We start from the raw sequence: 43,348 nt of genomic DNA, 5'->3' as shown, positions 1-43,348 counted from the left end.
TCCCTTGGCCTGAGCCGGAGCTGGGCCAGATGCGACCGTCTTCAGGGTCCTCGGATAGGATGAAGCGGCCCCTCTGCAGGGGGCGAGGGGAGTTAGCTCAGCTGGTTAGAGCAGAGGACTCATAATCCTTGGGTCGCGGGTTCAAGTCCCGCACTCCCTACGAGGCTGAATGGCTGTGCTGGCAGGCGCCGGGCCTGTCTGCTCCTTCTTTTGGGCGCGGATGCTCAGCTAGCTCTGCGCTTCCGCAGCTGTGCTCTGCGTGTCCACGTGCCGTTCAAGTGCTGTGCCTTCAACGTCTGCATCCGGCAGAATCCGGTCCAGCCATGTGGGCAGCCACCATGCCGCCGGCCCTGCAAGGTGCAGCAGCGCGGGAACCAGCAGAAGGCGAACGACGAACGCGTCGAGCAGAACGCCCACCGCGAGGGCCAGGCCGATCGAGGCGGTGATCGGATCGGGTGTGAATACGAAGCCGCCGAAGACAGATCCCATGATGAGCGCCGCCGCTGTGACGACGGATCGTCCGGCATGGAGGCCCTGGCGGACAGCCAGGCGTGGGGGCGCGCCGTGAGCATACGCTTCGCGCATGCCTGAAGCGGTGAACAGCTGGTAGTCCATAGCCAGGCCGAAGAGGATGCCTATCGTGATGACTGGCAGGAAAGTGACAATCGGACCAGGTTCTGTGATCCCAAAGATGTCGCCGAACCACCCCCACTGGAACACTGCGACCACGACGCCCATGGCGGAGGCGATAGAGCCGACAAAGCCGAGTGTCGCAATCACCGGCAGCAGAATCGATCGGAAGACGATGATCATGAGGACCAGAGAGAGACCGATGACCAAAGCCAGATAAAGCGGCATCACATCAGATATGACATCCGAAATGTCAATATTTGTGGCAGGAAGCCCTGCCACAGAAATATCCACCCCTTCGAGGCCCGCGCCGGTCAGGGCATCATCCCCACGCAGGTCATACACCAGCTCTTCGACGGATTCTGCGGCGGGCCCCTCTTCAGGAATGACTTGGAAGACAGCGAGCGAATAGTCATCGTTCAGTGCTGCAGGAATGGTCGCTGAGATCTCGGAGTGGTCCTCCAAGGACCTAGCAATGTCTATCTGATGATCGGTCGCTTCCTCCTCGCCCAGCCCGCCGGGGAGGTCAGCCGTCACCAGAAGCGGTCCATTGAACCCTTCGCCGAAGGCCTCTTCGGTCGCCACATACGCTTGATACGCGTCGGAATCCTCTGCATTGGAGCTGGCGTCCGGCAGCCCCAGGCGCAGTGACAGGGTGGGGACCGCCAGAATAGCCAGGGCTGCGAGCGCCGATGCGGCTATGCCCAGCGCCTTGGGGGTGCTCAGCGGCTGAGTGATCTCCTGGGCCCGGGGCGCTTCGCCCCGGCGGCGCTCCTTGCGGGTGAGCAGGCGGGGGCCCGCCAGCGACATCATGGCCGGAGTCATGGTCACTGCCAGCAGGACAGCCACGGCAACACATGCTGCCGCCACCGAGCCCATCAGTGCGAGGAAGGGCAGACCTGTGACATTGAGCGCGAGCAGCGCGATGATCACAGTGGCCCCGGCGAAGACCACAGCGTTGCCCGCAGTGCCGTTGGCCAAACCTATGGACGTTCTGAGGCCCATGCCGTCTTTCAGCTGACGGCGGTGCCGGTGCAGGATGAAGAGTGAATAGTCGATTCCTACGGCCAGTCCGAGCATCAGTCCGAGGACCGGGGTCATGGACATCATGTCGAAGATGCCGGAGAAGGCCATCGCTCCAGCCACGCCGATGCCCACGCCGACCAAAGCGTTCAGCAGCGGCAGGCCGGCGCCGATGAGCGTTCCCAGCATAATCAGCAGCACTGCGGCGGCGATCATGAGTCCGATGGCCTCGGCTACGGAGAACAGGTGCGGCATTTCGGTGTCCAGATCGCCGGAGGGCAGCACTTCTACGCCGCTGATCTCGCTGCCGGTCAGAGTCTCAGAGACATCTCCGAGCTCTTCGACGCCGACGCTCTCCATCGGTTCATGGAAATTGATCATCATGATGGCGACATTGTCCTCGTCGGCCACCATCTGGGCGCCTGAGGCAAGCTCGAGAAACTCCTCGCCCCGTTCGAGCTCAGCCTGTCCGCTGGCGAGCTCATCCTCGGATGCGCTCAACTCCTCGGCACCGGCGTCCAACTCTGCGGCCGATTCGTCCAAGGCGTCCACCCCAGCGTCAATCTCTGCCTGCTGCTGCTCGAACTGCGCCGCCGCCGCGTCGTACCAGCCTTCGGTCCGCGCTTCCTCGATTGCGGCATCAAGCTCGGCCTGCGCCGAGGAAAGCTCCTCATAGCCGGCTTCTATCTCGTCTGTCCCGCCTTCAATCTCTTCGCGTGCACGGTCGAGCTCCTCCTGGCCCTCCTCCAGCTCGGCACGTCCGTCCTCCAGCTCGTCCTGGGCCTCAGCCATCTCCTCTTCGGAGACGAAGGGGTCGGTGACAGAGTCAACGGCAGATTCGCGCTCCAGCTGAGCAGCCAGATCAGCGATGTCCGAAATCTGCCCCTGATCAAAGGGTTCGCCATCAGTGGTCTGCAGGACAGCACTTCCGCTGCCCCCGCTGGCTTCGGGAATCTCTTCCGCGAGCCGGTTCGTGACGTCGGTGCTCTCAAGGTCCGGCATCGTGATCTGGTCCGTGAGCTCACCTCCGAATGAGAGGAATGAGGTCACTGCGATGGCCAGAAGAGCGAACCAGGCGGCAATGACAGTCTTGGCGCGGCGAGCGGCGAAAAGCCCTAGCCGTTGCAATAGGGATGCCATGAAGATCCGTTTCCGATGGTGAAGGGGTGAGGGTCTCACCCAATGACCCCACCATAGTAAGACGAACCGTCTCGTCTCGCGCAAATCGCGGACAGATCCGCGGAGCTGCTCACCGTCGTTCTGCAGGTCATGCGGCGCTGCTCCGCAGCTGGGGGCTCCTGCGCGGATCACGCCCTGGCATGAAGCAAGGCGAGTCGCCTCTTCTCACCGGGGCGGACGTCAGCGCCCGGTTCGCACGCCTTCGAGGACAGCTTTGACCAGCGAGCGCGCCCACTCCGAGTCAACATGACCGATCGTGAGCATCTGTATGCGTACTGGATCAACAAGAGCTGCTGCCACGGCTCGTGGATCAATATCTTCTCTGAGGCGCCCAGACTCGACCTCGGCGTGCAGACGGCGCATCAGTGGGGGGTGCTGGAGAATGCCGGAGTCGCTGAGTGCTTTCTTGGTGGAATGGTCACTGGCCATCAGTGCCGAAATCATATGCTCGGCCATCGACGTGTTCGGCTCTGCTGACGCTTCTCTGCTCATGGAATCCATCCAGGTGCAGAGATCGGCGTCGATATCTCCGGTCTCCGGGATGGAGGTGTATTCCATCTCCAGATGGCCGGTGGCAATGGCTTCAAGGACCACTGCCGCTTTGTTGGACCACCACCGGTAGATCGTCTGTTTGCCCACGCCCGCTTCTGCGGCGATGCTCTCGATGGTCAGGGTCTCGAAGGATCGGCCGCCAGTTTCCAGCAGCCTCGCCGTCGCTTGCAGGATCGCGTGCCGCGCGGCTTCACTGCGACGACTCACCTTGGGTTCTATCACCTCACCCGATCGGGTGTTCCGTCGAGACATCGATGTTTTGCCCTCATTCAGCTTCCTCGGCAGTTGCTTCCGCCAGTGTATATCGCGACAGGTGCGTCCCCTCGTGACGCGGACGGGACGCATCAGCTCCTCCGTCCTGCCCCCGCACGCAGGTCACCGCTGGAGGCAGGCCTCGAGCCATGCGAGTGCATCGTCGATGTAGTTTCTCACCACGGTGGATTGCGGGGACATCTCTTCGAACCCATGAGGGGCACCCGGGACGGTGCTGAGCCTGACGCGGACTCCGGCGTCAGCCAGTGCTGTCGCGTAGCGCCGGTTCTCGTCATGGAACAGATCGATCGTGCCCACGCCCATCCATGTCGGTGGCAGAGAGCTCAGCGAGGCCGCTCGGGCGGGGACAGCTTCAGCCGGTACGCCGTCTGACCCAGGTTCGGCTGCCAGGAACGATGTCCAGCCGAAGCGGTTGCTGTCGTTTCCCCATGTGAAGTGTCCGATGCCGTCCAGTTCGCGGGCTGCTGCGGTGCGGTCATCCAGCATCGGAGAGAACAGCCACTGGGCGATGGGCTGGTTCCCACTGGCCTCAGCGAGTCGAAGGGCCAGCATGGCAGCGAGTCCGCCGCCCGCGCTCTGGCCTCCAACCGCGACCTTGTCGGAGGCGATGCCGTAGGCGCGGGCGTGATCCTGCATATAGGTCCATGCCTGCATGCAATCATCGAGAGGTGTCGGGTAGGGATGTTTGGGGGAGAGCCGGTACTCCGGGCTGAAGACCACGACGCCGAGCCGCCGAGCGACCTCTAGGCACAATCGATCGTTCATTGAGGGGGTGCCCATGACAAAACCTCCTCCGTGAATCCAGAGGAGTGCGCCGCTTTGCTGCCGGGAGCTCAGGGGCTCATAAACCCGGAGGGTCAATTCGCCTGATAGAACGTTATGAATTTCGACATCGGGGTCGTTCCCTTGAGTATCTTTCCCGATATGCGTGAGTAAGTATTCCTGATGAAATTATACTTCAGAGTCCAAACGGGGATCTTGGGCAGCCTTTTTGCTGCATGTCTCAGTTCTGGGTGTACGTCCTCCAGGTGCAGCTTATTCGTCATGCTTCCTCTCCGTTCGGCTGCCTGGTCCAATCTCGTGCGTCCTAAAAAATACAATACGTTTCGTCTCGCTTGAGGTCCAGCATGTAGACTCAGGGGACCGACCAGCACGGGCGGCTAGGGTTCCGCCGGCATATCTGCCGGGCCTGGTTCGAGCGCCGCAGTATGCCGCTTCAAGCGGCATTGATCTCAAGGGATAGAAGCCTCCAGGAGCGGAGTCGGCATGTTGCCATGCCGTCGCCTGCCTGGAAGAGCCTTCATGCGTTTCTCCTTCGGATCTTCTGCCGCTCCGCATTTTCGCCGTCTGGTCTGCGCCTTGGCCGTCAGTGTGGGCGTGAGCTTCGGCGCGATTCTCTACGGCACCTCGGTGCTCATCACCTCAAGCGCCGCGGGCGCGGAGTTTTCCGTCTCGCTGCTCTCGGCTGCCTTCTCCGGATCTGTTCTGACCGGTGCCTGCGTCGCGGTGTCTGTGGGCCGCTATGCAGATCGGCACGGCATCCGCAGGATCGTGGCATTCGGCGGGCTGCTTGTCTTTCTCGGTTTCCTAGGATTCGCGGCCGGCACCTCGGAGTGGCAGGTGCTGGCGGCGTGGTGGCTGCTGATCGGCCCCGGCAGTGCCATGGTGCTCTTCGAGCCGCCTTTCGTGGCCCTGCAGCAGTGGTTCGGCCGAGAGCAGCGCAATCGTGCGGCGGGAACGTTGACTCTGATCACCGGTCTCGCCGGGCCGATCTTCATCCCCTCCACCACTTTTATGGTGGAGCGTCTTGGCTGGCGCCCGACAGCGGCGCTGCTCGGAGCTGCTGTGCTGCTGGTCTCCGGGCTGGCGGCCGGATGGGCGCTGCGGGTGGCGCCTGAGCGGGGGGAGACGACTGCACCTCGTCCCCCTGACGATGGTTCTGCGATGCTCTCCGCGCGAAGACTGCCTGCGGGATTCGTCCCACTGACTCTGGCCATTGCTCTGACGATGGCCGTGCTGGAGGCTTTCAACGTGCATCGCATTGCACGGTTCGAGGACTCCGGGTTCGAACCGTCGTCGGTGGCGTGGTGGGCTGCGGCGGTGGGGCTGCTGAGCCTGCCGGCACGTTTTCTGCTGCCGGTGCTGGCTAACCGCTTCAACTCCGCCAAGCTCTACATGACGCTGACCGTACTCATCATGCCTGCTGTCTGGTTAGCGATCCGCAGTGCCGAGGCCTGGCAGATGTACGGGCATTTCATCATTTTCGGGCTGGTTTTCGGGGCATTCATACCGCTGCGCGCGGTCATCATGAGCGACTGGTACTCCGGTGCTCAGTTCGGCGCGCTGATGGGACTTCAGTCAGTCGCCATTGCGCTGGGTCGGGCCGGTGGGCCGGCTGCGGTCGGCTGGCTGGCGGACACCCCCGTGGGTTATCCCGGGGGCATGGCGTTGTTGGCGATGCTGCTGATTCTGAGTCTGGCGATGCTCCTTGCCGCACTTCGCCGTGTGCAGACCTAGGCTGCCGTCTCCGACGGGGTCGGCTGGTCATAGCGTCTCAGAGACGGCAGGCGACCAGGACGGCAGGCTTCTTTCACTGCATCAGCCGCCGGAACGTCCGATGGGCCTTCCTGGCTATCACCTGTGCCGGAGGATGGTCTTTGCGCACTTGCTGCAAAGCTTCGCGCAAACCGCGTGGGGGAGACTTTCGATCTGCTTTTACCCACCGGGCTGCCGACCTGTGCGCCTCGGACACGTACTGGTTGACTGCGGCGTCAGCTCCGTGGTCCGCAAGCGCCTCCTGCGCCTCCGCCAGCCTGAATCCTCCCAGTTCGCCTTGGTTATACAGGTAATGGGCCAGGCGCTCATACTCAGTCACACTGAGCAGGGGCTGGGAAGCCAGAGCTTCGGAGTCGGTCGATTGCAGCAGGGTGCTCCAACTCTCAGGAAGATCCACGGCATCACTGTTGAGCATCTTTTCCGCGTTGACAAACATGTGATCAAACGTGTTGAGCATCTTCCTGCTGAACTTTATTGTTCGTCTGTGCTCCGCTCCCGAGGAGAACGTAAACTCACCGAAATAGGGGCCATTTTCGGTGTCGTAGAGGTCGACTCTCACGAAAGGCGCATCAGTCATCTGTGAGAGCTCGACGGCCCACCGTGAGAGCATGACGGCTGAGCGCGGCACCAACGGGGCTGCGGGCTGTATTTTCGAGGAGAGCCTGAAGTCCTGCTCTTCGACCAAGGGATTCAGGTTTCCGTCGAAGAATGCGTTGCGCAGAGGAGACGAGTTCCTGTCGATCTGCGACACGAGGCCGATCTGACCCTGGAACATGTAGAACTTGTAGTCGAAGGGTATGGTCCCGGGCTGAGGGCCATGAAGCATCTCTTCAATAATCCATGCGGGCTTCTTTTTCGGGAAGCTGGCGGTCGTCTCCTGCTGCTTTTCACGGATTTCTTGGAGCGACCATTCACGCAGAGAAAAGTGATCAAAATATCGCTCTGCGCCGGTGCGCTCGAGCAGCATGACTCCTCTTGCTGACCAGCCGTGCGCAAACTTCAGGGCGGCTCTCTCCCCGAGTGACTCAGAGGTTATTTGGTTCGGCGACGTGAGCACATTGTACTGCTGGGGTAATCCGATATGGGTTCCGCCCACGGTGATTTCCCTGAGCATCCGATGCACTTTGGTCTTATTCGACAACGTCCTGCGAAGCTTTGTGCCCCGCTTCTGAAACTCTGCCGCTAGGAATGAGAGGTAGGGTGACTCATGGTCGGCCTTATCAAAATCCATCTGATTTCCAGCTCTTTTCACCTCGCAAGTATATTAACTATATCCTCTCCGGGCGGCGTAAGGGCGCCACGCCCTGATGTTCGGCCGGGCTGTCGAAGTGATCGGTGCGACGTTGAGGCGTCGGGAGCTGTTCGTCCTTTCCCTTCCCTGTACTGCCGAAATGGCTGGTCTGTCACTGTTCGTTCAGCGGCAGCAGCACTGAGGGTTCGAGGTCCCCGAGCAAAAGCCGGGGGTTGATGTATTCGCTGTGGCGGCGCACGCCCCAGTGAAGGCAGGGTCGGTCTGTGCAGTGGGTGCTGCCGTGCTCATAGGTCCCTAGGGATGCGACGGCTTGGCCTGCACTGACGGGATCGCCGACCTCCAGCTCCGACTCCACGGGTTCGAAGGAGCTCACATAGCCGCTGCCGTGGTTGATCGAGAGCACCTGCCGGTCCACGACGGCGCCGGAGAAGCTGACCACACCGTCGGCGGGAGAGCGGATCTCCCCTTCCGAGGGCGCAGTCAGATCGACTCCCTGGTGCCCGCTTGCCCACGGAACTGGTACCTAGGGGCAGAAAACATTGGGCTCTCCAAGCGAACCTTCGAGCACCCGAGTTTGAACTGGGCTCGACCACTCAAACGATCAATGTTGAGTGTGACGCCATAAGCGCGGCGTTCGTCTCCGGTGAGGAAGCCGCAATCTTCGTCTGGCGCTTGCCGGAGCGACTTCGTTGGCACCCTCACGGATGTCTCACATACCCTTCTTGCCTCCCAAAATGGTCCGTCCTTCTTCTCAGCGAAATGCGATGCGAGGCGCTCAGTCCAACAGCTCAGGATGGGCAGAGTAGGCGTCCAAATGCTTGAAGACGTTGAGCGTGCGGTCTTCCAGGTCGAGAGAGTCCACCGTCTCGGGTTGGAAAGTGGCGTTGGAGGCTGACCCCCGTTGATCCACCCGTAGTACCTGTCCGGGCACTCCGCGCGGGCATCTTGTAGCTCCTCAGCAGCGGTGCGCTGAGCCGAACGGCGGTGAAGTAGTCGGGGAGGTCGAACTCGACCCGCACCCCACCATTGTCCCCGAATCCCGCTTCAAGAGTCGGTGTACTCAGCCGTCCCGGCTCTTCCTCAATCCCTTCTTCGTCCTCGTCTTGAGCCTCCTCCTTGCCACTATCGCTTTGGTACCGAACGCCGAGGTTCACCACCGACTCAGCGTCAACGTCAGCATCGGCGATGGGGTCCTGCTCGACAACTTCCCCGTTGCTCGCCCGGAAGATAGTCTGGTTTTCTTCCGTCTCGTGTTCCTCGGCCTCTAGGTCAAGGTCGCTGAGTGCGTCGCGTGCACAACCGGCATCGCGTGTTCGCCCCGCCCCTCTATGCGTCGCGTTGAACATCCCCACGCTGTAGGGAAGCGGGCACGGCGTTCACCCCCCCCGCAAGGTTAGTGAGGTTGGGGAACCCCATCTTGCGCAGCGCATGCATCGGCGGCCAAAGCTCCTCGATTGCGCCCTTTGCAGTAGCAGACGAGTGGGGCGTTCCTATCGGACAGATCGGACTCCGCCCTCTCCGACAAATGATCCAATGGAAGGTGGACCGCTCCGGCCAGATGCCCTTGGGCGTATTCCCCTTCTCCGCGAACATCGACCAGGGTCTGATTCCGCTGATCGGGACGAAGCACGACCTCTGCTAGACCTAGTCTCGGTCATTTTGTGCCGGGCGCTGGCTCAGGCGTGGAAGCGCTGCTGCCTGGTTGCATGAGCGGTGATGACGTCGTTGCGCACGCGGTGGCCCAGCCCGGGTGCCGTTGGGACCTGCACCACGCCCTGCTCGGCGGTGACCGGAGGATCGATGATGTCCTGCGCGTAGTACTTGCCGGAGGCGGATACGTCTGAGGGCAGCGTGAACCCTGACAGCGAGGAGAGGGCAACGTTGGCCAGCCTGCCGACACCGAATTCGTGCATCCCACCGCACCAGACCGGCCATCCAGCAGCGGAACTTACGGCGTGCGCGTCGCGAGCCGCGCTCAGTCCACCCATGCGTGAGACCTTGATGTTGAGGACATTGCCGGCGTTTAGGGCCAGCGCGGTGCGCAGGTCATCTAGGGTCTCCACCGACTCGTCGAGGCACACCGGTGTGTCCATCGCCGCGGTCAGACGAGCGTGGTCGGAGAAGTTCTTTGGAGCGAAGGGCTGCTCGACCATGGTCAGTCGAAACGGATCTAGCGCGCGTAGCACCTCGAAGGCCTCTTCCCCGCCTGATTCGGAAGAACCCGGGTAGGCGCCGTTGGCGTCGACGTGGACATCGAGGTTCGGGAAGGTCTCGCGGACCGCACGCACCGGCTCGACGTCCCATCCTGGCGCGATCTTCAGCTTCACCCGAGGATAGCCGGATTCCACATGGCGGCCTACCTGGGTGAGTAGGACATCGATATCGGGTTCGATGCCCAAGGAGACCCCGGCAATGACCGAGTCGCGTTCACCGCCGAGAGCATGCGCCAACGGCACGGAATGGGTGGTGGTCCACAATGTCCATGCGGCCATCTCAACCCCGGCCTTGGCGAAGTAGTTTCCGCGCACCCTCGCGTAGAGTCCGGCGATCTCGTCGGGGTGCTCCCACTCTGCGCCAAGTACGGTCGGGATCAGATGCTGGACGGCGGTCTGCCAGGCTGTCGTCGTCGTCTCTGGAGCGTAGAAGGGGTCGACCGGGGATGCGATCTCGCCCCAGCCCACCCAGCCGTCCTCGGAGGTCATCTCCACCAGCAGATGGCGCAGTGAGGATTTCCTGTGCGAGCTGGTCTCGAAGGCGTGGCGCAGGGGCAGTTCGACGTCGTGAAGTGCTATCTCCGTGGCGCGCATCAGATATACGGTCCCATCTCTTGGATCAGTGATTCTCTCTCGGTCAGCCGCCGACGGCTTCCCTTGGCACTTGCCGTGGTGAGCGCGGTGAGCAGATGGATCACCGCGGCGATGCCGGTGGCGGAGTCCGTGACCGAAGCAGAGTCGGTCGGAACGATCACCACCTCGCTCGCAGGCCGTACCAGCGGGGAGTCAACCGAGTCCGTAACTGCCACTACCGTCCCGCCGCGCCGGGCAAAGGCCTGCACCAGGGGGGCGGTCTCTCGACGGTAGCGGCGCAGTGAGAACGCAACCAGGACGTCGGTGCTGCGCACATCGGTGAGCACATCGATGCTGCGGGTGCTCTGACCATCGATGAGCGAGACCTGTGAGACCCCATGGGAGAGGTCCAGATCCAACAGGTGAGCGAAGGCGGCAGACCTGCCATGGCCCACGATGAATCGACGGCGGGCGCCGGCGATCAGTGCCGCAGCCCGGGCTACCGAGTCCTCGTTCTCGAAGCTGTCGAAGACGCGCTCCAGGTTCTCGCGCTCCTTGCGGACCAGTCGCGCCTGCAGGGTTTTGGACGAGGTCCGCGGGGACATGCTAGCTCCGAAACGAGCGGCCGGGCTGTCCAGGCCGCGCCGATTCTCGGGCTCTGCACCGTAGGGCTCGTGGCCGGCGGTCGAAGACTCTTCGCTGTCCGTGCTTTTCATGCACGCCTCGCGAAGCTGTAGACGGCCAGATCCTCGGCTACGCGGCGGCAAGAGATCGCCACGAATCCTTGGTCGAAGATCTCGCTGAAGCGCGAGCGCAACACTTCGATGACTCCTGGATCAGTGGGCTGGTGGGCGGGGACGGCGAGAGCCGTCGAGTCGCCGCTCGCTCGGATCTGGCCAGGTTCCGTCAGCCGGTGCGCCGAGAGCTCCGCTTCCAGTTCGCTGAGAGTAGTTGCTTGCTGAGTCGGCGACGGCTTCTCGCCGAGTCGCCATTCTACGGTGATGCGATCGGTGCCCGGCCCGGCGAGGGCGTCGCGGGTGAACCAACGGCCCCGTGCGCCGAGCACATCAAGGTTGAAGTAAGCGTTGCGGCTGCTCATCGGATCGTAGGTCCACCGCATCCGGCTTGACCCCTGCCGATGGGCGACGGCGGCCTGGACGTTCTTCAATGCGCGACCGACGCCCTTGCCCTGTAGATCCTGCGAGACTACTGCAGCCTGGGAGAAATGGTAGATGTGTGGGTCCCCCTGATCGGTTTCCAACGCCGTCCATCCGAATGCGATGCCGCGGACGGTGCCCGCGGCATCGACGGCGCCGATGACAGTTCCGCCGTAGGTGAGCAGATTCTTCAGCAGTCGGGCGTTGATTCCTTGGTCCTCCCCGCTGTAGGAGAAGACGTCACGGTAGAGCCGGCATGCTGCTTCTAGCTCGGCGACCTCAGTGAGACCCCGGACCACGATTCCACCGGCCAGGCTGATTGATTTCGGCATGGCGTGCGAAAGGGGCGCGGCTGCATCCTGATGTCTCATGCGGTCCTCTCGAAGCCGGGCTCATGTTTATACGTTGCGTATCATAGCCCCATGGACAACTCTTCTCCCACTGCCCTGCTTGACCTGGCGAGGAACCGTTATGACAGCACCCTTGAACTTCTGGAACGAATGGTCATGACGGAGTCGCCCACCGGGGACGCCCCTGGGGTCACCTCCGTCGCCGAGCAGGTGAGGGGGCTCTTCGCTGAGCACGATCCCGAGGTCGTGGCGCATGAGGGGGAGTGGGGGACACACCTCGTAATGGACATCCCCGGCGCGGGCGTGCAACGTGATGCCGCTCCGGTGCTCTTCATCGGACATTCCGACACGGTATGGCCCACCGGAACACTGGAGAAGATGCCGTTCCGGATCGAGGGAGACCTCGCCTATGGGCCCGGCCTTTTTGACATGAAGTCCGGGCTGTTAATCATGCACCAGGGATTGAGCGTCAGCACAGAGTTAGGACTCTCACGGCCGCCGGTGCGCGTGGTTGTGGTCGGTGACGAGGAGGTCGGCTCCCCCAGCTCGGGAGAGCTGCTGCGGGATAGTGCCGAGGGAGTCAGCGCCGTGCTGGGCTTCGAATCTCCTCACCCGGGCGGAGGGCTGAAGGTAGGCCGACTCGGCAGCACGCGACTCCGGCTTCAGATCACCGGGCGCGCGTCCCATGCCGCCCTTGACCCAGAGGGGGGAGTCAACGCCATTGAAGAGCTGGTGGATCAGATCCTCGCCCTGCGCGAGATTATCGGCTCGGCCGAAGACACCGCGCCGGGTGGCGTGTTGTGCAATGTCGGAACCATCAGCGGTGGTGGCAAGACTAACGTGGTGCCTGCTGTGGCAACGGTGGAGGTGGGGCTGCGGTTCCGCACCCCTGAGGTGGAGGAGAAGGTGCTGGCCTCCATCCGAGAGCTCAGCCCCGTGCGTCCCGATGCCCAGTTGGAGGTCGAAACCTTGTCCCAGCGCCACGCCTGGCAGGCGGACGTCGCCGATGAAAAGCTACTCGCCGTGGTGGAGCAGGCTGCCTCGGACGCGGGTCTCGCCGCCGTCGGCGGGCGTCCTGCGGCAGGTGCCGGAGACACGAACTTCTTTGGCTCCCTTGGCCTGCCGACCTTAGACGGTTTTGGTCCCGACGGCGCAGGAGCCCACGCAGCTCATGAGCAGGTCCGGCTAGAATCAATCCCGGAGCGGATCGCCCTGCTGGCGGCGCTCCTCGCGCGGCTCTGAGTCAAACAAGTCGACCAGAGGTGCGTAGCCTTGGGTAGACCGTGGCCGGGGCAGACCCCCTCCTACTCCGTGTGCTTTGTCTTAGCCCCCCATGGCCGCAACTCCCTAAGATCACCGCCGGGAGTGCCTTCGCGGGATCCTTCGTCGACCTCAGCCTGCCGTATCCATTTCAGTAAAGCCCGTCGTTAGGCCGGAGGTCCCTTGCGACCCCTGCCAGGGTGGCACGTTCTGCACATCCCCGTGCGATGAGCATCGCATGATTATGGAAACCCTCCGGGGCGTGTCCTCCGTCACGCCTTCCGGCGCTACGAGCAAGCGACGTACCCCTGCATGGGCTACCTGGAGATCGAGGGCCATCGGCTATCGATCGGCATCTCCTGTGACGCATACGACAACAGCCCCATGGAGTTAACCGTCGGGGAACGCATCCGCGCTGAGACCTTCACGCAGGATATTAGCGACAGTTGCCCGCCTAGAGCTCGCTGCTGCGATGCTGGGGCGATTCGATTAGCGGAAAATTTCTCGCCGTCACGGAATGTCGAGGAATCTCACCTTAGTAAGGTGCCGAGGCACTTACTAGGCCCCGATGCTAGCGAGCCACAGCCCGCAGGGCAGTGGGGGAGAAGCTGGGGCGCTCCACCCCTATGCAGGCGGGCTACAAGCCCCCCCTGAGCATGAAGATTATCTGGGAGAGGTGGGCACCATGCTGCGTTTATCGGTTCGCAAAGCCACCGAAATGTTCATGCTGGTGATGTGCTCCACCCACGGTTCGTCTGGAAGCACCTCGTCAGTAGCGGTCCTATCCCGTACGTGATTCTTCAGGATGAAGTCCCACGGGCCAGCAATGCGTGAGGCGTACTTTATGTGCTCCGAACGCCTAATCCCCTCGGCCACGGTCTCCAGATGCCTCGGCGGCACATCGAGCCAGGTCAGCGTCTCGGTTCCCAGCCCTAAGGCCTCAGGGTCGATGACCGCTCGGATGGCAATCACGCCTTCCCGGCGCAGCGCGTCGAGGCGCCGTTTGGCGGTGACATCAGAGGTTCCCGTGCGGCGACCCAGTTCTTCATAAGACATGCGTCCATCCAGCTCCAAGGCCTGCAACAGAGCCTGGTCCCGGTCCGTAAGGTTCTCCGTGGTGCCGATGTGCTGGTTGGAACTCAGCCCGGCTGAGGTTCTGATGGCGGCCCGTTCATGGGCCGAAAGGATGCCTAGGTTCCACCACCGAGCCAGGCGCAAGTACTCGATAACCGGATAAGTGCGTATATCCCGAATACCTGCCACGGCAGGCAGTTCTTCGAGAAGAAAACTGGTCTCCTCCTGAGACTCTGCGGTGATTTCAGCAACCACGTCAAAATCGCCGGTAGTTACATGCGCCCAGTGACTGGCTGCGTGCTGGCTCAGCGCACGCGAGGTCATCCGGGCCTGTCCGTGGCCGCAACGAAGCGCCACCACATGTCCCAAGGCCGGCAGGCCAATAGCAACCACTTGCACCGTGGCAGATTCCAGCAGGGCGTTACCGCGGCGCGCCACTGTGCGCTCATTAACGCCAAGAGCGTGGGCAATACGTTGCCAAGAGGCGCGGCCATCCACATGCAGGGCCTCCATCATCTTCATGTCGAGCTCTGCGGAAGATCGCGACATTAGGGCCTCAGTTCTTAAGGAGTGTCGTCATAAAAATGTCTGATTTCGACATTAGCACGTAGCGAGTTGACGTCGTTTTTCTTGGCGATCAGACTCATGGCACCTAATCGAACATGTGATGCAACACACAGGAAATGCACAATTAACGTGGAGGATACATGGTTGGCTATGTGGTCCGGCGGGCTCTGGCACTGGTGCCCGTATTGAGCGTCGTCGCCGTGGTGACGTTCGGGCTGATGCACCTGATGCCCGGTGACGCTGCGGCGGTGATGCTGGGGCCGGATGCCTCCCCGGAACAGGTCGACGCGCTGCGCGAGTCCCTGGGTCTCAATGACCCGCTGCTGGTGCAGTTCTTTTCCTGGGTTGGGGCCGCGCTTACTGGCGACCTAGGGACCTCCTTGTTCATTGGCCTGCCCGTCACCGAAGTGCTGCTGGCCGCCTTGGGTCCCACGATCAACCTGGCGGTCTTGGCTCAGGTGCTGGCGATTTTGATTGGCGTACCGGCAGGCATTGTGGCTGCCAAGAAGCAGGGCACTGGGGCCGATCAGACAGTCATGGTTGGTGCGCTGATGGGGATCTCAGTGCCGTCGTTCCTACTGGGACTGTTCCTGATGTTGCTCTTTGGGGTGATCCTGGGTTGGCTACCAGTTGCTGGGTATGTCCCGCCTGACCAGGGGTTAGGGGAGGCCTTGCGATATCTGGCTCTCCCGGCGATCGCTCTGGGAGCGATGCAAGCAGCCCTAATAGCCAGAATGACACGTACCGCGATGCTGGACACGTTGTCGAAGAACTACATGAAGACGGCGAAAGCGAAGGGGCTGAAGGCGCGCGTGACGCTATACAAGCACGCGCTACGCAACGCCGCACTGCCCATCATCACCACTATCGGTCAGACTTTGGGGACGTTGATCGCTGGGGCGGCTGTGGTGGAAACAGTGTTCAATATTCCTGGGATCGGTCAGCTGATCGTCAACAGCGTGGAGCGGCGTGACCTGGTAGTGATCCAGGGAGTAGTGCTGATGATCGCGGTCTCCTACGTGCTGATCAACTTCTTGGTCGATGTTCTCTACAGTGTGCTCGATCCAAGGGTTCGCTTCGCTGGAGGAGACAGCTAATGACACAGACATCTACTTCGCAGACCGGTTTCGAAGCTGCGTCTCCGGGTGGCGGTAAGCCCAAGGGTATGACGGTGGGCTCGCTGAATAGGATAGACAAGACCCGTTCACGCGGGTCGAGGTTCCTCAGCCGATTCGGCGCCCATAAGCTGGCACTGACGGGGGGCATCATCCTCCTTCTGGTTACGTTGGTGGCCATCTTTGGGCCAATACTGACACCGTCGCCGCTGGAGTTGGACCCAGCGAACCGCCTTCAGGCTCCCAGCAGGGCGCACCCGTTCGGGACCGACAACTACGGTCGCGATGTTCTGGCCCGCGTGGTGGAGGGTGCTCGAGTCTCACTGCTAGTAGGTGCCGTCACCGCGGTCTGCACCGCGGTGTTGGGCTGCGCGGTGGGCCTGTATGCCGCCTATAGTCGGGTCGCGGACATGATCTTGATGCGCATCAGCGACGGTTTGATGGCGTTTCCGGCGATCCTGCTGGCGATTGCCATCATGGCGGCCCTGGGTCAGCAGACCTCGAATGTCGTGATCGCTATGACGATTGTCTTCACTCCTTATGTGGCCCGGATCGTCCGCTCTTCAGCCCTGGTGGTCAAAGAACAGACTTTCGTGGAGGCGTTGAAGGCCCAGGGAGCCTCCCGAACCAGGATCATCTGGATCAACATGGCACCGAATGTGGTCTCGCCGCTGATCGTGCAGGCCACCTTCGTATTCGCGGATTCGATCATCACAGAGGCCGCGCTGAGCTTTCTGGGCGCCGGTGTGCCGCCTCCTGCCCCGTCGTGGGGCAACATGCTGCTGGACGGCAGGACGGTGATCTACAACGCCTGGTGGATGACGGCCTTCCCCGGAATCTTCATCATGGCTACGATCCTCGCAATCAATCTACTCGGGGACGGGCTGCGGGATCTGCTGGACCCCACCTATCGCGGCAAAGGTGGAGGTAGCAAGGGCCGGGCTCGCAAAGCAGCCAGACAGGCTGCGGACCAGCCCGCTGGGGCCCTTACGCAAGCAAAGGTGCGGTCCGCCAGCGCTTCTGGGGCGGGCCCTAACGACCGAAGCGATGATGACTCGGAAGAAGGAACACGATGAGCATTTCCTCACCCCCGACAACTTCACGCCCCAGAGGACAGGCGTCGGAGCCAAATTCCAACTCGAACGTGTTAGAGGTTCGCGATCTGCGGACTACCTTCGCTACTGAAGACGGCGAGGTCACCGCGGTCGACGGCGTCTCCTTCACCGTGGCGCGTGGCGAAGTGCTCGGTATCGTCGGCGAGTCCGGATGCGGCAAGTCAGTCACCGCAGAATCGGTGATGCGTCTGCTCGATGAGGACACCACTTACTACCAAGGCTCAGTAGTCTTCGACGGCGACACCGAACTGCTCCAGCTTCCCGAGGACCGAATGCGCAACTATCGCGGTGGCCGGCTGGGAATGATCTTCCAAGACCCGATGTCGTCGCTCAACCCCGTCTACAGCATCGGTAACCAGCTGATCGAAGCGATCCGAACCCACACCACGCTTTCGAAGAAACAGGCCCACGACAAGGCCGTGCATATGCTGGAGCTAACCGGGATTCCAGAGCCTGCCCTGCGGATGGCACAGTACCCTCATCAGCTCTCCGGCGGGCAGCGGCAACGTGTGGTGATCGCCATGGCACTCTCTTGCGAGCCTGAACTGCTCATCGCCGACGAACCGACAACAGCGTTGGATGTGACTACCCAGGCCCAAATCCTGGAGTTGATGGAGGAGCTACGCGCCCAGTTCGACGCCGGTACTATGTTCATCACCCACGACCTAGGGGTGATCGCCGAGATCTGTGACCGGGTGATCGTGATGTACCTGGGTCAGGTCATCGAAGACACCGACGTGCATACCCTCTTCGACGCCCCAGCCCACCCCTATACCCGTGGCTTGTTGGCTTCCACGCCATCTTTGGAGACCGATAACTCCCACGACCTGCCAATCATCTCCGGAGCGGTGCCGACGTTGCGCAATGTTCCCGCGGGCTGCCGGTTCGCAGACCGGTGCCCCTTCGTGATGGATGCGTGCCGGCAAGACAATCCCGCCTTGCGCCAGTATCGGCCCGAGAGCGAGGGAACACCGTCCGGCGTGGCCGATGCCACCGAGTCTGGCCCCGGTGAGGGCGACCGGCATCTGGTTCGCTGCATTCGAGCCGAGGAGATTCCGGCGATCATCGAAGCCGAGCTGTCCGCCTCTAATCCGATCGGATACTCCAACGACTCCCGCGATGCTGAGACGGCAACGGGCCCCGAGAGTGACTTTTCCGCTGAGGAGCGCCAGCAATGACGGTACCCAATTGGGCAGCAGCAGAGTCCACGCCGAGGCCCGCCCCTCTGCTCTCAGCCCGCGGCCTGGTCAAAGAGTTCGTGTCGCGCTCTCCGTTGGGGTTCAAAAAGGGAGGTGTAAGGGCGGTTAACAAGGTAGACCTGGATCTCTATAAGGGTGAGACCTATGGGTTGGTGGGAGAGTCCGGATCGGGTAAATCGACCACAGGCCGGCTACTTCAGGGCCTGATTGTCCCAACCGCCGGTGAGATCACCCTCGCCGGGGAGGTCATGGACACCACCGCCAGAGATTCAATGCAGATACGCCGAGACATCCAGATAATCTTCCAGGATCCTCACTCTTCGCTGAACCCACGACGCCGCGTGCGCCACATCCTCGAAGAAGCACTGCGGATCATTGGGGAGAAGAACACTAAGATGATCCGGGAACGGGTTAAAGAGTCGCTGAATGCCGTGGGCTTCACCGAAGAGCATGCTGAGCGGTTCCCACATGAGTTCTCCGGAGGACAACGCCAGCGAATCGGCATCGCACGTGCCCTGATGGTCGAACCTAAAGTGCTGATCTGCGACGAACCGGTCTCGGCCCTCGATGTTTCCATCCAGGCCCAAGTTCTCAACTTATTGCGCAAGCTACAGCGGGAACGCGGCCTGACTTACCTGTTCATCTCCCATGACATGAGCGTGGTCCGCTACCTGGCTGACCGCGTGGGGGTAATGCTCAACGGCGAACTCGTCGAAGAGAACAACGCGGCCGCGCTCTATACCGACCCGCAACACTCCTACACGCAGAAGCTGCTGTCCTCAGTGCCGGTCCAGCACCCCAGCCAGCGGCAGGAAAAGAGCCGCCGATACTCAGCTTCCGCCGGGTTGACTTAGTCGCGTCTCCAGGGCGGTCCTGCACCAGACCTAAAGCTCACGTGCCCAACCCGCTGCCATACATAGGTAAACCGCCAGATCAAGGACACCACTATGAAGCTCGAATCCGTTACCGTTCGCCGGCTGAAGATGGAAATGCTAGAGCCCTTCACCACCAGCTTTGCGACCCAGACTCACCGGGACCTGTTAATCGTCGAAGCCCACAGTGGCGGGGACATCGGTTACGGCGAATGTGTGGCGATTGCGCTGCCGCTTTACTCGGAAGAAGCGACCAGCACCGCTGCGGTGGCTCTTGAAGAGTTCATCATTCCCACGCTGCGAGGCCAAGACATATCCCACCCCTTCCAGGTCTCTGAGCTTCTCAGCCCCTTTAAACGCAACAACATGGCTAAAGCGGCTCTTGAGGGGGCGGTCTGGAACCTCTGGGCTACCAAGCAGAGCTTATCCCTGGCCGAGTCCTTCGGTGGCAACAAATCCGCAGTTGACGTCGGGCTCAGCATAGGGATCAAAGAGACAGAAGCAGAGCTCATTGAAGCTGTTGGCGCTGCCGCCGATGCTGGCTACAAGCGCGTGAAGATAAAAATCGCGCCGGGCCGCGACGACAAGTTTTTGCGCGCGGTGCGCGCCGAATTTCCTGACACCCCGATTATGGCTGATGCCAACTCCGCCTACAGTCTTGACGATGTCGAGCTGTTCGCCGCCCTTGACGAGCTGAACCTGCTGATGATTGAACAGCCGCTGGCCCACGACGACATCGTGGACCACCGACACCTGCAGAGCAGCATCCGTACACCGATCTGCCTAGATGAATCCATCCATTCAGCCGAGGACGCTCGCCAAGCCATCGAGTTGGGTTCCTGCCGGATCATTAACGTAAAGATTGGACGAGTCGGCGGAATTGCCGAATCCCAAAAGATCGAAAGAATCTGTCATGACGCTGGCATCGGCCTGTGGTGCGGCGGCATGCTGGAGACCGGAATCGGGCGGGCCCACAACGTCGCCATCGCCGCCCTGGAGGGATTCAACCTGCCTGGTGACACTGCACCGTCCTCCCGCTACTGGTCCGAAGACATCATCGAACCCGAAGTGGTGATGGACAACGGACAGATCAAGGTGCCCACCGTAGCGGGACTCGGCTACCGGGTGCGACGCGAGCTTTTGGAGCAGCTGACTACCTCGTCCTTCTCCATCGACCTCGGGGTATCCTGATGTCTGCAACCCCCGAGACTACTGCAGCCTTGACCCACCGCAGTGCGTGTGAGTTAGCTGCCGACGTTCGCTCCGGGACACTCGGCGCCGTGGAGGTGACCCAGGCGCACCTGGACCGCATCGCTGAGGTTAACCCTGCTGTCAACGCTGTCCAGGACCTCCAGGCCCATACTGCGCTGGAGCAGGCTCGCGCAATCGACGCCCAGCCTGATCAGGCGCGCAGCAACCTTCCTCTTGCAGGTCTGCCGGTGGCGGTAAAAGACCTCGCACCGACTGCAGGGTTCCGCTACACCCAGGGCTCCCCGATCTTTGCCGACCGAGTTGCCGGGGCCGACGCACTCTTCGTCAGTCGTATGCGAGCAGCCGGGGCAGTAATGATCGGTAAGACCAACACTCCCGAGTTCGGCTTGGGTTCGCACACCTTCAACTCGGTCTACGGGGCAACCCGCAATCCTTACGATCTGGCACGCACCGCGGGAGGAAGCTCCGGCGGTGCGGCGGCTGCCGTGGCTACACGCATGCTACCCATTGCTGATGGCAGCGACACAGGCGGCTCGCTGCGCAATCCCGCATCTTTCTGCAACGTGGTCGGACTACGGCCTTCTCTGGGGAAAGTGCCAAATGTTCCGGCGGATTTTCCATACAGCACGCTCTCAGTCAAAGGGCCGATGGCCCGGACCGTGCGCGACACTGCGCTGCTTATGAGCACCATGATTGGCAACGACCTCCGCGATCCGTTCAGCGTTGATGAGGATCCGACGCGCTACCTCGACGTGGCTGGATCCCCCCCCGGCGACCGTATTGGAAAACAGAGGTTACGAGTGGCCTGGACACCGGACTTCAGCGGGAGCTTTCCAGTGGAAACAAGCGTACTGGAGGTCTTGGAACCAGTCATCTCTCAGCTGGCTGAGACCGAGACAGAGATGAGGGTCGAGTCGGCGCACCCTGACCTCTCAGGGGCCCACGAGGCCTTCTGCGCCCTGCGGGGACTGCAGGTGCTAGCCACCCTTGGCCCGTTGGCGCTAATGCATCCCGAGAAGCTGAAGGAGGACGCCCGGTGGAACGTAGAAGTGGGACGCAGGGTCACGGGGGTGCAGGCATCGAAGGCTCATCGGGTTCAAGGCATCAATTTCCAACGCATGGCGCAGTTCCTCACCGACTACGATGTCCTGCTTACGCCGACATGCCAGGTACCACCCTTTGAGGTCGGGCAGCGCTATCCCCGACAGATCGGTTCATCAGCGATGGCTGACTACCTGGAATGGATGGCCCTGCCCAGCGCAATAAGCCTCACCAGCCACCCTGCGATCTCGGTGCCTGTAGGTTTCACCGCCGAAGGCCATCCGGTGGGACTGCAGATCGTGGGGCGCTACCGCAGCGAGGCGGCTCTTCTGGAGTATGCCAAGCGGATCGAGGCGATCTGCGGATCCAGCGTAGAGGCGCCGCAGACTGACTTTTCCGTGCCCCAGGAACGCTTTCCCGAAATCCTCTGAGGTTTGGCAGCGCCCCCTCAGAGCAGTTCACGAGCTACCGACAAACAAGAAGGATTAATACACTATGGACTTTCCCCTGTGTGATGTGCTGATCACTGGCGGACGGGTGATCGACCCGGAGAATGCCATTGACGTGGAGGTGAACATCGGCATCGTCGGCGACAAGATCGCCTACGTAGGTGAGGGGACACCCGAAGCTCAGTCGGTGATCGATGTCCGGGGCAAGATCGTAGCTCCTGGGTTCATCGACCTGCATAGCCATGCCCAAGACCTGGCCGGTCATCGTCTGCAGGCCTTAGATGGAGTGACCACTTCGCTGGAACTTGAAGGCGGGGCCGCGCCGGTATCGAAGTCCTACGACTGGTCCAATAGTGAGGGCCGCCCGCTGCACTACGGCTACTCAGCTGGGTGGCTCTACAGCCGCGCAATCATTAAGGAACAGTTCGACGAAAATGCCGTAGCTGGACTCTCAGCACTCCCTCTCGATGCCTTCTCTGCCATCCAAGGGGGTGCCCACTGGAGGGAGCCCGCCACGGCCGAAGAACTGCAGCAGATTCTTGGTTTGGTTGAAGAGCAGCTAGACGCTGGTGCCATCGGCATCGGGGTGCTGCTGGGCTACGCTCCCCGCACATCATCGGAGGAACTGCACGCTCTGGGTAAGCTCGCGATGAAGCGCCAGGTCCCGTTGTTCGTCCATATGCGCTGGGGCGCAAGAGTTCCCGACCACACTCCGGTGGAGGGGGTCTCCGAACTCCTGGAGCTCAGCCGCACCACGGGAGCCCAAGTACATTTGTGCCACTTCGCCAGCTCCAACGCTTCTATGGTTGAAGAGTCCGCCCAGTTGATTTCTGAAGCGCAGGCCGAAGGCCTGCCTTTCACGACTGAGTCCTACCCTTTCGGGCTGGCCTCCACTGTGATCGGAGCCGAGTTCCTCTCCCCGGAAAGCCTGCAGGCCACCAACACTCCCGCCAGCACCATCACCTATTTGAAGACCGGGGAAGAGGTGGCCAGCTTTGAACGTCTCCGCCGGCTACGCGCGGAGGATCCGGGCGGGCTCTGTCTCATCCGTTACTACGATGAGCGCGAGCCCGCTCAGCTGGAACAGCTGAAGCAGGCGGTTTCACTACAGGGAGCTGCCTTCGCTTCTGACGCGATGGTGGTCCAACCCCTAGACCAGGCCGCCGACCGCTCCGGCTTGGACCTGAGCCAGTGGCCGTTACCCAGCGAAGGCATCACCGTCCATCCACGCACCACCTCTTGCTATGTGCGTGCTCTCTCCTGGTTGCACCGCGACACCGGAACCCTGGGTCTCAGCGAGGTCATCGACCGTTCCTCTGCCTTGCCAGCACGGATTCTGCGCTCATCGGTCCCGGCCATGGAGCGTAAGGGCCATTTGGGAGTCGGTGCTGACGCCGACGTTGTGATTTTTGATCTTCAGCGCTTGGAACCCAATACCAGCTTCGCCCCCGTGACCCCCAGCAAAGGGATCGAGCACGTGCTGGTGGGTGGTACCGCGGTGGTCAGCGGTGGGGAACTGCTACCTGAGCAACGACCTGGTCAGCCCGTTTTTGTCAGCACGTCAACCTAGAACTCATTCGTATGCCTCGAATAAGGAAAGGAATCACCATGAAGAAAAGTCAATTATTTGCCACTGGTACAGTTTTCACACTGGCGCTGAGCGCCTGCGGCGGGGACGGAGCCCCCGAGGAGGGCGACGGAGCCGACGTCGAAGTCGGGGGGGAGTTCGACATTGCTTGGAACGCTCAGCCACCCACCCTGGATCCCACGGTCAGCACGGCTACTGCAACTCGTGACATCTCACGGAACTTCTTCGAACCGCTAGTTACCCTCGATGCCGATGGTGAGGTCCAGACCGTACTCGCGGAAGACTACGAAGTCTCAGACGATGGACTGGACATCACGTTCACTCTACGCCAGGGAGTAATGTTCCACGATGGCACTGAGATGGAGGCCGAAGACGTCGTCGCCTCCCTGCAGTCCTGGATGGAACGTTCCAGTGTGGGTCAGAGTTTCTTTTCCGAAGCTGACGTCACTGCTGACGAGGATGGAGAGGTCACTGTAACTCTTCCTGAACCGATGTACATTGCAGTGGAGCTGCTGGCCGACCAGGCGCAGCTGCCGATGATCATGCCGGCAGAGATCATCCAGGACGCGCCCGAAGAGGGTGTCGAAGAATACGTCGGCACCGGTCCCTATGAGATGAGTGAGTGGTCCACTGACCAATACATACAGTTAGACCGCTTCGAAGACTACGAGTCCCCTGAGGGCGAAGCCAGCGGCACCGCCGGGGAAAAGGATCCTTATTTCGACACCATCTACTTCCACATTGTGACCGACTCATCCACGCGGCTCTCCGGCCTGCAGTCAGGTGAGTACGACGCCGCCAACGCTCTGCCATTGGATAACGTGGAGATGCTCGAGGACGATGACAGCGTTGACCTAGTCGCGGGAGAGCAGGGCTTCAACGGGGCAGTCTTCAACAAGCAAGAAGGCCTGATGGCAGATGAGACCATGCGGCAGGCCGTGCTGGCCGCGATAGATGCCGAGGCGCTTCAGCAGTCGGCCTTCGTTTCTGAGGAGTTCTACAACACCAACGCAGCTCTGATGCCCGAGGACTCCGATTGGCACTCCGATGTGGGGCAGGAACTGTTTGAGAACGATGACCCTTCGGTTGTTGAAGATCTACTTGAAGAGGCTGGGTACGATGGAGAGACCGTACGGATCCTCACCACCCGTGAGTACATGGATCACTACAACGCTGCCGTGCCCATGCAACAGCAACTCGAGGACGCTGGCCTTGACGTGGAACTGATCGTTACCGACTGGGCCACCGTGTTGCAGGATCGCGACGATCCGGAAGCCTACGACATCTTCATCACAGGCTTCGCGCCGACAACGGTTCCGGTCGGTTTCGTTTTTCTCTACGAGAACTGGCCCGGTTGGACCGACAGCGATGAAATCGATGCCGCTCTCGACCATATCAGTACCGCACATGACGAAGAGGAGGCGTTAGAGGGTGCCGAAGAGCTGCAGCGAGCCTTCTATGACTACCTCCCGATAGTCAAGTTTGGTGACAAGTTCACGGTGACCGGCATGCGTGCTGACTTGGAGGGGTATGAGTATGAACCCCTCCCCGGAGACATCTTCTACAACACCCGCGAATCCGGCCAGTAACCGTGTCGAACAAGGAGCGACGAATGCCCAGCGCCGACCAAGTCGCGCTGATGCTACCCCTCGCTCGTGCCACGATCCCGGGTCCGGAGTTGACGATCTGCGCCGCGTGGCGACCACTTCGTTGGACCTCGGAGCCGGGTGCTGCCGGCGTGGGCCGCCAACGAAGAGCCCGAGACGCAACGAAGGCTGGTTCCTTGCGGGTACGCAGCGAGTTGGTTGGCGCCCGGGTGGGGACCTGGAAAAGCAGTGGTCGGCCCGGATGTCGCAGTCGCCTAGCGGCGGACCGCAGGGCCTTCACCGGACGGTAGGACACATTCTCCGAAAGTGAGGGCTGATGTTGCTCGAGGAGCGGCCCGCCGGGGCGCTCCTCGAGCAACACAGACTCTGTTACAAGCGAAAGGTCGGTTGACACTCGTATGTATAGCGTTCCATCTGCCGATTTCACTGATCACGCGGTAGAGCTCACTGAGGCCGCGTCACAACGCCTGTACATTATGATCGCTGATACCAGGCGGCTAGTGGAGACTGAGACGCCGTCGTCGGATCACACCGCTGTGGCGCAGGGCGCCCGCGATATCGTTGACCTGCTGAATGAGCGGATTGGAGCCGAGCCCGAAACTATCGTCATCGACGGTGTAACGCACGTTCGGGTGCGCTTCGGTGCGTTGGCACCGAAAGTAGTGCTACTCACCCACCAGGATACGGTGTGGCCCCGCGGGACGCTGGACCGTATCCCGTTCTCAGCCCAAAACGGGTTACTACGTGGTCCCGGCGTCTTTGACATGCTCACGGGGCTAGTCATGTCTATCCATGCTACTAGTATTCTGGCCGAGACTGGGCAAAATCTGGAAGGCTTGAGCATCTTGATCACCGGAGATGAAGAGGTCGGCTCGACCACTTCCTCCCAGCTTATCCTGGAAGAAACCGCTGAAGCGGAGGCCGTATTGGTTCTTGAGGCTGCGGCAGAGGGTGCTCTGAAGGTGGCAAGGAAGGGCACCAGCATTTACCAGGTCGAAGTAAAGGGCAAGGCGGCTCACGCTGGGCTGGAGCCGGAAAAAGGTGTCAACGCAGGTGTCGCTCTTGGCATGCTGCTTCCTCAGATCGCAGCATTGGCGAAACCCACCCTCGGGACGACCGTGACTCCAACGGTCTTCTCGGGGGGCTCCACGCAGAACACCGTGCCTGACCGAGGAAAGGTTGCCGTGGATGTTCGTGCTGTCACCATCGCTGAACAGGAACGAGTCGACCAGGCTCTGCACAGCCTAAACTCAGACGTCCCCGGGGCCGCAGTCACCGTGCATGGTGGTATCAACCGTCCGCCAATGCCGTGCAGCGCAGCGCAAGACCTTTTCGAGCGGGCAGTCTCGGTGGCCGATGAGCTGGGCGTGGACCGCCCCGAATCCGCCGAAGTCGGCGGGGGGTCCGACGGGAACTTCACAGCCGGCGCCGGGATACCCACGTTGGATGGGATGGGTGCGGCTGGCGACGGTGCTCACGCTGAGCACGAGCATGTGATCATAGCTCAGATCCCGCCGCGCACCGCGCTGCTGGCCGGCATGATCCGTTCTGTGCTGGGAGGGTCTGAGTAGATGTCGAAGGACTCGGTTGTTGACGTCGTGCCGCAGCATGTGATTTTCGCAGCCCACACTCTCGCAGACCAAACAGCCCGGCAAGCCGGGGTGGTCATGACTGAATTGAGGACCCCGCAGCAATGCGCAACCGCCGCCGAGCTGCTTGATTGCATCTGGAACGATGACAGTGGGGGAGCTGCTCCGGTGGAGCCAGGTCTCCTGATCGCCCTTGGGCACGCGGGCAACTACGTCGCTGGCGCGTACCTAGACCAGCAGATGGTAGGCGTCACTGCAGGGTTCTTCGGGGCCCCGGCGGCCGGAAGGATGCATTCCCACATCGCTGGTGTCTCGGCTTCGGCTAAGGGCAAAGGAGTGGGAACGGCCATGAAGCTGCACCAGCGAGCGTGGTGCCTCCAACGCGGCGTCACTACGTTGGAGTGGACCTTCGACCCGCTGATCTTGCGCAACGCTGGCTTCAATCTCAACAGACTCGGCGCACAACTGGAGGAGTATCTACCTAACTTCTATGGGACGATGCGCGACGCTACCAACTCCGGTCACGGCAGCGACCGGGCTCTGATCCGCTGGCACCTGGGTCGGCCTGTCCGGCCGCTGGGAGACGCGTTAGAAAGTGCATCGCGCATCGTGCGTCATCTCGATATTGGGGAAGACGGAGCCCCAGTGCGCACATCTGAAGATCTCCGTACCGTTGCTGAAGGCATGGTCGGACTACGCGTACCACGTGACATTGAGGGTATGCGCGCGCAGTGCTCGACGGTTTCCGTGCAGTGGCGGCAGGCGCTGCGCGAGACTATGTACCCCCTCATGGAAGCGGGATGGCAAATCCGCGGAATTCTGCGCGACGGGACATACGTGCTCCAACGCTAATGGAGCCACGGACTGCCGATAGTACGGTGACTAAGCAGATCGACGGGTTCCTTAGTTTTGGGACCGACGACTATCTTCTCGAGGCTAGGTGGCTGAATGCCACCGTCAGCCGAGAAGCAGCCGACGCCTTCGCAGCCAAGGTTCAGCGAAACGGCAAGAATGCGCTGGGAATTTTCGTCGCCGGTAATGGTCTCTCCCGACCTGCCCTCGATAGCTACAAAGAGTCGACGCCCTTTATCACCCTGGTTGGGACCGACCTTTATCTCGTGCTAGACGGACGTCTCCGGCTGGACGACCTACTCAAGGCGAAACAGCGCCACGCCAACGAGACCGGCTCATGTTTCCTTCCCGCTTCTTCCTCGTGGCCGAGTTATAGGTGCAGGAGAACGAGTGCAATTATTGATGAGGAGTAAGCCCAACGCCATCACACCGCTCCCGTCGTCCTTCCGGCACTCGATCCTCAGAGTCTTTGACCCGGCGACGCCGCCGCGCATGATCGTCGAGGCAGAGAGCATTTTCAAGCACGCTCTAGACACGCGGAGACATGGGTTGAATCGGAATTGACCAGGGTATTCACGCGCCGAAGGCCCCGACCAAAGTCGGGGCCTTCGCGGGTTCGCAACCTCAAGGAAGGGGGCGTGCTGCCAATACACCAGCGCCGTAAGCCCACACGGATTCCATTGCGTACTGCCAGAACTTGCGTCCTGACCACTGAAACCGCCAAGCGGTCACCTTGTAGTAGAACTTCTTCAACATGTTTGCTCTCATGATGGACCTCCCGTCCTCTTTGTCGTCGTTACTTACATTCTTGGTCCTCGACCAGTCACTCAGTAGGCGAACGACGCCGAGAAGCAGCAGCGCCACCACAACCTCTAGGACGCCCCAGTTTCGAAGTGGGTCCGCCCCCAGCTTTCAGGCTGCGAACGCTCCCATATTACCTAACTCACAACGACGCTCAGGACCCCAGCACCGGCTAGCAGTAGCGCGATGCAAAAGGGTGTGATCGACCACGAAGCCTCAACCGAGGCCCTCGGAGAAGTAGGCGCGCGTGATCTTCGTCAAGGTCGGAAGCTCAAGAGAGGCGGCCCCCTGCGGTTCGTCGGCGTCAACCGAGTGGAGGGTGCAGAGCGGCACGCTTCGGTTCGATCTGGCGACCCTGCCCATTGGCCTGGATGACGTTGAGTCTCCCTTGCTGCACCGCCTCACTGATCGCCTCGGCCAGGAGGAGCGCGGCCCCCGAGAGTCGGCGACCTCGTCGGGATCGAGTGCCCAAATGGTTCGGACGCGCCGCCGCGGGCTCAAGAGCACATGGCCAGGCATGGTCGGCTCAGTCGGGAAGAACGTCACGACGTTCTCGTTCCGGCAGACCTCGCGGAAGTCGGGACTGTCGTGTCCACTACGCCCCGCCCGTAAGACTATCCCTGTGCGTGCGGTGCGCCACCGTCAGGAAGCCGCCTGCCCTGCTTCAGACCGGATCGCTCATACCTGGCCGTTCATCGAGCCTTCGGTGTGCCGGAGGTGATGGGTGGCATGTTCTCGGATGCGTGGTTGGTCGAGGTTGTTGCTGGCGTCAGGGTTCTGTTGTTTCGTGCAGCGGCAGCAGCACGGAGGGTTCGACCGGGCCTAGGAGGAGCATCGGGTTGATGTATTGGCCGTGGTGTCGGACTCCCCAGTGCAGGCAGGGGGAGTCGCAGTGGTGGGTGCCGTCGTCGTAGGTGTTTAGGTGTCCGATGGGTTGTTCTTGGCTGACGGGGTCTCCGTCGTTGAGGTCGGTTTCGATGGGTTCGAAGGAGCTGATGTAGCCGTTGCCGTGGTTGATGGAGAGCACGTGGCGGTTGACTACTGTGCCGGAGAAGCTGACGACCCCGTCGGCGGGGGAGCGGATCTGCGCTTTCGCGGGTGCGCCCAGGTCCAAACCCCTATGCCCCCGGGCCCAGGGGGCAGGGGGAGCCGCGAACTCCCGGGCGATATCAGCACTCCGCAGCGGAGGCTCCCAGTCATTCGGATGGAGCGAGGGTGAGCTCTGCGTCGTTGCCGGCAAGCTCAGCAGGGTCAGGAGGAGCAGAGTCAGGAGCGAGCGCCTCGCCAGGAACATCTCAGCCATGCACCAACTCTGAGACGAGACGCCGCTGCCCCAGAACCCCTGTGCAAGGCCGAGGCGGGGCATCGGCTCAGGGAGGCGCGGAGCGGGTTGGGAAAAAGGGCGCGTGCGGCTAGACTGAGCCCCAGCAGCTGATGCGTGCGGTCTTTCCGCGTGCCCAGCTGACTACGCGCTGTGATTCCCCGCGTGCTGCGCGGGTCGATCCCTTCGGTCCATTCATGATGCTCAGGCGACTGGGCGTGGTGTGTGCTGGGGTCGGGAGCCCAGGCTTGCATCGCAGCTAGGAATCCGGGAAAGCCGGACACACCGCAACCGAGAAAACTAGCCGGAGCTGCATGGGTGCGCCCATGTCCCAAGCCCGGCACCGAAAGGACTTTTCATGTCTGTCGTCACTATGCGCCAGCTGCTGGACTCCGGCGTTCACTTCGGCCACCAGACCCGACGCTGGAACCCGAAGATGAAGCGCTACATCTTCACCGAGCGCAACGGCATCTACATCGTTGACCTGCAGCAGTCGCTGTCCTACATCGACCGCGCCTACGAGTTCGTCAAGCAGACTGTCGCCCACGGCGGCACCATCCTCTTCGTCGGCACCAAGAAGCAGGCCCAGGAGGCCATCGCCGAGCAGGCCACCCGAGTGGGGCAGCCCTACGTGAACCACCGCTGGCTCGGCGGCATGCTCACCAACTTCGCCACCGTCTCCAAGCGTGTGCAGCGGATGAAGGAGCTCGAGGAGATCGACTTCGACGACGTCGCCGGCTCCCAGTACACCAAGAAGGAGCTGCTGCTGCTCTCCCGCGAGCTGGAGAAGCTGCGCTCCAACCTGGGCGGCATCCGCAACCTGAACAAGACGCCCTCCGCGATCTGGGTTGTGGACACCAACAAGGAGCACCTGGCCGTGGACGAGGCTCACAAGCTGGGCATTCCGGTGGTCGGCATCCTGGACACCAACTGCGACCCCGACGAGGTCCAGTACCCCATCCCCGGCAACGACGACGCCATCCGCTCCGTGGACCTGCTGACCCGCGTGGTCGCAGATGCTGTGGCCGATGGCCTCATCGCCCGCGACGAGAAGCGCGGCGGCGGCTCCGGCCAGACTCCTGCTGAGCCGATGGCTGAGTGGGAGCGCGAGCTGCTCGAGCAGCACGCCGCCGAGCAGGGCGCTGAGCAGCCCGAGCAGGCTTCCCCCTCCACCGAGGGCGACGCCGCCGCAGAGGCAGAGACCGGTGAGGCTGAGGTTCCCGCCAACGCTGACGCCGGCGAGGCCGCCGAGAAGACCGAAGCCTGATCCTTTAAACCCCCTGGGAGGAACGCAACTCATGGCGAACTACACCGCTGCCGACATCAAGGCCCTGCGTGAGCGCACCGGCGCCGGCATGATGGACGTCAAGAAGGCCCTGGACGAAGCCGACGGCGACGTCGACAAGGCCATTGAGGCCATCCGTATCAAGGGCCTGAAGGGTGCCGCCAAGCGAGAGGGCCGTTCGGCCGCCGAGGGGCTGATCACCGCCAAGGTGACGGACCAGGCCGGCTACCTGCTCGAGGTCAACGCAGAGACCGACTTCGTCGCCAAGTCCGACAAGTTCGTCGCACTGGCAGAGAAGGTCCTCGACGTTGCCGTGGCCGGCGGCCACAGCAGCGTCGAGACCCTGCTGGAGGACGAGGTCGAGGGCAAGAAGCTCTCCGACTACGTCACCGAAGAGGCAGCCATCCTGGGCGAGAAGGTGGTCGTGCGCCGCCTGGCCAAGATCACCGGCGGCTACGTGGACGCCTACCTGCACAAGACCTCCAAGGACCTGCCTGCCCAGGTCGGAGTGCTCTTTGCAGCGGACAGCGACTCCGAGGACGCCAAGGCCGCAGCTCACGACGTCGCCGTGCACGCAGCCGCCCTGTCCCCGACCTACCTCGTCCGTGAGGAGGTCCCCGAAGAGACCGTCGCCGACGAGCGTCGCATCGCCGAGGAGACCGCCCGCGCCGAGAACAAGCCGGAGCAGGCTCTGCCCAAGATCATCGAGGGACGCACCAACGCGTACTTCAAGGAGCACGTGCTCGTCGACCAGCCCTTCGCAAAGGACCCCAAGCAGACCGTCAGCCAGATCCTCGACGCCGCCGGCGCCAAGGCTGTGGGCTTCGCCCGCTTCCGCGTCGGCTCCTGAGGCCTGAGGCGTTAAACTGAGCTGAACGTCTTCACAGGAAAGGGGGTGGCCATCACTGAGGTGGCCACCCCCTTTTCCTATGCCCGACATCCCGTCCCAGAAGCCCCGCGATGCGAAGGAGCCCCATGACACCGCCCGTGCCCGCTGACACCACCCCGGATCGCGCCAACCCAGGACGCCGCCGCGTGCTCCTGAAGCTCTCCGGCGAGGTCTTCGGCGGCGGCTCCGTGGGCGTGGACCCCGCCACTGTGCGGGCCATCGCCGAGCAGATCGCCGCGGTGAAGGGCCGGGTCGAGGTCAGCGTCGTCGTCGGCGGCGGCAATTTCTTCCGCGGCGCCGAACTGTCCAAAGCCGGTATGGACAGGGCCCGCGCCGACTACATGGGCATGCTCGGAACCGTGATGAACGCCCTGTCGCTCCAGGACTTCCTTGAGCAGTCGGGGCAGCCCACCCGTGTGCAGACCGCCATCTCCATGGCTCAGGTCTCCGAGCCCTACATCCCCCTCCGGGCCGTCCGCCACATGGAGAAGGGCCGCGTAGTGGTCTTCGGAGCCGGCGCGGGCATGCCGTTCTTCTCCACCGACACGGTCTGCGCGCAGCGTGCCCTGGAGGTAGGAGCGCAGCAGGTGCTCATGGCGAAGTCCGGCGTGGACGGCGTCTACAGCGCAGACCCCCGCAAGGACCCCAGCGCAGAGAAGCTGGACACCCTCACCTACGATGAGGCGCTGCGCCAGGACATCCGAGTCATGGACCAGACTGCGATGACCATGTGCAACGACAACGGCCTGCCCATGCGGGTCTTCGGCATGGAGGGGGAGGGGAACATCACCCGCGCCCTGCTCGGCGAAGAGATCGGCACCGCCGTCAACCCATGACAGTGCTCGACGTCGCCCCCTTTCAGTAGACTTCCACCTGGCACAACCGGACACCCAAGGAGAGAACCGTGATTGAGGAGACCCTGCTCGAGGCCGAAGATGCCATGCAGCGCACCGTCGAGGCGACCAGCGAGGACTTCGCCAGCGTGCGCACCGGTCGGGCCAACCCTGCCATGTACTCCAAGGTGCTCGTCGACTACTACGGCAGCGCCACCCCGCTGCAGCAGCTCGCGTCCTTCAACACACCGGACGCACGCACCATCCTCATCACCCCCTATGACGTCTCCGCGATGCGCGAGATCGAGAAGGCCCTCTCCGACTCCGAGATCGGCGCGAACCCGTCCAACGACGGCAAACAGATCCGCATCACCATGCCGGAGCTGACCGAGGAGCGGCGCAAGGAATACGTGAAGCTCATCAAAGGCAAGGGGGAGGACCACAAGGTCTCCGTCCGCAACGCCCGCCGCAAAGCCAAGGAGGCGATGGAGAAAGCCTCCAAGGACGGCGAAGTCGGCGAGGACGACGCCGAGCGCGGCACCAAGGAGCTCGAGGCGCTCACCAAGAAGTACGTGGACCGCATCGAGGAGATGTCCAAGCGCAAGGAAGCCGAACTCCTCGAGGTCTGAGCCTCGGCGCCCCACATGACCTCTACGCCGCCGCCCTTCCCGTCTGACGGCACCGAAGCCCCGCCTGCCCAGAACCTGAGAGATTCGGCCGTGACCCCTCCCGAGAAGAAGGAGCCCCGCGGCGGACGGAACCTACCGGCAGCCATCGCCACCGGTGCTGGGCTGCTGATCCCAGCGGTGATCGGCATCCTCTTCTTCGTCGAGGTGCTGATAGGCCTCTTCTCTGTTCTGCTGTGCCTGGGCGTCTGGGAGGTGGCCCGGGCCCTTCGGAGCCAGAGATTCGAGGTTCCGGTCATCCCCCTGGGCGTGGGTTCGGTCGGGATGCTGGTGGCGGCCTACGTCGCCGCGGAGGAGGGCCTGGTCCTCGCGCTGGCTGCCACCAGCATCCTGCTGGTGGCCTGGGTGCTCATCCGCAGCACCCTCCGAAAGCCTTCTGATGACACAGGCCGTCCCCCGCTGCAGTCAGCTGCAGCAGCGATCTTCACCGCCTGCTGGGTGCCTTTCCTCGTGTCCTTCGCCGTGCTCCTGGTGCAGCTGGACGACGGTGCATGGCGGCTGACCGTCGTCGTGCTGCTGGTGGTCTCCAACGACACCTTCGGGTACATCGCAGGCCGACTCTTCGGGAAGCACCCCATGGTGCCGACGGTCAGCCCCAAAAAGTCCTGGGAGGGCTTCGCCGGCTCCGTCATCGGCGCCTCCGCGGTCAGCTCGCTGTTCTCCTGGCTGGTGTTCTCCGAGCCGCTCTACGCGGGGGTGGTGCTCGCGCTGCTCGTCGTCGTCGCAGCCACCGCCGGAGACTTCGCGGAATCGATGCTCAAGCGTGAAACAGGCATCAAGGACATGTCCAACGCACTGCCCGGCCACGGCGGGGTCATGGACCGGCTCGACTCGATCGTCTGGGCGATGCCGGCCGCCTACCTCGGCGTGGTGGCTCTCGGCCTGGGCTGAGCCCACTTAGGCTTGTCGGCATGGCGCAACCACTGTTCACCCTGCTCTCCGAGAACGAGCACGGCTACAGCCGGGAGGAAGTCGACCAGTTCATGGCCCGCGCCCGCGCGGCCTATGACTCCGGACGCAGCATGCCCCTGGCCGAGATCCGGGAGGCCAGCTTCTCCATGGGCCCCGGCGGGTACAACCCCGCGGAGGTCGATGCGGCCCTGGACCGGCTCGAGGACGCCTTCGCCTCTGCCGAGCGCGACCGCTACATCGCCGCCCACGGAGAGGACGCCTGGTACGAGCTGCTCGCCGAGCGCGCCGAACCGCTGCGCAGACGCCTCGAGCGCCCCGCGGGCCAACGGTTCCGGGAGCCCGACGCCGGGCCCGCCGGGTACCGCAAGACCGAGGTGGACGAGCTCGCCCATCGGCTCGAGCAGTACCTCGACGGCGAGAACCCGATGAGCGTCGACGAGATCCGCACCGTCACCTTCGCCGCCGCATCCGGCGGCTCCGCCTACGACGAAGCCCAGGTCGATGCGTTCCTGGACCGTATGACTGAGATCATGGCTTCGGTAGGCTGACTCGAATGAGCATCACACTGCGGGCCGTCAACGAAGCCGACCTGGACCAGTTCTTCCACTTTCAGCAGGACGCCGACGCCGCCCACATGGCCGGCTTCGCGCCCACCAACCCCAAGGACCGAAGCGTCTTCGACCACCACTGGAGCCAGCTCCTCGGTGACGAGTCCTCCCTGGTCCGCACCATCGACGTCGACGGCGTCCCCGCCGGCTCCATCGCCGTCTTCCAGGACGAGGACGCCCACGAGATCATGTTCTGGACCGATAAGCAGTTCTGGTCCCAGGGCATCACGACCACCGCTGTGGACCAGTTCCTCAAAGAGTTCGAGCCGCGGCCCCTGCGTGCACGCGTCGTCGCGGACAACGGCGGCAGCCTGAAAATCCTCGCCACCCGCGGCTTCCAGGAAGTCGGGGAGGAGCAGGTCTTCTCCAACGCCCGGGCCCAGGTCGTGACTGAGAAGATCCTTCAGCTCGACTGAGATGCTCCGCCGGTGCTCACCGAGGCGAATATGTCTCCGAGCACCACACAGCCCGGGCAGGCCTGCCAGTGATGGGCCAGGCGCTCCCGGGCTGCGTGGCTGCTCGGACGGAAGCCGCTGCCGACCTCGTCAGGATCCGGGGAAGAAAAGCTGGGTGGCGTTGATGAAGGTGTAGGTCAGGCCGAAGAGCATCGGAACGGACACGATGACCCAGGCCACGGGGATCGGGACGATCGGGGGGCCGGCGGGGGTCACCCGTGGGGTGGTGTCCACCAGGCTCTCCTCGTCCTTAGGCCTGGTTGCGGGCGCGGCAGCCTCCTTGGACTCCTCATGCCACTTCTTGCTGACCGGGCGCACCATCAGGTTGGCGATGAAGCCCACCGCCAGCAGGCCGGCCATGATGAACAGCGCCGGCCGGTAGTCCGCCGCGGTGAGGTCCATGCCCGCGGTGCCGTCAGCGGAGTCCAGGGTGATGTTCACGATGGCTGGGCCGGTGATTCCCGCGGCGGACCAGGCGGTGAGCAGGCGGCCGTGGATGGCGCCGACCTGCAGGGTGCCGAAGAGGTCCTTCAGGTAGGCCGGAATGGTGGCGAAGCCGCCGCCGTAGAAGGACAGGATGATGCCCGCCAGGACGATGAACGCGGCCATGTTGGTGTTGCCGAAGGTGCCCAGGGAGATGTAGAGCGCCGCGCCGAGGCCGAGGTACATCATGTAGATCGGCTTGCGGCCGATCTTGTCCGAGGTGGTGGCCCAGACGAAGCGTCCCAGGGTGTTGGTCAGCGACAGGTAGCCGACGAACCCGGCGGCGGCCACTGCCGCGACCTCCGGGTGGGCAAAGGTTTCGCCGGTGGTCTCATCGCGGAAGAAGTCCTGCACCACGTTCGCTGCCTGCGGCAGCAGGCCGACGGCGGCGGTGACGTTGACGAACAGCACCACCCACAGCAGCCAGAACTGCGGGGTCTTGACGGCGTTGTTGGCGGTGACGTTGCCCGCCGAGATCATCTTGGAGGACTTTTTCCTCTTCTCCGGGTCGAAGCCCTCCGGCTTCCAGTCGGCGGCGGGAACCCGGATGATCCATGCGGCGAAGAGCATCATGGGCGCGTAGATCGCGGCGAGGGTGAGGAACAGGTAGCCCACGGCGAAGCCCTCGCCGATGCCCATGCGGCCGAAGACGCCGAGCATCATGTTCGAGAACGGTGCGGCGATCATCGCGCCGACGCCGAAGCCCATGATGGCCATGCCGGTGCCCAGGCCGGGACGGTCCGGGAACCATTTCATCAGCGTGGAGACTGGGGCGATGTAGCCGATGCCCAGGCCGATGCCGCCGATGACGCCGTAGCCCAGGCCCACCAGCCACAGCTGCTGGGTGAAGATGCCGACAGAGCCGACCAGGAAGCCTGTGATCCAGAACGTGGTGGATGCCAGCATCGCCATCCGGGGGCCGCGGTAGTCCACCCACTTGCCGAACAGGGCCGCGGAGAGGCCCATCAGTACGATGGACAGGGAGAACGCGAAGAACGCCACCGCGGTCTGGGCCGGGTGCTCGCCGCCGAAGATGGGGCCGAGGATCTGGCCGAAGATGCCCACCAGCGGGTCCTCGGCGAAGTGGCCGGCCAGCCGGGACTGGTAGACCGAGGTGCCGTAGACCTGGCCGATGCACATGTGGATCGCCAGGGCGGCCGGCGGAATGATCCAACGGTTGAACCCCGGACCCGCAGTGATCCGGTGGTAAGAGGGCGCGCGCATCTCGGCAAATTTCGGGGTGGCCTTCGTCTGCCGGTCGTCGACCGTTGAGGCGGTGGCTGAGTTGGTCATCAGCTGCCTTTCTTGGGGCATATCGGGCACAAAACAGGGGGTCACTCTTTTGTGACTCGGCACACATTTGCATGATGCGTGTGCCAGCGGCCCCTCAGATACGACGAACGGCACTGTTCCTGCGGCAAGCGGTCAGGCGGCGCTCAGAACGGTCAGCGGGTCCCTAGACTGGCCGCATGGAGCAGGCGAGCGCGACGACGGCGATCCTTGTGGTCATCATCGCCGTGCTGACCGCACTGGTGCTCTACGTGGCTGCCCGCAGCCGGGCCGCCCAGCCGACGGACGAGACCCCCGCGGTCAAGCCGGTCACCGACGACGCCGTGGACTACCGTGCACTCGCCGAGGCCACCCGCCGGCAGCTCGTGGAGGCCGAGCTGCGGACCCTGCGCAGCCAGATCTCCCCGCACTTCATCTACAACAGCCTCAACGCAATCGCCGCGACCATCCCTGCAGACCCGGTCAAGGCCCGTGAGCTCGTCATCGACTTCGCCGACTTCACCCGGTACAGCCTGCGCGGCGCGGGCGACTTCACCACCCTCGAGGAGGAGCTGGCCGCCGTCGAGCGGTATGTGCTGCTCGAGCAGGCTCGGTTCGAGGACCGGGTGCAGGTCCGGCTGAAGATCGCCCCCGAGATCCTGAGCCTCAAACTCCCGTTCCTCGCAGTGCAGCCGCTGGTGGAGAACGCCGTCCGCCACGGCATGGACTCCGCCACCGGGCAGGCGAAGGTGCGGCTCACCGGCCAGGACGAGGGGACCCACGCCGTCATCAGCGTGGAGGACGACGGCCCCGGAGCAGACCCGGAGCAGATCCGCAGGGTCCTCGTCGGAGAGGAGGGCAGCTCCCACATCGGACTGCGCAACGTGGACCTGCGCCTGCGGCAGGCCTACGGCGGAGCCGACGGCCTGCAGATCGAGACCGCCGAAGGAGCGGGCATGCGCGTGTGGATGCGGGTGCCCAAGTTCCAGCCCGGCACAGAGGAGAGCGCATGAAGATCCTCGTCGTCGACGACGAGAAGCCCGCCGTGACCCAGATGCAGTGGATGCTGGAGTCTGAGCCGCTGGCGGAGACCGTCCACACCGCCCACAACGCGGCCCAGGCCAAGCACATCCTCAGCACCCAGCCCATCGACGTCGTGCTCCTGGACATCCACATGCCCGGCCAGAACGGGATGCAGCTGGCCCGCCGGCTCACCGAGAAGGCCGCCGACGGGGAGCCTGCCCCGCAGATCATCTTCATCACCGCTGACGCCCAGCCCGCGGTGGAGGCCTTCGAGCTCGCCGCCCGTGACTACCTGCTCAAACCCGTCCGCGCCTCCCGGCTCCGCGAAGCCCTCACCCGTGCCTCCGAGGCGCTGGCGCCCCACGCCGGCAGCGCAGCCCCCGCACCCCCGCGCATCTCCGTCAGCCGCGGGGACTCCACCGTGCTGCTGGAGCTCTCCGCGATCCGCAGGGCTGAGGCCCAGGGCGACTACGCCCGCCTCCACACTGACCGGGGATCCTTCCTGCTGCGGGCGGCGCTGGCTGACCTGGAGGAGCAGTGGCAGCCGCACGGGTTCGTCCGGATCCACCGGTCCCACCTGATCAGCCTTCACCACGTCCAGCGGGTCCAGCACAGGGCCGGACGGATGACGATCCGGGTCGCAGACGAGGACCTGGATGTCAGCCGCCGGCTGATGCCGCAGGTGAGAGACCGTCTCGCATCGGTGGGCCGATGACCCGCGAGCCCGACGACGCCGCGACCAGCGCCGGCCCCGCCCGTCAGCGGGTCGTGGGTCCGCAGATCCCGCCCACGGGTGAGGAGGCCCTGCTGGATCCCCGCCGCGGGCATCTGCGCGGGGGCGCCCGGGCCGCTGAGGAGGACGCCGGCGTGCTGGCGCTGATATCCGCGAAGCTGCGGATCGCCGTCGCCATCGGGCTGGGATTCTTCACCCTGCTGGTGGTGGTCTGCGCGGCACTGGCTCTCTCCCCGGCCCGGGGGCCGCTGGTGTGGATCATCCCCGGCGTCGTGCTGTACCCGATCATCCTGGCGGCGGGCCGGTTCTACCTGCTTAGGATCCTCCGGTACGACCAGGCCTACAGGAGGCGGCGCAGTGCCTGAGTACACCATCGCTGCCATCATCCTGGTGTTCGCCGTGACGATGCTGGTCAGCCTGTTCGGGCTGCGGGTGGCCCGCTCCACCAGCGACTTCTACGTGGCCTCCCGTCGGGTCTCCCCGCGGATGAACGCCTCTGCGCTGGCCGGCGAGTACATCTCTGCGGCCAGCTTTCTGGGCGTGGCCGGGCTGATCGTGGCGGAGGGCACCTACGGACTGTGGTTCCCGCTGGGCTACACCGCAGGATGCCTGACGATGCTGCTGTTCATGACCGGTCCGCTGCGCCGCTCCGGGGTCTACACCGTGCCTGACTTCGTCAGCCTGCGGTTCTCCTCGGCCCGGCTGCGGGTGGCCACGGTGATCATCGTGGTGCTGACCGGCTGGCTGTACATCGTCCCGCAGCTGCACGGGGCCGCCCTGGCTCTGACCACCACCACGGGGCTGCCGGGGTGGGCGGGGCCGGTGGCGGTGATCCTGGTGGTGCTCGCCACGGTGCTGCCCGGCGGCATGCGGTCGGTGACGATCGCCCAGGCGGTCCAGTACTGGATCAAGCTTTCTGCGCTGCTGGTCCCGCTGATCTTCATCCTGCTGCAGGCGGGCGCGCTGGGTGGGGCGGGGCTGCCCGGCTGGGACGCTTCCGTGTGGGACGACGACGCCGGCTCCTCGCCAGCTGATCTGTACCGGATCGTTTCGCTGCTGCTGGCGCTGATGCTCGGCACCATCGGCCTGCCGCACATTCTGGTGCGCTTCTACACGAACCCGGACGGAGACGCAGCTCGCCGCACCACCTTCCTGCTGCTGGGCCTGCTCTCCGGGTTCTACGTGCTTCCGGTGGCCCTGGGGGTGATCGCCCGGGCGGTGCTCCCTGACCAGGGGCTCGGCTCCCCGGACACTGCTCTGCTGCGTCTGCCGGCCGCGATCTTCGAGGGTGTCGGCGGGGATCTGCTCACCGCGGTGATCGCAGGCGGCGCGTTCGCCGCCTTCCTCTCGACGTCCTCCGGCCTGGTGGTCTCCGTCTCCGGGGTGCTGTCCCAGGAGTTCTTCGGCGGGTCGGTGCGCGGCTTCCGGATCGGTGCGGTGCTGGCCTGTGCCCTGCCGCTGGCGATCGCGACCGCCACCACGCATATGCCGCTGGCCGGGACGGTGGCGATGGTGTTCACCTTTGCGGGGTCGTCGTTGGCGCCCCTGCTGCTGCTGGGGATCTGGTGGTCCGGGATCACCGCGCAGGGGGCCGTGGCGGGGATGGTGACCGGCGCTGCCGCTTCGCTGGGTTCCTTCGCGCTCGGCTGGGCGTTCGAGAGCGTGTGGAGCACGGAGGCGGTCCTGCTGAACTATCCGGCGCTCTGGTGTGTGCCGCTGGCGTTCGCCGTCGCGGTGCTGGTGAGCAGGTTCGGAACCAGCACGCCGCCGGCCAACACAGCCAAGGTCCTGGCCCGTCTCCACCTCCCGGAAGGCTGACGGCTTTCCGTCCGTCCGTTGGCTGCTGGATTTCGGGCCCGCTTTCCGCGCTGACGGGCTAATTCGTCGCAGAATTCCAGCAGCGAACATCCATGGACGCCCTCCCTCTTGCACAAGCCTGCATACGGCTCGAGGCTGCGCCGAGGCGTGCACACCCCACGGTCCGCCTGTCTTCCCCAGGGAGCTTTCCGCGTGGGCTGGGGGTGTGACGCAGGAGAAGCCAGACCAGCGCCGACGGCCGGCCAAACCTCTGTCCGCTTCCGGAGCCCTTGCGGGTCGGCTCCTGGAAGGCGGGCTGAACCGTGGAGACCTCCGGCATGCCGAGGCCAACGGAACCGCGATACGACCAGCCTGGGGGATCTATGTCGCCGCCGAATCCGTACGAGACCCGCAGAGGCAGGAGCGGGCGGTGCTGCAGGCCCTGACAGCGGACGGGCGACGAATCGTGTCTCATGAGAGCGCCGCCTCCCTGTGGGGCTTCTCGGACAGGCCGCTGAAACGCCCCTTCCACCTGACCAGTTTGGCGGGGGCGCCACAGATTCAGCGACCAGGTCTGGTGATCTCCCATCGGGGGTCTGTGCCGGACGAGTTCCTTCGGTGGTGGAACAGGATCAGGGTGGTCTCTCCTGCCTGGGCCTGGCTGGACGTGGCGCTGCGCAGCTCCGAAGAGGATGCGTTGGTCCTTGCCGACCAGGTGCTCAGCGTCCGAATCCGCCGCCCTGGCCTGCCTTCGCCCCTGGCCGGGCGTCATGAGCTGGAGGAAGCTCTCCGCGTCAGGGGGCGGGCGAACGGTATTCGTGCGGCTCGCTCCGCGGTCGATTTGGCCAGCGATGCCGTGGATTCTCGCCCGGAGACTCGTCTCCGGTACGCGATGCACCGGGCAGGGCTGCCGGTTCCTGAGGTGAACCCGCTGGTCTGCGACGAGCGTGGAGCGCGTTGCTTTCGGCCTGACCTTGCCCTTCGAGAGTGGAGGCTGGCGATCCAGTATGAGGGAGCTGCGGTGCATTCCACGCCTGAGCGGGTGCTTCAGGATGTGCACAGGCAGGAGACAGCTGAGCTGCTCGGCTGGACAGAGGTGCGCATCACCAAGGACCACATGCGGAATGGAGGAGCTCCTGCGGTGCAGAAGATCTTGGGGAAGCTTTGTGAGCGGGGCTACCTCGGGTGATCGGAGCAGCCGTTCGGTGCTGGACTTTTGAGCTGCTTTGGCTCTTTTCGGGGTCAAGTGCCGCAACTTTCCGACAGCGAACGCGGGCGCGCCTCCTGACCTTGGGGATGAGAGTGCTGCTGCCGGTGCACCGGCAGCGGATCAGCGATCGGCCGGCGGTGCACGAGGGTGGATAATGGGGCGGTGATGAAGAAGGTCGCAATTCTGGGGTCCACCGGATCCATCGGCACGCAGGCGCTCGAGGTGGTCGCCCAGCACCCGGAGAAGTTTGACGTCGTCGCGCTCTGTGCAGGCCGCAACGCCGCTCTGCTGGCGGAGCAGGCTCGCCAGTTCCGCCCAGGGATCGTGGGGATCCACGACGCCGATTCTGCGGTCACGCTCAAAGAGCGCCTCATCGACCACACGCCCCACATCCTCGCCGGCCCTGAGGCTGCCGAGACGATCGCCGCTGAGTCCGGGGCCGACGTCGTCCTCAACGCGATGACCGGCTCCATCGGCCTGAAGCCCACCCTCGCTGCCCTGCGGGCCGGGGCCCAGCTTGCCCTGGCCAATAAGGAGTCCCTGGTGGTCGGCGGCGCGCTGATTGCTGGGGCCTGCACCCGCCCGGGCCAGGTCGTCCCGGTGGACTCGGAGCACTCGGCCCTGGCTCAGGCGCTGATCTCGGGACGGCACCGGCGCGGGCTCTGCTCCCCGGAAGCTGCCTCCGACGGCGAGACCGAGGTGTCCAAGCTGGTGCTCACCGCCTCAGGGGGCCCCTTCCGCGGCTGGGAGGCCGCCCAGCTGGCGGACGTCACCCCGGAGATGGCGCTGAAGCACCCGAACTTTGCGATGGGGCTGATGGTCACCACCAACTCGGCGACCATGGTCAACAAGGCGCTGGAGGTCATTGAGGCGCATCTGCTCTTCGACGTCCCGCTCGAGCAGATCGAAACGGTCATCCACCCGCAGCAGTACATCCACTCGCTGGTGGAGTTCCAGGACGGCTCCACCGTCGCCCAGGCGGGCCCGCCCAGGATGCTGGTGCCGATCGGCTGGGCGCTGTCGCACCCTGACCGCCTGGAGAGGGTCGACACCCCGATCGACTGGACGCACGCGATGTCCTGGACCTTCGAGCCTCTGGACCACGAGGCGTTCCCCGCCGTGCAGCTCGCCAAGCGAGCCGCCGCGAGCAGCGCGACCCATATGGGGGTCTACAACGCCGCCAACGAGCAGGCCGTTGAGGCATTCCACCGCAGCGAGGTGCCCTTCACCGGAATCCTGCCCACCGTGGCAGAGGTGCTCACTGAGCACGACGGCGTCCCGGCCGCGCGCGCAGACCTGGACGCTGTGCTGGAGGCTGAGACCTGGGCGCGCGCCCGGGCGAACGAGCTGCTGGGTCTCAGCGCTGACCGGGCTCGCGCTGAGGCGGGTGCCCGGTGACCGTCGCGCTGCTGACCCTGGTCGGGGTCCTGATCATGGTGGTGGGCATCATCGTCTCCATCGCCCTGCACGAGGTGGGCCACCTGCTCCCCGCCAAGCTCTTCAGGATCCGGGTCACCCAGTACATGGTCGGATTCGGCAGGACCATCTGGTCCAAGCAGAAGGGCGAGACCGAGTACGGGATCAAGGCCCTGCCCCTCGGCGGCTATATCGCGATGATCGGGATGTACCCGCCGGCCGGGCCGAAGCCGACGCACGACGTCGCCGACTCCGGTCCCGAGGACCCGTACCTCCGTGAGGTCGGCAGCCAGTACGGCACCGCACCGCATGCGGCGCCTGAGCATGCG

38 protein-coding genes, 1 tRNA gene and 1 pseudogene (1 of these 40 running past the window's edge) are annotated in these 43,348 nt (G+C 63.6%); 28 read left to right on the top strand and 12 right to left on the bottom strand.

Annotated features, from left to right (window positions below):
• The first annotated feature begins 86 nt into the window (after positions 1-86).
• Positions 87-160, top strand: a tRNA-Met gene (locus FWJ47_RS11880).
• Positions 161-228: 68 nt separating this feature from the next.
• On the opposite strand, the gene FWJ47_RS11875 is transcribed toward FWJ47_RS11880, so the two are convergent.
• The 3 genes from FWJ47_RS11875 to FWJ47_RS11865 all read right to left on the bottom strand — a co-directional run bounded on the left by FWJ47_RS11875 (position 229) and on the right by FWJ47_RS11865 (position 4,518).
• Positions 229-2,793, bottom strand: coding sequence for an MMPL family transporter (locus FWJ47_RS11875; RefSeq protein WP_147108629.1), 2,565 nt, complete (start codon positions 2,791-2,793; stop codon positions 229-231).
• Positions 2,794-3,012: 219 nt separating this feature from the next.
• Complete coding sequence (locus FWJ47_RS11870; protein ID WP_170228578.1) at positions 3,013-3,636, bottom strand: TetR/AcrR family transcriptional regulator; 624 nt, start codon at positions 3,634-3,636, stop codon at positions 3,013-3,015.
• Positions 3,637-3,759: 123 nt separating this feature from the next.
• Positions 3,760-4,518, bottom strand: a complete 759-nt coding sequence (locus tag FWJ47_RS11865) for an alpha/beta hydrolase (protein ID WP_246126294.1) — start codon at positions 4,516-4,518, stop codon at positions 3,760-3,762.
• Between the two features lie 441 nt (positions 4,519-4,959).
• Between FWJ47_RS11865 and FWJ47_RS11860 the strand changes: the two genes are divergently transcribed.
• Positions 4,960-6,174, top strand: coding sequence for an MFS transporter (locus FWJ47_RS11860; protein ID WP_170228577.1), 1,215 nt, complete (start codon positions 4,960-4,962; stop codon positions 6,172-6,174).
• Between the two features lie 73 nt (positions 6,175-6,247).
• Here the strand turns inward: FWJ47_RS11860 and FWJ47_RS11855 are convergent, their stop codons facing one another.
• The 6 genes and pseudogenes from FWJ47_RS11855 to FWJ47_RS11830 form a co-directional block, all read right to left on the bottom strand.
• Positions 6,248-7,444 (bottom strand): ATP-grasp fold amidoligase family protein, encoded by a 1,197-nt coding sequence (locus tag FWJ47_RS11855; RefSeq protein WP_147108618.1) that lies wholly within the window; start codon positions 7,442-7,444, stop codon positions 6,248-6,250.
• A gap of 172 nt (positions 7,445-7,616) precedes the next feature.
• A pseudogene (locus FWJ47_RS11850) lies at positions 7,617-7,955 on the bottom strand (M23 family metallopeptidase); the annotation flags it as partial.
• A gap of 903 nt (positions 7,956-8,858) precedes the next feature.
• Positions 8,859-9,095, bottom strand: a complete 237-nt coding sequence (locus FWJ47_RS12470) for a rhodanese-like domain-containing protein (RefSeq protein WP_147108612.1) — start codon at positions 9,093-9,095, stop codon at positions 8,859-8,861.
• A gap of 46 nt (positions 9,096-9,141) precedes the next feature.
• Positions 9,142-10,272, bottom strand: coding sequence for an o-succinylbenzoate synthase (gene menC, locus FWJ47_RS11840; RefSeq protein WP_147108609.1), 1,131 nt, complete (start codon positions 10,270-10,272; stop codon positions 9,142-9,144).
• Entirely contained in the window at positions 10,272-10,967 is a 696-nt protein-coding gene (locus tag FWJ47_RS11835; protein WP_147108606.1) for a MurR/RpiR family transcriptional regulator, read from the bottom strand. Before FWJ47_RS11835 ends, menC (FWJ47_RS11840) begins: the two co-directional genes overlap by 1 nt.
• Positions 10,964-11,779, bottom strand: a complete 816-nt coding sequence (locus FWJ47_RS11830; protein WP_147108602.1) for a GNAT family N-acetyltransferase — start codon at positions 11,777-11,779, stop codon at positions 10,964-10,966. The genes FWJ47_RS11835 and FWJ47_RS11830 overlap by 4 nt, the downstream gene beginning before the upstream one ends.
• A 51-nt stretch (positions 11,780-11,830) precedes the next feature.
• Here FWJ47_RS11830 and FWJ47_RS11825 point away from each other — a divergent pair, with 51 nt between their 5' ends.
• Positions 11,831-13,000: a M20/M25/M40 family metallo-hydrolase gene (locus FWJ47_RS11825; protein ID WP_147108599.1), complete on the top strand. Its 1,170-nt coding sequence runs from the start codon at positions 11,831-11,833 to the stop codon at positions 12,998-13,000.
• A 681-nt stretch (positions 13,001-13,681) separates the two neighbouring features.
• Here FWJ47_RS11825 and FWJ47_RS11820 read toward each other — a convergent pair.
• Complete coding sequence (locus tag FWJ47_RS11820; RefSeq protein WP_147108596.1) at positions 13,682-14,641, bottom strand: Lrp/AsnC family transcriptional regulator; 960 nt, start codon at positions 14,639-14,641, stop codon at positions 13,682-13,684.
• Positions 14,642-14,799: 158 nt separating this feature from the next.
• Between FWJ47_RS11820 and FWJ47_RS11815 the strand changes: the two genes are divergently transcribed.
• The 11 genes from FWJ47_RS11815 (at position 14,800) to FWJ47_RS11765 (ending at position 27,711) form a co-directional block, all read left to right on the top strand.
• The gene (locus tag FWJ47_RS11815; RefSeq protein WP_147108593.1) at positions 14,800-15,756 is read left to right on the top strand and encodes an ABC transporter permease; all 957 of its coding nucleotides are present in this window, start codon (positions 14,800-14,802) and stop codon (positions 15,754-15,756) included.
• The gene (locus FWJ47_RS11810) at positions 15,756-16,850 is read left to right on the top strand and encodes an ABC transporter permease (RefSeq protein WP_147108589.1); all 1,095 of its coding nucleotides are present in this window, start codon (positions 15,756-15,758) and stop codon (positions 16,848-16,850) included. The genes FWJ47_RS11815 and FWJ47_RS11810 overlap by 1 nt, the downstream gene beginning before the upstream one ends.
• Positions 16,847-18,067 (top strand): ABC transporter ATP-binding protein, encoded by a 1,221-nt coding sequence (locus tag FWJ47_RS11805; RefSeq protein ID WP_147108586.1) that lies wholly within the window; start codon positions 16,847-16,849, stop codon positions 18,065-18,067. The genes FWJ47_RS11810 and FWJ47_RS11805 overlap by 4 nt, the downstream gene beginning before the upstream one ends.
• On the top strand, positions 18,064-18,942 hold the full coding sequence (locus FWJ47_RS11800; protein WP_147108583.1) for an ATP-binding cassette domain-containing protein: 879 nt from the start codon (positions 18,064-18,066) through the stop codon (positions 18,940-18,942). The genes FWJ47_RS11805 and FWJ47_RS11800 overlap by 4 nt, the downstream gene beginning before the upstream one ends.
• Positions 18,943-19,035: 93 nt before the next feature.
• Positions 19,036-20,151 (top strand): o-succinylbenzoate synthase, encoded by a 1,116-nt coding sequence (gene menC, locus FWJ47_RS11795; RefSeq protein ID WP_147108580.1) that lies wholly within the window; start codon positions 19,036-19,038, stop codon positions 20,149-20,151.
• Positions 20,151-21,644: an amidase gene (locus FWJ47_RS11790; RefSeq protein ID WP_147108577.1), complete on the top strand. Its 1,494-nt coding sequence runs from the start codon at positions 20,151-20,153 to the stop codon at positions 21,642-21,644. The genes menC (FWJ47_RS11795) and FWJ47_RS11790 overlap by 1 nt, the downstream gene beginning before the upstream one ends.
• Positions 21,645-21,708: 64 nt before the next feature.
• Positions 21,709-23,232, top strand: a complete 1,524-nt coding sequence (locus tag FWJ47_RS11785; RefSeq protein WP_147108574.1) for an amidohydrolase family protein — start codon at positions 21,709-21,711, stop codon at positions 23,230-23,232.
• 38 nt (positions 23,233-23,270) lie between these two features.
• Entirely contained in the window at positions 23,271-24,839 is a 1,569-nt protein-coding gene (locus tag FWJ47_RS11780) for an ABC transporter substrate-binding protein (RefSeq protein ID WP_170228576.1), read from the top strand.
• 494 nt (positions 24,840-25,333) lie between these two features.
• Positions 25,334-26,428 (top strand): M20/M25/M40 family metallo-hydrolase, encoded by a 1,095-nt coding sequence (locus tag FWJ47_RS11775; protein WP_246126293.1) that lies wholly within the window; start codon positions 25,334-25,336, stop codon positions 26,426-26,428.
• Positions 26,429-27,298, top strand: coding sequence for a hypothetical protein (locus tag FWJ47_RS11770; RefSeq protein ID WP_147108565.1), 870 nt, complete (start codon positions 26,429-26,431; stop codon positions 27,296-27,298).
• Positions 27,299-27,324: 26 nt separating this feature from the next.
• Positions 27,325-27,711, top strand: a complete 387-nt coding sequence (locus tag FWJ47_RS11765; protein WP_147108562.1) for a hypothetical protein — start codon at positions 27,325-27,327, stop codon at positions 27,709-27,711.
• Positions 27,712-28,868: 1,157 nt separating this feature from the next.
• Here FWJ47_RS11765 and FWJ47_RS11760 read toward each other — a convergent pair.
• Complete coding sequence (locus tag FWJ47_RS11760) at positions 28,869-29,402, bottom strand: M23 family metallopeptidase (RefSeq protein WP_170228575.1); 534 nt, start codon at positions 29,400-29,402, stop codon at positions 28,869-28,871.
• A gap of 376 nt (positions 29,403-29,778) precedes the next feature.
• On the opposite strand from FWJ47_RS11760, the gene rpsB reads away from it, so the two are divergent.
• The 7 genes from rpsB to FWJ47_RS11725 all read left to right on the top strand — a co-directional run bounded on the left by rpsB (position 29,779) and on the right by FWJ47_RS11725 (position 35,049).
• On the top strand, positions 29,779-30,687 hold the full coding sequence (gene rpsB / locus FWJ47_RS11755) for a 30S ribosomal protein S2 (protein WP_147108556.1): 909 nt from the start codon (positions 29,779-29,781) through the stop codon (positions 30,685-30,687).
• 31 nt (positions 30,688-30,718) lie between these two features.
• Positions 30,719-31,555 carry a translation elongation factor Ts gene (gene tsf / locus FWJ47_RS11750; RefSeq protein WP_147108553.1) on the top strand — a complete coding sequence of 279 codons (837 nt, stop codon included), beginning with the start codon at positions 30,719-30,721 and terminating at the stop codon, positions 31,553-31,555.
• A 125-nt stretch (positions 31,556-31,680) separates the two neighbouring features.
• Positions 31,681-32,430 (top strand): UMP kinase, encoded by a 750-nt coding sequence (gene pyrH / locus FWJ47_RS11745; RefSeq protein WP_147108549.1) that lies wholly within the window; start codon positions 31,681-31,683, stop codon positions 32,428-32,430.
• A 68-nt stretch (positions 32,431-32,498) separates the two neighbouring features.
• A complete protein-coding gene (frr, locus tag FWJ47_RS11740; protein ID WP_147108546.1) occupies positions 32,499-33,056 on the top strand; it encodes a ribosome recycling factor in 558 nt (185 codons plus the stop codon).
• Between the two features lie 90 nt (positions 33,057-33,146).
• Positions 33,147-34,004 (top strand): phosphatidate cytidylyltransferase, encoded by an 858-nt coding sequence (locus FWJ47_RS11735; protein ID WP_246126292.1) that lies wholly within the window; start codon positions 33,147-33,149, stop codon positions 34,002-34,004.
• Between the two features lie 20 nt (positions 34,005-34,024).
• On the top strand, positions 34,025-34,573 hold the full coding sequence (locus tag FWJ47_RS11730) for a DivIVA domain-containing protein (protein ID WP_147108540.1): 549 nt from the start codon (positions 34,025-34,027) through the stop codon (positions 34,571-34,573).
• A 5-nt stretch (positions 34,574-34,578) separates the two neighbouring features.
• On the top strand, positions 34,579-35,049 hold the full coding sequence (locus FWJ47_RS11725) for a GNAT family N-acetyltransferase (protein WP_147108536.1): 471 nt from the start codon (positions 34,579-34,581) through the stop codon (positions 35,047-35,049).
• A 129-nt stretch (positions 35,050-35,178) separates the two neighbouring features.
• On the opposite strand, the gene FWJ47_RS11720 is transcribed toward FWJ47_RS11725, so the two are convergent.
• Positions 35,179-36,795 carry an OFA family MFS transporter gene (locus FWJ47_RS11720; protein ID WP_147109426.1) on the bottom strand — a complete coding sequence of 539 codons (1,617 nt, stop codon included), beginning with the start codon at positions 36,793-36,795 and terminating at the stop codon, positions 35,179-35,181.
• 245 nt (positions 36,796-37,040) lie between these two features.
• Here FWJ47_RS11720 and FWJ47_RS11715 point away from each other — a divergent pair, with 245 nt between their 5' ends.
• From FWJ47_RS11715 to FWJ47_RS11685, 7 genes are all read left to right on the top strand, one after another.
• Positions 37,041-37,853: a histidine kinase gene (locus FWJ47_RS11715; RefSeq protein ID WP_147108534.1), complete on the top strand. Its 813-nt coding sequence runs from the start codon at positions 37,041-37,043 to the stop codon at positions 37,851-37,853.
• A complete protein-coding gene (locus FWJ47_RS11710) occupies positions 37,850-38,578 on the top strand; it encodes a LytR/AlgR family response regulator transcription factor (RefSeq protein WP_147108531.1) in 729 nt (242 codons plus the stop codon). The genes FWJ47_RS11715 and FWJ47_RS11710 overlap by 4 nt, the downstream gene beginning before the upstream one ends.
• A complete protein-coding gene (locus FWJ47_RS11705) occupies positions 38,575-38,961 on the top strand; it encodes a hypothetical protein (RefSeq protein ID WP_147108527.1) in 387 nt (128 codons plus the stop codon). The genes FWJ47_RS11710 and FWJ47_RS11705 overlap by 4 nt, the downstream gene beginning before the upstream one ends.
• Positions 38,954-40,414 carry a sodium/solute symporter gene (locus FWJ47_RS11700; RefSeq protein WP_246126291.1) on the top strand — a complete coding sequence of 487 codons (1,461 nt, stop codon included), beginning with the start codon at positions 38,954-38,956 and terminating at the stop codon, positions 40,412-40,414. The genes FWJ47_RS11705 and FWJ47_RS11700 overlap by 8 nt, the downstream gene beginning before the upstream one ends.
• A 205-nt stretch (positions 40,415-40,619) precedes the next feature.
• Positions 40,620-41,582, top strand: coding sequence for a hypothetical protein (locus FWJ47_RS11695; RefSeq protein WP_147108524.1), 963 nt, complete (start codon positions 40,620-40,622; stop codon positions 41,580-41,582).
• Positions 41,583-41,768: 186 nt separating this feature from the next.
• A complete protein-coding gene (gene dxr, locus FWJ47_RS11690) occupies positions 41,769-43,001 on the top strand; it encodes a 1-deoxy-D-xylulose-5-phosphate reductoisomerase (RefSeq protein ID WP_147108521.1) in 1,233 nt (410 codons plus the stop codon).
• Positions 43,002-43,036: 35 nt separating this feature from the next.
• Positions 43,037-43,348 carry the start of a M50 family metallopeptidase gene (locus FWJ47_RS11685; RefSeq protein WP_425466011.1) on the top strand. 1,119 nt of this gene lie beyond the right edge of the window, so 312 of the gene's 1,431 nt are visible here — the first part of the coding sequence; it begins with the start codon at positions 43,037-43,039; its stop codon lies off the right edge, out of view.

The organism is Nesterenkonia populi (genome assembly GCF_007994735.1).
Taxonomy (GTDB): Bacteria; Actinomycetota; Actinomycetes; order Actinomycetales; family Micrococcaceae; genus Nesterenkonia; species Nesterenkonia populi.
Note: the sequence above shows the minus strand (reverse complement) of the source record. Positions and strands in the feature narration are given on the sequence as shown.

Bases quoted from the DNA above. Each gene is read 5' to 3' on its own strand.
- FWJ47_RS11875 (WP_147108629.1), bottom strand. From the start codon at position 2,793: ATGGCATCCCTATTGCAACGGCTAGGGCTTTTCGCCGCTCGCCGCGCC.
- FWJ47_RS11870 (WP_170228578.1), bottom strand. From the start codon at position 3,636: ATGTCTCGACGGAACACCCGATCGGGTGAGGTGATAGAACCCAAGGTG.
- FWJ47_RS11860 (WP_170228577.1), top strand. From the start codon at position 4,960: ATGCGTTTCTCCTTCGGATCTTCTGCCGCTCCGCATTTTCGCCGTCTG.
- FWJ47_RS11855 (WP_147108618.1), bottom strand. From the start codon at position 7,444: ATGGATTTTGATAAGGCCGACCATGAGTCACCCTACCTCTCATTCCTA.
- menC (WP_147108609.1), bottom strand. From the start codon at position 10,272: ATGCGCGCCACGGAGATAGCACTTCACGACGTCGAACTGCCCCTGCGC.
- FWJ47_RS11835 (WP_147108606.1), bottom strand. From the start codon at position 10,967: ATGAAAAGCACGGACAGCGAAGAGTCTTCGACCGCCGGCCACGAGCCC.
- FWJ47_RS11830 (WP_147108602.1), bottom strand. From the start codon at position 11,779: ATGAGACATCAGGATGCAGCCGCGCCCCTTTCGCACGCCATGCCGAAA.
- FWJ47_RS11825 (WP_147108599.1), top strand. From the start codon at position 11,831: ATGGACAACTCTTCTCCCACTGCCCTGCTTGACCTGGCGAGGAACCGT.
- FWJ47_RS11820 (WP_147108596.1), bottom strand. From the start codon at position 14,641: ATGTCGCGATCTTCCGCAGAGCTCGACATGAAGATGATGGAGGCCCTG.
- FWJ47_RS11815 (WP_147108593.1), top strand. From the start codon at position 14,800: ATGGTTGGCTATGTGGTCCGGCGGGCTCTGGCACTGGTGCCCGTATTG.
- FWJ47_RS11810 (WP_147108589.1), top strand. From the start codon at position 15,756: ATGACACAGACATCTACTTCGCAGACCGGTTTCGAAGCTGCGTCTCCG.
- FWJ47_RS11805 (WP_147108586.1), top strand. From the start codon at position 16,847: ATGAGCATTTCCTCACCCCCGACAACTTCACGCCCCAGAGGACAGGCG.
- FWJ47_RS11800 (WP_147108583.1), top strand. From the start codon at position 18,064: ATGACGGTACCCAATTGGGCAGCAGCAGAGTCCACGCCGAGGCCCGCC.
- menC (WP_147108580.1), top strand. From the start codon at position 19,036: ATGAAGCTCGAATCCGTTACCGTTCGCCGGCTGAAGATGGAAATGCTA.
- FWJ47_RS11790 (WP_147108577.1), top strand. From the start codon at position 20,151: ATGTCTGCAACCCCCGAGACTACTGCAGCCTTGACCCACCGCAGTGCG.
- FWJ47_RS11785 (WP_147108574.1), top strand. From the start codon at position 21,709: ATGGACTTTCCCCTGTGTGATGTGCTGATCACTGGCGGACGGGTGATC.
- FWJ47_RS11780 (WP_170228576.1), top strand. From the start codon at position 23,271: ATGAAGAAAAGTCAATTATTTGCCACTGGTACAGTTTTCACACTGGCG.
- FWJ47_RS11775 (WP_246126293.1), top strand. From the start codon at position 25,334: ATGATCGCTGATACCAGGCGGCTAGTGGAGACTGAGACGCCGTCGTCG.
- FWJ47_RS11770 (WP_147108565.1), top strand. From the start codon at position 26,429: ATGTCGAAGGACTCGGTTGTTGACGTCGTGCCGCAGCATGTGATTTTC.
- FWJ47_RS11760 (WP_170228575.1), bottom strand. From the start codon at position 29,402: ATGGCTGAGATGTTCCTGGCGAGGCGCTCGCTCCTGACTCTGCTCCTC.
- rpsB (WP_147108556.1), top strand. From the start codon at position 29,779: ATGTCTGTCGTCACTATGCGCCAGCTGCTGGACTCCGGCGTTCACTTC.
- tsf (WP_147108553.1), top strand. From the start codon at position 30,719: ATGGCGAACTACACCGCTGCCGACATCAAGGCCCTGCGTGAGCGCACC.
- pyrH (WP_147108549.1), top strand. From the start codon at position 31,681: ATGACACCGCCCGTGCCCGCTGACACCACCCCGGATCGCGCCAACCCA.
- FWJ47_RS11730 (WP_147108540.1), top strand. From the start codon at position 34,025: ATGGCGCAACCACTGTTCACCCTGCTCTCCGAGAACGAGCACGGCTAC.
- FWJ47_RS11725 (WP_147108536.1), top strand. From the start codon at position 34,579: ATGAGCATCACACTGCGGGCCGTCAACGAAGCCGACCTGGACCAGTTC.
- FWJ47_RS11720 (WP_147109426.1), bottom strand. From the start codon at position 36,795: ATGCGCGCGCCCTCTTACCACCGGATCACTGCGGGTCCGGGGTTCAAC.
- FWJ47_RS11715 (WP_147108534.1), top strand. From the start codon at position 37,041: ATGGAGCAGGCGAGCGCGACGACGGCGATCCTTGTGGTCATCATCGCC.
- FWJ47_RS11710 (WP_147108531.1), top strand. From the start codon at position 37,850: ATGAAGATCCTCGTCGTCGACGACGAGAAGCCCGCCGTGACCCAGATG.
- FWJ47_RS11705 (WP_147108527.1), top strand. From the start codon at position 38,575: ATGACCCGCGAGCCCGACGACGCCGCGACCAGCGCCGGCCCCGCCCGT.
- dxr (WP_147108521.1), top strand. From the start codon at position 41,769: ATGAAGAAGGTCGCAATTCTGGGGTCCACCGGATCCATCGGCACGCAG.